Origin of the sequence: Variovorax sp. VRV01 (genome assembly GCF_014852545.1) — a bacterium.
Lineage (GTDB): Bacteria > Pseudomonadota > Gammaproteobacteria > Burkholderiales > Burkholderiaceae_C > Variovorax > Variovorax beijingensis_A.
Map to the genome: position 1 here is coordinate 1 of NZ_JACVBS010000022.1, position 56,874 is coordinate 56,874.

The following is a 56,874-nucleotide window of genomic DNA, read 5'->3' on the forward strand; positions in this document are numbered from 1 at the left end:
CGAGCACGGCCTGTGCGGTTTCGAGGCCGGCGTCCTCGAAGCCCGGCAGCCTGGCGATCTCGCCGATGTTGGCCAGGTGCTCGATGTCGAACAGCATGTCCTTGAGGGGGGCGGTGTAGCTCATCTCTTGTCTCCAGATACAGCGGATACGAAAAGGGCATCGCGAACGATGCCCTCCGGCTCAATGCGGCAATCGCGTCAGAGCGCCTTCACCAGTTCGGGCACGGCCGTGAACAGGTCGGCCACGAGGCCGTAGTCGGCCACCGAGAAGATCGGCGCTTCCTCGTCCTTGTTGATCGCCACGATCACCTTGGAGTCCTTCATGCCGGCCAGGTGCTGGATCGCGCCCGAGATGCCGCAGGCGATGTACAGCTGCGGCGCGACGATCTTGCCGGTCTGGCCCACTTGCCAGTCGTTCGGGGCGTAGCCCGCATCCACCGCGGCGCGGCTCGCGCCCAGGCCGGCGTTGAGCTTGTCGGCCAGCGGCGTCATCACCTCGGTGAACTTCTCGGCGCTGCCCAGGGCCCGGCCACCGGAGACGATGATCTTGGCGGCGGTGAGTTCGGGGCGGTCGCTCTTGGTGACTTCACGGCCCACAAAAGTGCTCTTGCCGCTGTCGGCCACGCCTTCGGCCGTTTCAACGCTTGCGCTGCCACCCGTGGCGGCGGCGGCATCGAAGCCGGTGGTACGCACCGTGATCACCTTGGTGGCGTCGCTGCTCTGCACGGTGGCGATGGCGTTGCCCGCATAGATCGGGCGCTCGAAGGTGTCGGGGCTGATCACCAGCGTGATGTCGCTGATCTGCGCCACGTCGAGCTTGGCGGCCACGCGCGGCGCGACATTCTTGCCGTTGGCGGTCGAGGGGAACAGGATGTGGCTGTAGTTGCCAGCGATCGCCAGCACCTGGGCGGCGACGTTCTCGGCCAGGTTCTCGGCCAGGCTCGGGCTGTCGGCCACGATGACCTTTGCCACGCCGGTGATCTGGGCGGCGGCCTTGCCGGCTTCGGCGGCGTTGGCGCCGGCCACGAGCACGTGGACGTCGCCGCCGCAGGCCAGCGCCGCGGTCACGGTGTTGAGGGTCGCGGGCTTGACGGTCGCGTGGTCGTGTTCGGCAATAACAAGTGCGGTCATGTTCAGATCACCTTCGCTTCGTTCTTCAGTTTGTCCACCAGCGTTGCAACATCGGGCACCTTGATGCCGGCGCCGCGCTTGGGCGGCTCGCTGACCTTGAGGGTCTTCAGGCGCGGCTTGACGTCCACGCCCAGGTCCTCGGGCTTGAAGGTGTCGAGCTGCTTCTTCTTGGCCTTCATGATGTTGGGCAGGGTCACGTAGCGCGGCTCGTTCAGGCGCAGGTCGGTGGTGATGACGGCCGGCAGGCTGAGCGTGATGGTCTCCAGGCCGCCGTCGACTTCGCGCGTGACGGTGGCCTTGCCGTCGGCCACTTCGACCTTGGAGGCGAAGGTGGCTTGCGGCAGGTCGGCCAGCGCGGCGAGCATCTGGCCCGTTTGATTGGCGTCGTCGTCGATGGCCTGCTTGCCGAGGATGATCAGTTGGGGCTGTTCCTTGTCGACCAGGGCCTTGAGCAGCTTGGCCACGGCCAGGGGCTGCAGCTCCTCGGAGGTTTCCACCAGGATGCCGCGGTCGGCGCCGATGGCCATGGCGGTGCGCAGCGTCTCCTGGCACTTGGCATCGCCGCAGGAGACGGCGATGACTTCGGTGACCACGCCCTTTTCCTTCAGGCGAACCGCTTCTTCAACGGCGATCTCGTCGAAGGGGTTCATGCTCATCTTGACGTTGGCAATGTCCACTCCGGTGCCGTCGCTCTTGACGCGCACCTTGACGTTGTAATCGACGACCCGTTTGACAGGCACTAGAACCTTCATTGACTTGACTCCATTGGGATTGCAAAAAGGGGGCTTCGAGGGCAGCCGGTCATTTTAGGGTCCGGCCTTTGCCGCACCTGCGCCCATGGCGACTGGTATCGTGGTGCAACAAAAAAGAACGACCGTGCTTTTTCGTGATTATACGGCAGGGCCGCGCGCTGCGGAAACGCCCGGCGGCAGCGACTCCACCCGCAGCACGCGCTGCGGATACGGAATGTCCACGCCCGCGCTGCGCAGGCCTTCGAGAATGGCGATGTTGATGGCCGAGCGCAGGTTGTCCTTGCCCTTGTCGGGGTCGGCGACCCAGAAGTTCAGCGTGAACTCCAGTCCGTCGGGCGCGAAGTTCATCAGGAAGGCCACGGGCGCCGGATCGGTGATCACGCGCGCCTGGGCCTTGGCCGCCTCGCACAGGATGCCCTGCACCTGCGCCACGTCGCTGTCGTAGCCCACCACGATGCTGGTCGTGATGTTGAACTTGCGGTCCGCCATCGAGAGGTTCTCGACCCGGCTGGTGATCAGCGACTCGTTCGGCACGATGGCCTCGCGCCCGTTGCCCGCGCGGATGAGCGTGTAGCGGGTCTTGATGTCGGTGATGCGGCCCTCGAAGGTGTCGACCTTGACGTTGTCGCCGATGCGGATGGAACGCTCCAGCAGAATCACGAAGCCGCTCACGTAGTTGGCGGCCAGCTTCTGCAACCCGAAACCCAGGCCCACGCCCAGCGCGCCGCCCAGCACCGAGAGCGCCGTGAGGTCGACCCCCACCGCCGACAGCGCGAACAGCAGGCCGACCAGCAGCAGGAAGGCGCGCACCGCGTTCGAGGCCACCTTGCGCATCGAGAGGTCGGTCACGGCTTCGCGCAGGATGCGCTTTTCGATGGTGGCGGCGATCCACAGCGCGATCACCAGCACCAGCCCGGCGGACAGCACGCCCTGGAAGATGGTCTGCAGGCTGACGCGCGTCTTGCCGAAGGCCAGCGTGATGTCGTCGAGCTCGGCCAGCACCGGCGGCAGCAGCCCGACGATCCAGAGGATGGCACCGATCCACGCCAGCCACGAGATCGTGCGCTCCAGCAGCCGGACCAGGTTGGAGGCGGGAAAGACCGCCCGCATCACGCGTGCGAACAGCCGGATGACCGCCAGCGACAGGAACACCGACACCCCGATGCGCAACACGAGCACGGGCTGGTAGCCGCTTACCAGGCGCCGGGCCAGTTCGGCGAAGACCAGTGCCAGCAGCGGGAACAAAAGCCCATCGAAGGTGCGCTCGCCGAACCAGATGGAATCCTTCGGCTGGTCGCGCCCGAACCAGCGGGTGACGACCCAGGCGATGACCACGCAGGCGACCAGTGCCGCCAGCTCGATGCCCAGGCCGCGCGCGTCGACCTGGCCCAGGCGTTGTGTGAAATCGTTGAAATTCATCTCTTGGAAAAACAGGGCGCGGCGTTCGCGCCGGCGGCTCTACAGGTCGGCAAGGACACGGATATGGGCTTCGACGCTGCGCGCCAGGGCGTCCAGGTTGTAGCCCCCTTCGAGCATCGAGACGATGCGCCCCTGCGCATGGCGCCGGGCGACATCGCGGATGCGGCCCGTGATCCAGGCGAAGTCGCTCTCGGTGAGGCCGAGCTGGCCCAGGTCGTCCTCGCGGTGGGCGTCGAAGCCCGCGCTCACGAAGACCATCTGCGGCGCGAATTCTTCGAGCCGGGGCATCCAGGCGGCCTCGATCAGCTCGCGCACGTCCATACCCCTGGTGTAGGCCGGGATCGGCAGGTTCAGCATGTTCGAGGCCGGGTGCTCGGTGCCGCTGTACGGATAGAACGGATGCTGGAAGAAGCCCACCATCAGCACGCGCGGATCGTTCGACAAAATGTTCTCGGTGCCGTTGCCGTGGTGCACGTCGAAGTCGACGATGGCCACGCGCTCCAGCCCGTGCACCTCGAGCGCATGCCGCGCCGCAATGGCCACGTTGTTGAGGAAGCAAAAGCCCATGGCCTGCTCGCGGCAGGCATGGTGTCCGGGCGGGCGCACCGAGCAGAACGCGTTCTCGATCTCGCCCGCCATCACCGCATCGGTGGCGGCAATGGCGGCGCCCGCGGCGCGGCGCGCGGCCAGCAGCGTGAAGCGGTTCAGAATGGTGTCGGGGTCGAGCTGCGCATGCCGGGGTCCGCCGGCCGGCTCGTCGGCCACCAGGCGCTGGTGCAGCGATTCGAGATGTTCGAGGTGCGCCTCGCTGTGCGCGCGCGTGATCTGGGCCAGGGTGGCCAGCGGCACGTCGCGGTGTTCGAGCGCGTCGCCCACGCCGGTGAGCAGCAGCCTGTCCTCGATGGCGTCGAGCCGCTCGGGACATTCGGGATGGCCCCGGCCCATGTCGTGCTTCCAGCAATCGCGATGTGTGAAGTAGCCGGTCTTGCCCATGTGTTTGCCGTGTCTCTGTCGTATCTAGACCTCACACGGCATGGGGCCGCGCAGTCTTACGGTATCGTTTGCATATGGATACAAATATGGACGTTGCTGCGAAGCTTGCCACTTTGCTGAGTCAGCTTAACACGGTGATCGTGGGCAAGGAGCCCCAGGTGCGCGACTGCGTGGCCTGCCTGCTCGCGGGCGGTCACCTGCTGATCGAGGATGTGCCGGGGGTCGGCAAGACCACCCTCGCCCATGCGCTGTCGCACACCTTCGGGCTGCAGTTTTCCCGGGTGCAGTTCACCGCCGACCTGATGCCGGGCGACCTGTCGGGCGTGGCCATCTACGACCGGGGCCAGCAGGCCTTCGTGTTCCACCCCGGGCCGATCTTCGCGCAGGTGCTGCTGGCCGACGAGATCAACCGCGCGAGCCCCAAGACGCAAAGCGCGCTGCTCGAAGCCATGGAAGAAAAGCAGGTCACCATCGAGGGCGAGACGCGGCCGCTGCCCACGCCCTTCTTCGTGATTGCCACGCAGAACCCGCAGGACCAGCTCGGCACTTTCGCGCTGCCCGAATCGCAGCTCGACCGCTTCCTCATGCGCATCTCGCTGGGCTACCCCGACCGCGCCGCGGAGCGCGAGCTGCTCTCGGGCGCCGATCGACGCGAAATGCTGGCCACCCTGCCCGCCATGCTGACCGCCGGCGAGCTGACCGCGCTGCAGCAGCGCGTGCAGCAGGTGCATGCGGCCGAGCCGCTGCTGAACTACGTGCAGGACCTGATCGCCGCCACGCGTTCCGGCCGCTGGTTCCTGCAGGGCCTCTCGCCGCGCGCCGGCATCGCCGTGCTGCGCGCCGCCAAGGCGCAGGCGCTGCTGGCCAACCGAAACTACGTGGCACCGGACGACGTGCAGTCGATCCTGCCGCAGACCATTGCGCACCGCCTCACCCCGGTGGGCGACGCGGGCCGCGGTGCCGTGGAGCAGGTGCGCGCAATGATCGCGGACGTGCCGCTGCCGTGAAAACGAGCACGCCCTCCGGCCACCGATGATCGCGTCGCTACGCTCGCGCATCGACGGCTGGTTCCTGTCGCGCCGGCCGCCTTCGGACACGATGGAGCTCACCCAGCGCAACGTCTACATCGTGCCCACGCGCGCCGGCTGGACGCTGGGCGCCACGCTGCTGGTGCTCTTGATCGCGTCGATCAACTACCAGCTCAACCTCGGCTACCTGCTGACCTTCCTGCTCGCGGGCAGCGTGGCCGTGGGCATGCACGTGAGCCACGCCACGCTGCGCGGCCTGGCCATGCACATGATGCCGCCCGAGGCGCACTACGCAGGCGCCGCCGCGGTCTTTCGCGTGGTGCTGCACAACACGCGGCGCAGCGTGCGCTACGGCATCGGCATGGCCGTGCGCGGCAGCGGCCAGTGGGCCTGGACCGACGTTCCGGCCGAAGGCAGCGCCACGGTCGAGATCGCATTCAAGCCCGAGCGGCGCGGGCTCCACCCGGTGCCTGCGCTCACCGCCGAAACGCGCTTTCCGCTCGGCACCTTCCGCGTCTGGACGGTGTGGCGGCCGGCCGCGAAGATGCTGGTCTATCCGGCGCCCGAGGCCCATCCGCCGCCGCTGCCGCCGGGCGAGCCGCTGTCGGGCCCGGCCGCCACATCGGCCGCGCTGCGCGCGCAGGCCGCCGGCGAGTACGACGGCCTCAGGGCCTACCGGCGCGGCGACCCGCTCAAGCTCGTGGTCTGGAAGAAGGCGGCCCGCGCGCAAGCCACCGGCTCGGAAGACCTGGTGAGCCGCGACACGCAGCAGACGCAGCGCGAGGAGCTGTGGCTCGACGCGCAGGCCACCCAACTCGCCGACACCGAGGCCCGGCTCTCGCGGCTCTGTGCCTGGGTGCTGATGGCGGACCGGCTGGGCGTGGACTACGGCATCCGCGTGGCCGCGCGCGTGGTGCAGCCCTCGCAGGGAGAAGCCCACCGAAGGGCCTGCCTGGAGGCGCTGGCGCTATGTTGAATTTGGAGCCGCGCCCATGAACAAGTTCATGCGGGAAATCTCCGCGCTGCCAAGGGACGCCCGGGACACGCTGTTCCTGCTCGCGGTGATCGCGCTCATCGTGCTGCCGCAGGCCGCGAACCTGCCCTGGTGGTGCACCGCCATCACGGCGATGGTGCTGGTGTGGCGCAGCACGCTCGCCGTGGAGGCCCGTCCGCTGCCGGGCAAGTGGGCGCGCGTGGGCCTGTTGGTGCTGGCGCTGGCCGCCACGTTCGCCACCCACCGCACGCTGCTGGGACGCGATGCCGGGGTCACGCTGGTCGTGATCCTGCTCGCGCTCAAGACGCTGGAGCTGCGCGCGCGCCGCGACGCCTTCGTCATCTTCTTCCTGGGCTTCTTCGCGATGCTCACGAACTTCTTCTACTCGCAGTCGCTGATGACCGCGGTCACCATGCTGCTGGCGCTGCTGGGCCTGCTCACCGCGCTGGTCAATGCGCACATGCCGGTGGGCAAGCCGCCGCTGATGCAGGCGGCGCGCACTGCCAGCTGGATGGCCCTGGCGGGCGCGCCGATCATGCTCGCGCTGTTCCTGCTGTTTCCGCGCTTCGCGCCGCTGTGGGGCACGCCCGCCGATGCGATGGCCGGGCGCACGGGCCTGTCGAACACCATGCGCGTGGGCGCCATCGCCGAACTGGCGCTCGACGACAGCATCGCGGCGCGCATCAAGTTCGAGGACAACCGCGCGCCGCCCCAGAATCAGCTGTACTTCCGCGGCCCGGTGCTCGCGCAGTTCGACGGGCGCGAATGGACGGCGCTGCCGTCCTGGGCGCGCGGCGCGCCGCCATCGGGCAACCTGCGCACCAGCGGCCAACCGGTGCGCTACGAGGTCACGCTCGAACCCAACCACCGCCCCTGGCTGCTCACGCTCGATGCGGCGCCCGCCGCGCCGCAGGCGCCCGGCTTCGAAGTCACGGGCACACCCGACCTGCAATGGGTGGCGAACCGCCCCATCGCCGACCTCGTGCGCTACCGCGCCGAGAGCTACACGCAGTTCCACAGCGGCCCCATGCGGCAGACGGCCGCGCTGCGGCCCTATCTCGCGCTGCCGCCCGGATCGAACCCGCGCACCGCTGCGCTTGCCGCGGAAATGCGCGCCCAGCCCGCGCTGGCCAGCGGCGGCACGCAGGCCTTCATCCGCGCCGCATTGCAGCGGCTGCGCACCGGTGGCTACAGCTACACGCTGGAGCCCGGCGTCTATGGCAACGACACGGCCGACGAGTTCTGGTTCGACCGCAAGGAAGGCTTCTGCGAGCACATCGCCTCGGCCTTCGTGGTGCTGATGCGCGGAGCAGGCATTCCGGCGCGCATCGTGACCGGCTACCAGGGCGGCGAACTCAACGGCGTCGACAACTACTGGGTGCTGCGCCAGAGCGACGCGCACGCCTGGGCCGAGGTCTGGGAGGACGGCGTGGGCTGGGTGCGCGTCGATCCCACGGGCGCGGTGTCGCCGGGCCGGGTCGGCCAGCAGCAGCGGCTCGTGCCGCAGCCGGGCCTGTTCGCAGGCGCCATCGGCGCGATGAGCCCCACGCTGGCGCAGAACCTGCGCGCCGCCTGGGAAGCGGTGAACAACGGCTGGAACCAGTGGGTGCTCAACTACACGCAGAGCCGGCAGCTCAACCTGCTCAAGAGCATCGGCTTCAACGCGCCCAGCCTCGAGGACCTGGCCTACGTGCTGCTCTACCTGCTGGTGGGCGCGAGCCTTGCCGGCGCGGCATGGGCCCTGTGGGAGCGCAGCCAGCACGACCCGTGGCTGCGCCTGCTCGGCCAGGCGCGCGCGCGCCTCGCCAAGGCCGGCCTCGAGGTGTCCGGCACGGCACCGCCGCGCCAGATGGCCGCCCAGGCAGAGGCCCGCTTCGGCCCCGCGGCGCAGGCGGTGGGCGAATGGCTGTTGAAGCTCGAGGCCCAGCGCTACGCCCAGGCCTCGCCGGCCTCGCTCGCGGCCCTGCGGGCCGAGTTCCGGCGCCTGGACTGGCCCGCCGCGCCCTCCGCTGCCCGCTGATGCCGCGTGCGTCCCGCCGAGGCAGGCTCGCGCGGACGGCACAATCGGCGCCATGCGATTTTTTCTTCCCACGCCGCGCCGCGCCGCCGCCGTTGCCCTCCTCGCCGCCTGCTGCGCAGGGTCCATGGGGGCGCAGGCCCAGAAAGCCCCCAGCGCCCGCAGCGTGAAAACCGTGGCCGGCAGCACGCCCTACGCCACGCGCGAGGACGCCATGCGCTTTGCCGACGAGGTGGCCGAGCGCCGCGGCCTCGACCGCGAATGGGTGCGCGCCACCATCGGCAGCGCGCGCTTCTTGCCGAACGTGCCGCGCCTGATGCTGCCGGGCCCGGCCGGCACGGTGAAGAACTGGCAGGCCTACCGCAGCCGCTTCATCGACGCGACGCGCATTGCCGCCGGCGTGCGCTTCTGGCGCAACAATGCCGACACGCTCGCGCGCGCGGAGGCGATGTACGGCGTGCCGGCCGAGATCATCGTGGGCATCATCGGCGTGGAAACCATCTACGGCCGCAACATGGGCAACTTCCGCGTGATCGATGCACTGGCCACGCTGTCGTTCGATTTCCCGCAGGCCCATCCGCGCGCGGCCGAGCGAGAGGCCTTCTTCCGCGGCGAACTCGAGAGCTTCCTGAGCACCGAAAGCCGCACTTCGGACAACCCGCTGCGGCCCGTGGGCAGCTATGCGGGCGCCATGGGCATGCCGCAGTTCATGCCCAGCAGCATCGCCAAGTACGCGGTCGACTTCGACGGCGACGGCCGCATCGACCTGGTCGACAACCCCGCCGACGTGATCGGCTCGGTGGCCAACTACTTCAAGGCCTTTGGCTGGACGCCCGGGATGCCCGCCACCTACCCCGTGCATTTCGAGGAGGCCCGCCTCCAGAAGGCGTTGCTGCTGGCGCCCGACATCCTGCCGAGCTTCAGCACCGACAGCTTCGTGGCGGCCGGTGCGGTCCCTGAAGGCGAGGGCCTGCGCCACAAGGGCCTGCTCGCGCTGATCGAACTGCAGAACGGCGCCGATGCGCCGCCAAGCTATGTGGCCGGCACGCGCAACTTCTACGTGATCACGCGCTACAACTGGAGCAGCTACTACGCGATGTCGGTGCTCGACCTCGGCCAGGAGGTCAAGGCCGCCATGGAGCAATAGCCCGATGGCACCCGAGGCACTGCGGGACAACTGGAATGCCGCCTGGCGCGCGCTGGGCGTGGCCGCTGCCGACGAGGCGCTGTGCATCGAACTGCAGTGCCGCTACGGCGAGCCGCAGCGCCACTATCACACGCTGCAGCATCTCGGCGAATGCCTGGCCTGGTTCGAGCGCGAGAAGGAACTGGCCGAACGCCCCGGCGAAGTGGCGCTCGCGTTGTGGTTCCATGACGCGGTCTACGACGTGCATGCGCACGACAACGAGGCCCGCAGCGCCGAATGGGCGCGCGGCGCCATCCTCTCGGCCGGCGCGCCGGCCGACGCGGCCGACCGCGTGCATGCGCTCGTGATGGCCACGCGGCACGATGCCGTGCCCGAGGGCCGCGATGCCGAACTGCTGATCGACATCGACCTGTCGATCCTCGGCGCGGACCCCGCGCGCTTCGACGAGTACGAACGGCAGGTGCATGCCGAATATGCGTTCGTGCCCGCCGAGGTGCGCCGGCCGCGCCGCCGCGCGATCCTGCAACGCTTCCTCGCGCGGGAGGCGATCTACGCCACGCCGCGAATGCATGCACTGCTGGAGGCAAGGGCCCGCGCCAACCTGGCCCGGTCGATCGCAGCGCTGGCCTGATTCCGCGCCTGCGGGATTGCCTTGCGGTGCTTCAGGCCGGCACCAGCCGCCACCATTCGGAGCGCGGCTTCTCGCCATTGCGCTCCTCTTCCACCACTCCGACCAGCAGGCCGGCGCTGCCGGCGCCCAGCTTCGAGAACTGCAGCAGCTGCTGCGGATCGCGGCTGAGCGCAAAGCTCGCGTCGCCCTGCCATTCGAGGCAGCGGCCGACCTCCGCCAGCATCAGCGCGGGCTGGCCCTGCATGAAGGTGAACGGCATCAGCATGCCGGCGTCGAGCTGCGCCAGGCCCGCATGCGTCGCTCCCCAGGCGCCGCGCAGGCTCGAGACGCGCAGGCGCGCCCCCGCGGGCAAGGCCGCCTCGCCCGCGGCATCGAGGCACTGCCGGGCCCCGAACATCGCAAGCTCGGTCCAGAGCCCGACGCGCCGCGGCCGCCGGCCGAGCCGGTGCGCGAGCCGGTCGCGCCAGTCCGCAGGCAGCGGATCGGCCGTGAAGTGGGCGGCGGTGCGCCATGCCTGGGCGGAGCCGGCGTTCATCGGCCATCCTCCAGCACCAGCGAGGCGTGCCCGCCGCCGAACCCGACCACATTGAGCAGGATGTGGCGCAGCCCGGCCGGCGCCTGCGTGCTCAGGGCAATGCCGAGTTCATCGTCGAGCGCATAGCCGGCCGACGGCCACACGCCACTCTCGATACAGGCAACGAGCAAGGCCAGCTCGGCGGCACCCGAGGCACCCAGCGTGTGGCCGATCGCCGACTTGAGCGACACCAGCGGCGGCAGCGGATCGAAGACCTGCTTCAATGCCATCGCCTCGATCGCATCGTTGGCCGGGCTGCCCGCAGCCTGCACCTTGATCAGGTCGATGTCCTGCGGCCGCAGCCCGCTCTGCGCCAGTGCCTGATGGCACATCGCAAGCACCGCGCTGGCTTCGGTGCCCGATGGATTGCGCCCGTCGACCACGTTGGCCCCGCCCACGATGCGCCAGCGCGCCGCGCGCGAGCCGAGGCGCAATGCGGCCACCGCCTCGCCAAGCACCAGCCCGTTGCGTCCGGCGCCGAAGGGCCGCGCGCTGTCGGGCGAGAGCAGCTGCATCGCGCCGAAGCCGGCCACCGTGAAGCGGTTGCCCAGCTCGGCGCCGATCACCAGTGCCTCGCCGGCCTGGTCGCTGCGAATCAGGTCGCAGGCCGCGAGCACGGCGTTGAGCGCCGAGGTGCAGGCCGTCGAGATGGTGAAGACCGGCCCTTGCCAGTCGAGCGCAGCGGCCACGAGGCCGGCAAAGTCCTGCAGGTCGCCGCCCAGCCGCAAGTCTTGCACCGTGTGTTCCATGCCGCCGATGTCGAGCGAGGACGATGCGACGAAGAGCGGCCCGGACCGCGCCGCCGCCGCCGCCGCCCCTTGGTACGCCTGCGCGGCCACGCCGCGTACGACGCGCTCCAGCCGCTGCTTCCAATCGCCCTCCTGCGGCGGGAGCTTGTGCACCGGCCACTGCACGCCTTCCGAGACGGCGACCGGCACCGGCTGCACGCCGCCGCGCGCCAGGGCGGCCACGGCGGACAGAAGATCGTTGCCGAGCGCGCAGGCCAGGCCCATGCCGGCAAGGTACACGCTCTTGCCGCTCATGCCTTGCCCGCTTGCACCAGGTGGTCGGCCAGGTGGGCGATGGAGCTGAGCGCGCGGCGCGTTTCCTTGCTGTCGGGCATGCGCACGCCAAAGCGCTGCTGGATCGTCATCGATACCTGGAGGGCATCGAGCGAATCGAGGTCGAGCCGGGCCTCGGGCCCGAACAGCGGCTCGTCGTCGCCAAGGCCGCCCGGCGGTGCGTCCTTTTCGACGGCCTCGAGCACCATGGCCTTCAGGCTGGCGATGAATTCAGCGGAATGGGAGTGGGTCACGATGCGCGCCTGCGAAACAGAAAGACGGCGAGAAGGAACATGGCTGCCGCAAACACCACGAGCCGACCGACCTGCGGCAGCGTGTCGGCCACGCCGCCGCCGCGCAGCAGCACGGTGAGCAGCGCCTCCAGCCCCCAGTTCATCGGCGAGATCTCGACCAGCCGCTGCATGAAGGCCGGCATGACGAACTTGGGCACCATGATGCCGCCGGCTGCCGCCATCAGCACGTTGACCATCGGCCCGATGGTGGCGGCCTGCGCATGGCTGCGCACTGCGCATGCGAGCGCCAGCGACAGGCTCACCGCGGCCAGGCTCACGGCCGCGAGCGCCAGCACCAGCGCGCCCCAATGGATACCCGCGAGCGAAAGCGCGTCGCCGCCGATCAGCGGCATCAGCCAGATGCCGGCGGCCAGCATCAGCACGGCCTGCAGCGCGTTGACGCCCAGGTAGGGCAGCGCCTTTGACATCAGCAGCATGACGCGCGAGACGCCCAGGCTGCGCAGCCGGCCCAGCGCGCCGGAGCTGCGTTCCTGCACGAACAGGCTGGAGAGCGAGGCGACCACGAAGAACATGCCGAACACCAGCCATGCGGGCACGTTCTGCTGCACCGAAGTGGGCCGCGGCCCGGCGGTGGCATAGCGCTCGGCCTTCACCAGCGCCTGGATCGAGGCGCCCGGCGGCGGGCCCGAGGTGCCGGGCACCGCCAGCGCCAGGCGTGCCTTCAGTTCGCCGGACGCGCCGATGAGTTCGGCGCGCAGCGCGTTGAACAGGTTGGCGTCGATGCCGGGCTCCGTCAGCAGCCGGATGTGGGCCTGGGTCGACAGCGCGGCCGATTCGAGTTCCTCCGACAGGCCGGGCTCCAGCACGATCACGTACTTGAGCGCGCCGCTTCGCAGCTGCGCCTGCCAGTCGGCATCGAGCGCCTTGGGCGCGCCATGGCTGCGCTGCCAGATCTGCTGCAGCCATTGCGCGGGCGTTTCGGTGTCGCGCCGGTCGACCGCATAGCTCAGTTCGGCCAGCGGCGGCCGGTAGATGTCCTTCAGCGTGAGCGACATCAGCACGATGAAGACCATCGGCATCAGGAACAGCGCCGCGAGCCCGTGCATGTCGCGCACCAGTGCGAGCAGTTCCTTCTTGATGAGCGCGAAGAGCATGGGGTTCTTCAATCGCGCAGCGAGCGATGGGTGAGCGCCATGAAGAGCTGCTCGAGATCGTGGCGGCCGAACTCGGCGTGGCGCACCTCGATGCCTTCGGCTTCCAGGGCCGCCAGCACGGGACCGGGTCCGGTGCCTTCGCGCAGGTGGATGCGCCAGTGCACGCCGCCCTGCTCCACCGCACCGAAGCGCGAGAGCCTCTGCGCGTCGAGCCCGTCGGCCGCCAGCGTGAGCAGCATGGCGCTCTTCGACAGCAGCTGTTCGAGCGAGCCTTCGCGCAGCACGCGGCCATGGTCGAGGATGGCCACGCGGTCGGCAATGGCCTCGATCTCTTCCATGTAATGCGAGGCATAGATCACCGCCGCGCCCTGCTGCGCGAGGCTCTTGATGGCGTCGAGGATGAAGGCGCGCGACTGCGGATCGACGCCCACCGTGGGCTCGTCGAACAGCATCAGCTCGGGCTCGGGCAACAAGGCGATGGCAAGGTTAAGGCGGCGCTTGAGGCCGCCCGAGAGCCGCTCGGCGCGCACGCCGGCAAACTGCTCGAGTTGGGCGAAATGCGTACAGGCCTCGATGCGCGCCTTCCTGCGCGCACCGGCCAGGCCGCCCGCCGCGGCGAAACATGCGAGGTTCTCGGCCACCGTGAGCATCGGATAGAAGGCCTGGTCCTGCGGCGCCACCGCGATGCGCGTGGGTGCCTTGGCGCGCACCTGCTGCAGCGGCTGGCCGTCGATGCGGATCTCGCCCGACTGCACCGCGAGCGCGCCCGAGAGGTGCGAGATCAGCGTGGTCTTGCCCGCGCCGTTGGGGCCGAGCAGGCCCATCACGCAGCCTCGGGGCACCGCGAGCGAGACGTCGGCCAGCGCGGCGGCGGCGGCGGCGGCGGCGGCGGCGTGCGGATAGCGGTAGCCGAGGTTCTTCAGTTCGAGCATCGGGCTGTGCGCTGTTGTTCTTGGCGCTCTTGTTCAGGGCCCGTGCACAGGCCACCGGGTACTCCCCTCCGCGAATGTCCCCCGGCTTGCGGCCTCCTCCTTGATTTCGCTGCGGGGAGCACCCGATGCCCTGTGCACCTGGGCACGCTCTGTGTGCACGGCTGATCAACGACCGCACTGTCCAACGCTCCCGTCGATGGGGTGCCTTGCGCAGCGAAATAAAGGAGGAGCCGAAGGCGGGGGACATTCGCTTCGCCGCGTACCCCGTCGGCGGGAGCGCGCCCTGAATGCCCTCCAACGCGACGAACGGAAAAACAAGCCCTCATTCAGGCAACAGCGGCCTTGAGGTCGCGAAAGAAGGTTTCTTCCTGCTGAGCCTGCTCGCGCAGCTTGCCGGCCAGTGCCATGGGATCGACCGGCTCGCGGCCCTTCACCATGCGCGCCGCCTTGAGCGCGAAGGCGCGCCAGCCATCGCCGATGGCGATCAGCCGCTCGGACATCTGCTGCAGCTGCGGCTTGTCGAGCAGCTGCGCCGCCTCCTGCAGGAAGCCCGCGTAGATGAAGCGGAAGCCCGCCCCGCCCGTGCCGATTTCTTCCTGCATGCGCACCACGTGGCCGATGAAGTCGACGCTGCGCGGATCGCCCGGCGGCAGCTTCTGCATGCGCTTGGCCAGCGTGCGCATGCCGCGCACGCCGACGATCGGAATCGGCGCGAGCATGGTGCGCACCGTCTTGCGGATCGCCTTGGTCACCGAGGCCGCATCGACCGTCTTGCGCTCGATGGCCTGCGGGTAGTACATGAGGCCCTTGGGTGCCAGCACGCCCTTGGCGAAGCGCGCACGCGAAAGATCGGCGCTGGCGCAGCGCACCGGCTCTTCGAACACCGGATCGCTGATCAGGTAGTCGTCGCCCTCCTTGCCGTACACCAGCAGGTTGTGCGCGTTGAAGTGGAAGCGCATGTTGGGCGGAAAGTACGGCAGCCAGTAGACCGAGGTCTGCAGCCCCACGATCTGCCCGCCCGCAAGCAGTGCATCGAGGCGCTGCGCGCCGGCCTCGGGACTGCGGAAGGTCTCGAAGCGAAAGCGCGCGGCCATCGGCGCCAGGAGGCCCTTGATGATGGCCTTGGGCGGCATGCGGTACGAGATGAGCGGCAGGCCCGAGAGCTTGATGAACGGCAGGTAGGCGAAGGACAGCGCCGACGACAGGCCGAGCGCCATGCTCTCTGTCATGGGCGCGCCGTGGTGGCGCATGAGGCTGGAGATGACGCCGCTTTCGCAATGCGCCGCTTGCTGGTGTTCGAATGTCACGGCAGGCCCTGCAAGGTGGAAACGGGAAGTCCCAGCGCCTCCGAATAGCGCGCCAGCTGCTTCGCGGACAGCGCTGCAAAGTGCTTCGGCTTCAGGTGGCGCCGCACGCGCCATTGCCAGAAGCCGCTGGTCTGCGAGAGCAGCGCCACGTCCATGCGGCGCTCGTACATCCAGTATTCGAGCGGCGACGCGAGCCCGCGGGCCACGCGTTCCCTGGCGTCGCGGGCCTGCTCGATGAGCACGTCGACTGCATGGCTGGTGACGATTTCCTCCGCCTCCCAGCCGCGCGAGCGCGTGGTGACCACGCGGCCCTGCGCGTCGCGCGCGTACATGAGCTTGGCATGGCCGTCGAGCGTGGCGTTGCCTTCCTGCGGAACAGCATCGAGGTCCATGTCAGGCCTTTCGGCGAGTTGTGGCGTGGTTCATGTCACACGGCTTCCATGTAGATGAAGCCGCTCGAGAAGCGGCCGCTTTCGGGCACGAACATCAGCAGCTTGTGGCCGGGCTTGATGCGGCCCGAACGGAACAGCTCGTCGAGCATGATGTAGGGCGAGGCCGACCCGGTGTTGCCCTTGGTCGCGAGGTTGCTGAACCAGCGCTCGCGCGGAATGGCAAAGCCCATCGACTCGAGGCAGCGGCTCACGGGCTCGACGAAATAGCCGGACGACAGGTGCGGCAGGAACCAGTCGACGTCCGCCGCCCTCAGCCCGCGCTTCTCGACGATGGCCGCCAGCGGCTCGCCCAGCGTGGCGCGCACGATGTTCTCGTTGAGCAGGCGCACGTCCTGCTTGACGGCGAAGGTCGATTCGCGCCGCCAATCTTCGGGGTCGGTGCGCGCCCAGCCGTCGAGCCCGCCCTCGGCATTCTTGTCGGCGCCCGCGTACATGCACACCGGCAGCTCGTGCGCGGCGGAAGACAGGTCGATCCATTCCACGCGCAGCGACAGCGGGCCGCGCGGCTCGCGCTCGAGCAGCACCGCGCCGGCGCCGTCGGAAAGCATCCAGCGCAGGAAGTCTTTCTCGAAGGCGAGTTCGGGCCGCTCCTCGAGCGCCTGCAGCTTGTGTTCAAGCTCGGCCTCGAACCTGGAGCCGCGCATCACGGCCGAGGCCAGTTCCGAGCCGGTGGCCACCGCGCGCCGCGCGTCGCCCGAACGCACCGAGAGCCAGGCATGCTTGAGCGCCGTGGTGCCCGCCAGGCAGATGCCCGCGCAAGCCACCACCTCGAGCCGCGGCCAGCCGAGCTCGCCGTGCACCATCACCGCGTGGTTGGGCATCAGCTGGTCGGGCAGCGAGGTGCCGGTGACGAGGCAATCCACCGGGCCGGTGTCGCCAAGCGCCCGGATCGCTTCGGCGGTGAGCTGCGCATTGCTCATGGCGAGCTGGCCGGTGGCCCGGTCGATCGCGTAGTGGCGCGACTGGATGCCGTTGCTGCGGAGAATCAGCCGCCGCGCGCGCGACGCCTTGCCGCCGATGCGGCCGAGGACGTCTTCGATGTCTTCATTGCTGACCGGGGAAAAGGGCAGGAAGGCGGCAGTGCGGGTCAGGAAGACTTCAGTCGTCATAAAGGGGGAAGCGGTCCGTGGCCGAGCCCGAAGGGCGTTCGAAGCTGGCTGTCATTTTAGTCAGCCACCCCTTGAACAGCGGCCGCAGCAGCGCCTGGAGGCTCAGGCTCACCGGCACGACCGTGACAATCAGCACGAGCAGGAACATGACGTAGAGCAGCAGCAGCGGCTTGCGCTGCCAGGCGCCGGGCCGGCCCGCCGCCATGATCAGCTTGCCCCAGAGGAAAAAACTGCGCGTGCCGGCCTTTTCGCTGATAAGAAGCCGCGCGTCGGCCCGCACCGCGCCCAGGCCCGCGAGCAGCGGCTGCGATCCGCGCTCCCGGTCGCCATGCAGCGCCTCGCGCAGCGCCCGGCCGAAACGGCCCGCGCCCCGGATCTGCGCGTCGCTCAGGCCGGCGTCGGGCATGCCCCAGAAACCGCGCTTGCGGCCCCAGATCAGCCAGGCCGGCGTGGTGAAGAAGGTGGCCAGCGTCGGGCCGGGATCGGTGAACACCACGTTGTCGATCAGGCGCGCGCCCGCCGCGTCGAGCAGGCCCTTGAGCTTCTCGTGGGCCAGCAGCCACATGTTGCGGCAGGCGATGACCGTGACCACCGGCTTGCCCTCGAGCAGGCGCCGCGCCAGCGGATGCTTCAGGAAGGCGACGACCGGCTGCGACGGCGCCAGGAACCACACCTGGTACGGCAGGATGACAAGGTCGAAATCCTCGTCGCCCGCGAGCGAGAGCGGCGCCAGCGGCGGCGGCTTCATGTGGGCCGACTCCGGGAACGCGTCGAAGAAGGTCAGGAACGGCCACGGGAACGGAAAATCCGCCTCGGGGCGCAGGGTTTCGACGTGCACGGAGATCCCCGGGTCGGCCCTGAGCGGCGCGACGATCTGCTCGGCGACGCTGCCGAGCTGGCCGGTCTGCGAATAGTGGATCACCAGGACACGCTTGGTGCGCGCGGCGGGGCTGGAAATGCTTGAGTTCACTTGCTGGGGCGAGGCGGGGGCCGTCGAATGTAAGCCAACCGTCGCACTGGCGCATCTGCCATTGGTCATGCCGTCGCGTCGATCCCACGGATGGACGAAAAAAACCGCCGGACCATGGAGGCGGGCGTTGCCGCCGCGTTCCCCTCGCCCCCTGGCTACCAGGGATTCGGATTGGCCCGCCTGTAGTTCTCCGACTCCATCCGCCACTGGGCCGTCTGCGTACGCAGCGCCTGGGCCGCGGCGATCTTCTTTTCGTTTGCCCTGACGACCATCCCGCGCAGGAAATCGTCGCCCCTGTTCCCCGCGTAGATGCGCCGGAACTTCGCCAGGCCGAAGCCGTTGGCCTCGAATTCGGGCATGCCGAAGCCGATGAAGCCCGCCATCGAGTCGTGCACGAAACTCGAGAAAAACGTCGACACATCCGCGGGCAGCGGCGTCGACTTCAGGCTTTCGAGCAGCAGCACCGGCTCGCGCTCGATGTCGGTGTCGTGCACCTCGGCCTGCTGGTTGTCGGCCAGCCACTTGCGCCACTTGGCCAGGTACGCCGGCGCCTGGCGGGCCAGCGCGGCGGCCCTGGCGTGCAGTTCGCCTTCCTTGAGCCGATCCATGCGCGCATCGGCCTTGCCGCCCAGTTCAGCGAGCGTCGCCACCGGGCTCAGCAGCTGAACGCCCAGGTCGAAGGCCAGAGGCTGCTTCAGCCGGTCGTCCTTGCTCCAGCTCCAGCGGCTGTTGCCGCTTTCGATGCGCCGGTCGATTTCGGCCAGCACCGCCGCAATCACATGGATCAGCGCGCGCTGCGTGGCCTGCAGCCACTGCAGCTCGCCGTCGTAGTTCTTGCCCTTGTTGGGATGCCGGCTCGCGCGCGCCCACTCCGGCGAGGCCTGCAGCCCGCGGTCCAGCAACTGCCAGCGGCAGGTGAAATAGTGGCCCATGTGCTGGCGGTGCATCTCCTCCACGGGGCCGGGCGTGATGCCCGCGGCCTTGTAGTAGGCGTGGAAGGCTTCGAGGGTGTCGGGGTGGGGCACCAACGCCTTTGCCACCGGCTCCCGCAACTTTTCCAGCGGCGTGAAAGGCACCCCCGCAATCATGGCCGCACAGTACATCTCGAAGCCCGGGATGCGCGCCAGCTGCCGGTCGTCCTCGGCCCAGTCGTTCTTGCCCAGGCTCATCGGCATGTAGCCGCCGCCCACGTCGGAGTGCGAGCCGGGATACACGTACTCCCGCACGTTGGGCGGGTACCTGCCGTCGATGCGCACCGAGTCGAGCGGAAAACACGCGCGCACCTCGTGGCCCGCCACCAGGTGCAGGCACTGCTCCACGGCCGGGTGCACCTGCATGTTGTTCCAGGCCCAGCTCTGGCGGCCTTCGAACACGCTGTACAGCCCGGCCGCACCCACCGAGGCCACGGTGTCGAAGATGCCGAGGAACTGCAGGCGCAGCGGGATGCCGGCAAAGAGGTAGCCGCCATCCTTGTGTTCGCAGATTTCGCAGAGCCAGTTGACGAAGGCCCGTGCCTCGGCCGCGCCGCGAGAAAACCCGAAGACGCTGAGATTGATCTGGGTGATCTCGGGCTTGCGGTTGACCAGCTGGGCCTTGAGCTTGGCCTGCCAAGTGTCCTTGAGCGCCTTGCGCCGTTCGGAGCCGAAAGAGGTGACACCGCTCAGGTTGCGGGCCAACGTGGCCGCCTGCTTGTCGCTGATGATGACGCCTTCATAGGCGTACCGACTGACGGCATTGAATATCCGCGTCAGGCCCCAGATGATCCGTGGTTCGCCGTACCACGCACTGGTGGAGCCCAGCGTCTGCGAGATCTGGCCACCGATACCTTTTCCGTCATCGCCGATTTCTTCGAAGGGCGTGCCCACGCCAGGTATGTAGTAGCGGTAGTAGCCGGTCGTACCAGACTTGTATCCGTCTTCATCCTGGCCCGGGAACGCGTGATACAGCCTTACCACATTGCTGTGCTTCTGTTCGCGCGGAGGACGCTCTGGCTTCTTGAAATCCGCATCCTCGTTGTTGCCGGTGCCGTCGAAGAACATGCCCACGAAGATGACGCCGGTGCAGCTGGGCTTCGAACTCACGGGGTTGGCCGCGCACACCGCCTTGTCACGTTGCATCAGTTCGCGCGGCGTCAACGGGCGCTCGCGGCTTCGGGTCAGGCCGAGGCCGGGGTTCAAAGCCGCATCGATGCTGTCGGTCATTCGGGAAGTCTCCCTTGCCGTTCATCTTCAAGTAGATCTTCTCTAGTCTTCCAGGGGAGCTTGTCCTCGTCGCTCATGGGATAGCGAGGGTGCCGGATCCCATAGTTGGAGACCACGACCTTGACCTTGTGATCTGGATAGAAGTGCGCCTGAATGCTACCGGCCTTGGACGAGTACTCAGGGACCTCAACTTCCGCTTCTTGTGGCGGCGGTGGCCTGGGCCCACCTTGCGTGGTGTCGTAGCTCCACTGCACCTTGACCTTCATGCCAGGGCGCCAGCGCGCTGGGACTCTTCCGCAGCATGACGATCCCCCGCCTCCAGATCGCGGCGTCAGGTTCGGCCCCCCCGCACCATCAACCGTGAAGCTCTCGATGCCCCAATCACTCATGTGGTTGTATCCCTCTACCGACGCCGGGACCATTTCGTCGCTGCAACCTATCAGCAGCGCGCATGCTCCTGCGGCCAGCAAACTCCATTTCTTCCTCCCGGCCAGGCGAACGGTCGATTTACCGATCTCTATCAAATTTCTGAGCACGGTGTTCTCCGGGAGATGATTGGATTGAGTGCGGGATTCAAAGCCGCATCGATGCTGTCCGTCATTCAGGCAATCTCCCTTCCTTTTCGTATTCCAGCAGCTGTTTGCTGGTTTTCCAGGGGAGCTTGTCTTCTTCGCTCATGGGATAGCGAGGGTGTTCGATCCCATAGTTGGAGACCACGACCTTGACCTTGTGGTTCGGATAGAAATGCGCCTGGATATCTCCAGTGCGCTTGGAGTACTCAGGGATTTCAACCACGGCTTCTTGAGGAGGCGGCGGCCTGGGACCACCTTGCGTGGTGTCGTAGCTCCATTGCACTTTGACTTTCATGCCAGCACGCCAGTGCGCCGGAATTTTCCCGCAGCATGACGATTTCCCTCCTCCCGCTTCGGGCGTTATGTTCGGTCCCCCAGCACCGTCCACCGTAAAGCTCGCGATGCCCCAATCGCTCATGTGGTTGTAGCCCATGACCGACGCCGGGACCATTTCATCGCTGCAACCGACCAGCAGCGCGCATGCGCCTGCGGCCAGCCAACGCAACGTCGACCGGTTGCGGAAGCCGGTGTTCGGCTTACTTCCTATCACGTCGCTCATCCCAGCACGCCCGTCGCAAGCAGCGCGTCATCCATGGCGCCCGGCTGCCACCGCTTGTTGCGCAGCATCTCGAGCACGCGCGCGTCCGTTGTGCTTGCGCCGCGCGTCAGGCGCGCGACCCGCAGCATGGCCACCTTGTCCTCGATGCGATCGACGCCATGCTGGCGGGCAATTTCCAGCACGTCGTCGACGATCTGGTACCAATGGCTGGAGCGCATTTTTTCGGCTTCGGACCTCATGTCCGGCATCGATTCGTTGAGGTAGGCAATCATCGAATCCGGCTCGGCATACAGGGCCAGCTGGTCGACCTGGGCGTCGTCCAGCATGAGTGGGGCGCGGGCGGGCGCAATGCCGGCGGCGGGCATCGGCAGTTCGCGCAGGTCTCCCAGCCTGTCGATGTAGAGCCAGCGCGCCAGGAGCTGCGTCCATGCCGCCCATTGCGCCGGCTTGAGGAAGTACGCCAGAAGCGGCAGCGTTCGGGTGTCGGCCATGCGCAGCAGATAGCGCTCGCCGCTCTCGGTGCGCACCAGGTGCAGGCTGGACCAGTGCTGCGCGATGTCGTGCGCCGATGCCGGACTGGAAATGACGCTCAGCATCGGCCGGCCGGAGCAGTGCGACAGCCACGGTGCGAGCCGCTCGGCAGCAACGGACACTGTGTCTCCGGGCTGGTGCAGCAGGATGAGCCTCGGCCCGCCCCGCGCAAGATCCAGCACCGGCTCCTGGCCGTAGCAATTGGCGCTTTCGTCGCGGTAGGTGACATCGACGCTGTGGTTGTTGAAGGCGCTGTCGCAAAGCAGGTACCAGTGATGGCCGGCGTCCTGTGCGACCTGCGCCAGCAGCGTATTGGCCATGTGCGGCGACATGGGGTCTTGTGCGAAGTCCATGGCGTTCAGACCTTCGCCAGCGGCGAGCCACCTGCCAGCGCCTTTTTCAGGCAGTCCAGGCAAAGCGCGGTGGGCATGGGAGACGGAACCACGGGCAGGCTGTCCGGCCCCACGAAGCTGTGGCTGGCCGCATGCACGCGCGACTGGCCAGTGGTGCCATGCTCGATGCCATTCGCGTTCCACCGCGTGTAGCTGCCGCCGCCGCTGATCACGACCTCGTCCTTGCCCGTGATGGTGATCTGGTTGGACTCCATCTTAATGTTGAGCTTGGCCAATGCATTGATGCTGGCCTTCAATGCCGTGATGTCGATGTTGTCCTGCGCGGCGACGATGCGGATGCCGGCCTTCATGGCGAATGCACGGATCGCATCCTGTGCGGTGACAAGAAAGCTCTTGCCGGCGGCAATGCTGGTGTGCGCGCCGCTGGTGATGGCGGTGTGCCCGGCGCTCTCGATGTGGGTGCTGCCGGCCGTGGTGGTCTGGATGCCCGCGGAGCTGGCCAGCGTGAGGTGCGGTTCCTGGAATTCGGGGAAGGCGCCCTGTGCGTTGTTCGCGCCGCTGCCCTTGATGGCATCGTTCTGCGCCTTCAGCGCCTTGGTCACTTCGTCCTGGTCGCCGGGCTCGTGCGCATTGGCCGCTTGCGCGGCTTGACTCAGGCTTTCGTGCAGGTCGCGCCCCTCGGTGAGCCGGCCCACCGTCTCGCGCATGTCGGTGATGTGGCCCTGGGCGTTGGGACGCGCCTCGGTGCTCAACAGCAGACCCTGGCCGGCGCGCAGGACGCCGTGGCCGTCGGAGCGCAGCTCGGCGCCTTGGCCCCGGTCGTCCCGGCGGCCGGAGACATCGTCGATGCGGCCGATGTGTCCCAGGCTCAGGCTGGTGCTCTGGTGGTCGCTCTTGAGCTGGGCCTGCGCCTTGCCGTTCGTATCGTCAAGAGCCAGGTGGTTGCTCTTGCTGCCGCCGAGCTCGCGGCTGCGGATGCCCGTGAGCTGCTTCTGCTGGGGCAGCTGCCAGGCCGGCATCTGGTCGGCGTTGTGCGCCCGGCCGATGACGATCGGGTGGTCGGGGTCGCCGCTCAGAAAGTCGACGATGACCTCCTGCCCGATGCGCGGCAGCGCCGCCGCGCCGAAGGTGGCGCCGGCCCAGGATGTGGACACGCGCACCCAGCAGCTCGAATTCTCGTTGCGCTGGCCAATGCGATCCCAGTGGAACTGGATCTTGACGCGGCCATATGCGTCAACCCAGATTTCTTCGCCGGCCGGGCCCACCACCATGGCGGTCTGCGGGCCGCGGGTGCGCGGCTTGGGCGTGCTGCGGCGCGGGCGCCAGGCGTAGCTGGTGGGCTGGGCCTCGAAGGCGAAACGCTGGACCGAGCCCTCGGCCCCGGCCGCCCCTTCGCTGGCCTGCAGGTTTTCCTGCAACTCGTACGCCACGCTGATCAGCAGGTGCTCCCTGTTCTGGTCCGCGCGCGGATGGTGCGTGAGCGTGAAGGTGTGGCCCGGGGCGAGATCGCGCCGGTTGGCGCGGCCGCTGGCCCGGGCGTGTGCGCTCAGCTGTTCTTCGATGCGGATGCGCGCGCAAGCCTCGCCGTCGTGGTGCTGCGTGAAGCCGCCGGGCCATTGATAGCGCTCGAAGGCGTCGTGATCGTGCCCCGATGGCATCTGCCGCAGGCTCGTGAGTTCGGCCCTTGGCTTCTCGAAGTCGTAGTCGTTGGTGTAGTGGTGGCCGGAGCGCACTTCTTCCGAGAATGCCCATTCGTAGATGCGCTCGCTGGGCGTCAGTCCGCCGGTCATGCCGGCCTTCTCGTGCGGGTGGTAGCGCACGGCCTCGCCGCCGGGCAGCGGGCCGTGCGAAGTGGCGATGTCGTCGGCGAAGACCAGCACATGCTGCTCGGCCTCGTGGCGGAAGTAGTAGTAGACGCCTTCGTGCTCGCACAGGCGCGAGATGAAGTCGAAGTCGCTCTCGTGGTACTGCACGCAGTAGGTCCATGTGCGATAGCTGCGGCTCAGCCTGTGCTCGAGGGGATAACCGTAGTGCCCGAGCACGGCCATGACGATCTCGGGCACGGTCTGGTCCTGGAAGTTGCGGAAGTCGGAGCGGCGCGTGGCCAGCCAAAGCCAGGGCCGCAGGCGCATCCTGTAGAAAGCCTGGCGGTTGTCTTCGTGCGAAAGACCGAAGCGGGTGACAAGGCCGCCGAGGTAGCGCGGAGCGCCGCTCTCGGTTTCCATCACGACGGTGGCGGGCTGGCCAAGAAGAGCGGCGGGGTCGATCGCATTGCTGCCGCCCAGCAAGTCGACGTCGAAGACATATGGCTGGCTGAGCGTCTCTCGTCCGACAAGGCGGTGGAATTGCAGTGCCGCACCCAGCGGCGTCTGGAGGGTGACGCGGCGCTTCATGGCTGCCGCAGGCGTGCAGGCACGCCGTGAAGATTGTTGAACATGGGACTCCCTGAATGTGTCCTGCCGCTCCGGATACGGGCTGGCTTTTGTGCAGGGATTATGTAAGTCGATGTTCTTGCGGTGGAAGCACCCGAAAGTAGCAATTGCGAGCCGGACACCCGCCGTTTCAGTGCACAAATTCACGCGGCGGGTGATTGGCTGCGCAAAGGGCAGCGAAGAAAAAAAAGGGCCGCACCCTACGGCGCGGCCCTTCGTCGGACGCTGTTCGGAAAGAAGCAGCCGCTCAGCGCGCCTTGCCTTCCTTCCAAGCCGTCAGCATCTTGCTGTATTCAATGGTCTCGCCCTTGGGCTTCTCGTTGGCCAGCTTCTTCCATGGAGCGTGCTGATCGCTCAGCCACTTGTTCGGATCGCCCTTGGCGTTGAGCTTGGGCGCGCAATGGGCCATGCCGGCGCGCTGCAGGCGGGCCATCACGTTGTCCATCTCGTCGGCCAGGTTGTCCATCGCCTTCTGCGGGGTCTTCTCGCCCGTGACGGCCTCGGCCACGTTCTTCCACCAGAGCTGCGCGAGCTTCGGATAGTCGGGCACGTTGGTGCCGGTGGGCGTCCATGCGACGCGGGCCGGGCTGCGGTAGAACTCGACCAGGCCGCCGAGCTTGGGCGCCAGGTCGGTCATGGCCTTGCTCTGGATGTCCGATTCGCGGATCGGGGTCAGGCCCACGATGGTCTTCTTGAGCGAGACGCTCTTGGACGTGACGAACTGGGCGTAGAGCCAGGCGGCCGCCGTCTTGTTGGCGTCATGGCCGTTGAAGAACGACCACGAACCCACGTCCTGGTAGCCGTTCTGCATGCCCTGCTTCCAGTACGGACCGTTGGGGCCGGGCGCCATGCGCCACTTGGGCGTGCCGTCCTCGTTCACCACGGGCAGGCCCTTCTTGGTCATGTCGGCCGTGAAGGCCGTGTACCAGAAGATCTGCTGCGCGATCTGGCCCTGCGCCGGCACCGGGCCGGCTTCGCCGAAGGTCATGCCCATGGCTTCCTTGGGCGCGTACTTCTTCATCCAGTCGATGTACTTGGTGAGCGCGTACACGGCGGCCGGCGAATTGGTGGCGCCGCCGCGCGACACGGATGCACCCACGGGCGTGCACTTGTCGTCGGCCACGCGGATGCCCCACTCGTCGATCGGCATGCCGTTGGGGTTGCCGATGTCGGCGGTGCCGGCCATCGAGAGCCAGGCGTCGGTGAAGCGCCAGCCGAGCGACGGATCCTTCTTGCCGTAGTCCATGTGGCCGTAGATCGGCTTGCCGTCGATGGTCTTGACGTCGACGCTGAAGAACTCGGCGATGTCCTCGTAGGCGCTCCAGTTCAGCGGCACGCCCAGGTCGTAGCCGTACTTGGCCTTGAACTTGTCCTTCAGGTCCTTGCGGTCGAACAGGTCGGCGCGGAACCAGTAGAGGTTGGCAAACTGCTGGTCGGGCAGCTGGTAGAGCTTGCCGTCGGGCGCGGTGGTGAACTTGGTGCCGATGAAGTCCTTGATGTCCAGGCCCGGGTTGGTGAACTCCTTGCCCGCGCCGGCCATGTAGTCGGTCAGGTTCATCATCTTGCCGTAGCGGTAGTGCGTGCCGATCAGGTCGGAGTCGGAAATCCAGCCGTCATAGATCGACTTGCCCGACTGCATCGAGGTCTGCAGCTTCTCGACCACGTCGCCTTCCTGGATCAGGTCGTGCTTCACCTTGATGCCGGTGATCTCCTCGAAGGCCTTGGCCAGCGTCTTCGATTCGTATTCATGCGTGGTGATGGTTTCCGACACCACCGAGATCTCTTTCACGCCCTTCGCCTGCAGCTTCTTGGCCGCATCGATGAACCATTTCATCTCGGCAGCCTGCTGGTCCTTGCTGAGCGTGGATGGCTGGAACTCGCTGTCGATCCATTTCTTGGCCTCGGGCTCTGCGGCCCATGCACCCTGCGCGGCGAACATCGCCGCTGCCATTGCCAATGCCGTGTAGCGCATCTTCATGAATGTGTCTCCTCGGTTGAAAGCTTCCCCGGTTTTTTCGATCGCGGCTCCGGGGAGGCGGAGAGCCGGTCGCGTCTGAAAAGAAATCGTCGGGCTCAGCCCTTGCGCATCACCAGCGCCAGAAGAAACATCGACAGCACGAAGCTGATCCAGATCGAGGGCTCGGCCTCCAGGCTCAGCCATTCCTGGAACTTGCCGGCCAGGCCGATGAAGACCAGGTTCACGTAGGCCGCGGCCAGCAGCCCGATGAAGAGCCGGTCGCCGCGCGTGGTGGCAATCGGCAGCCAGCCGCGCCGCATGGTGGTGGGCGACTTGAACTCCCACACCGTCATGCCGACCAGCATGAGCGCGATGCAGATGAAGAAAACGGCCACCGGGGTGGTCCAGACCATCCAGTCGAACATGTTTTTTTTCCTCCTCTTAAACGCGGCCCATCGCGAAACCCTTGGCGATGTAGTGGCGCACGAACCAGATCACGATCGCACCGGGCACGATGGTGAGCACGCCCGCGGCGGCCAGCGTGGCCCAGTCCATGCCGGAGGCGCTCACGGTGCGGGTCATGGTCGCGACGATGGGCTTGGCGTTCACGCTGGTCAACGTGCGCGCGAGCAGCAGCTCGACCCAGCTGAACATGAAGCAGAAGAACGCCGCCACGCCCACGCCGGCCTTGATGAGCGGCAGGAAGATCTTCACGAAGAAGCGCGGGAACGAGTAGCCGTCGATGTAGGCCGTCTCGTCGATCTCGCGCGGAATGCCGCTCATGAAGCCTTCGAGGATCCACACCGCCAGCGGCACGTTGAACAGCAGGTGCGCGAGCGCCACGCCCAGGTGAGTGTCCATGAGGCCGACGGTGCTGTAGAGCTGGAAGAACGGCAGCAGGAACACCGCGGGCGGGGTCATGCGGTTGGTCAGCAGCCAGAAGAAGACGTGCTTGTCGCCCAGGAACGAATAACGCGAGAACGCATACGCCGCCGGCAGCGCCACGGTGAGCGAGATCACGGTGTTGATGGCCACGTAGATCAGGCTGTTGATGTAGCCCGAGTACCACGACTCGTCGGTGAAGATGCGCGCGTAGTTGGCCCAGGTGAGCTCGTGCGGAAAGAACGAGAAGCTGGAGACGATTTCCTCGTTCGTCTTGAAGCTCATGTTGACCATCCAGTAGATGGGCAGCAGCGCGAACAGGATGTACAGCACCAGGAAGATGCTGCGTTTGCGGAATCTCTTTTCGTTCATTGCTCGACCTCCACCGTTTGCGTGCCGACCCGCTGCATCCAGTTGTAGAGCACGAAGCAGAACAACAGGATGATCAGGAAATAGATCAGCGAGAACGCAGCCGCCGGCCCCAGGTCGAACTGCCCCACGGCCTTCTGCGTGAGGTACTGGCTCAGGAAGGTGGTGGCATTGCCCGGCCCGCCGCCTGTCAGGACGAAAGGCTCGGTGTAGATCATGAAGCTGTCCATGAAGCGCAGCAGCACCGCAATCATCAGCACGCCGCGCATCTTCGGCAGCTGGATGTAGCGGAACACCGCGAACTTGCTTGCGCCATCGATGCGCGCAGCCTGGTAGTAGGCGTCGGGAATCGAGCGCAGGCCGGCAAAGCACAGCAGCGCCACCAGCGGCGTCCAGTGCCACACGTCCATCACCAGCACCGTGAGCCAGGCATCCGCCGCACTGCCCGTGTAGTTGTAGTCGATGCCCAGCGTCTGCAGCGCATGGCCCAGCAGGCCGATGTCGGCGCGGCCGTAGATCTGCCAGATGGTGCCGACCACGTTCCAGGGAATCAGCAGCGACAGCGCCACCACCACCAGCACCGCCGAAGACTTCCAGCCCTTGGCCGGCATCGACAGCGCCAGGCAGATGCCCAGCGGAATCTCCACCAGCAGCACCGACAGCGAGAAGCCCAGCTGGCGCCACAGCGCCTGGTGCAGTTCGTCGTCGCGCATCACCGAGGCGAACCATTCGGTGCCGACGAACACGCGCCGGTCGGGCGAGATGATGTCCTGCACCGAATAGTTGACCACCGTCATCAGCGGCACGATGGCCGAGAAGGCCACGCAGATCAGCACCGGCAGCACGAGCCACCAGGCTTTTTGGTTGATGGGCTTGTTGGTTGCGTTCATGGCTTGGCTCCTTCCCCTTCCGGGGGAAGGTTGGGATGGGGGCAGGCAGAGCGCCCGATGGGGGCGCCGCTTGCCCCCACCCCGGCCCTCCCCCGGGAGGGGAGGGAGAAAGACAAAGGCACCACGCTGCCTGTGATCGGGGGGTTCATGCCACCAGCTCCTCGTCCTTGTAGTAGCAGGTGTGGGTGTCGAGCACCCGCAGCCACACGGTGTCTCCCACTGCCGGCGGCTGGTCGTCCGAGTGCAGCCGCACCTTGACCACGCCACCATCGACCTCGGCGCTCAGCATGGCGTGCGTGCCGACGTCCTGCACCTGCTTCACCACTGCGGGCACGGCGCCGGCCGCGCCCGCATTCGACAGGCGCAGGTACTCGGGCCGGATGCCGATCTTGAGCGCGCCCTGCGGCAGTTCGCGTGTCGGCACGAGCGGCGTACCCGCCACCTCGAGCGCGCCGTTCGCACTCTTCGCCGAAAGAAAATTCATGCCCGGCGAGCCGATGAAGTGGCCGACGAAGGTATGCGCCGGCCGCTCGAACAGGGCCTCGGCACTGCCCACCTGCACGGCCTTGCCGCGCGTCATGACCACCACCTCTTCGGCGAAGGTGAGCGCCTCGACCTGGTCGTGCGTGACGTAGATCAGCGTGAGCTTGAGCTCACGGTGGATCTGCTTGAGCTTGCGGCGCAGCTGCCACTTCAGGTGCGGATCGATCACCGTCAGCGGCTCGTCGAACAGCACGGCCGAGACGTCGCTGCGCACCAGGCCGCGGCCGAGCGAGATCTTCTGCTTGGCGTCGGCCGCTAGGCCCGAGGCGCGCTGGTTCAGCTGGCCGCTCATATCGAGCATCTCGGCAATCTCGCCCACGCGCTTCCTGATCTGGTCTTCGGGCACCTTGCGGTTGCGCAGCGGAAACGCGAGGTTCTCGGCCACCGTCATGGTGTCGTAGATCACCGGAAACTGGAACACCTGCGCGATGTTGCGCTCCTGCGGCGTGGCGCGCGTCATGTCGCGGCCATCGAAGGTCACCGTGCCCTGCGACGGCACCAGCAGGCCCGAGATGATGTTGAGCATGGTCGTCTTGCCGCAGCCCGAGGGCCCGAGCAAGGCATAGGCGCCGCCATCGCGGAAGCTCATCTTGAGCGGCAACAGCGCATAGTCGCTGTCCTGCTTCGGGTTGGGACGGTAGGCGTGGGCCAGGTCGAGATCGATGCGTGCCATGTCAGCTTCCTTTGCGCCATGCCGGCGCGAGCGCCAGCTTTTCGCCGGCATCGAACACATAGGCTTGCGAGGCGCTGAAGTACAGCGTGATCGGCGTGCCCAGCTCGAAGCGGTGCACGCCGGTGAGCTGCGCCACCAGTTCGCCGACCGCCGTCTCGACGTGCACGAAGGTGTCGGAGCCCGAGATCTCGGCCAGTTCCACCTTGCCGGGCAAGGCGATGTCGCCCTCCCCCGCGTCCACGTTCAATGCACTCGCGCGCAGGCCGACAGTGACCGCGCCCGAAACGCTTTCAGGCACCGCCAGCGCGAGCGACGGGCCGCCCGCGAGCTGCACGCGGCCGGCCGTTGCGGTGCCGGCCAGCAGGTTCATCGGCGGATCGCTGAAGGCGCGCGCCACGCGCAGCGATTGCGGCGCATGGAACACTTCGGCGGTCGGGCCGTACTGCAGCAGCTCGCCCTCGTCCATCACGGCCGTGTAGCCGCCCAGCAGCAGCGCCTCGCCGGGTTCGGTGGTGGCGTAGATCACCGTCGAATCGCCGGTGGCAAAGAGCTGCGTGAGCTCTTCGCGCAGCCCTTCGCGCAGCTTGTAGTCGAGATTCACCAGCGGCTCGTCGAGCAGCATCAGCGGTGCGTTCTTGGCCAGCGCGCGCGCCAGCGCCACGCGCTGCTGCTGCCCGCCCGACAGCTCGGCCGGCAGGCGGTCGAGGAACATGCCGATGTGCAGCTTGTCGGCCAGCGCCTTCACGCGGGCATCGATGTTCGCTTCGCCGCGCAGCCTGAGCGGCGAAGCGATGTTGTCGGCCACCGTGAGCGACGGATAGTTGATGAACTGCTGGTACACCATGGCGACGTTGCGCTCGCGCACCGGCATGCCGGTCACGTCCTTGCCATCGACCAGCACCTTGCCCGTGCCGGGCGTGTCGAGCCCTGCCATCAGGCGCATCAGGCTGGTCTTGCCGGCCTGGGTGGCGCCCAGCAGCACGGTGACCGCGCCGCTCTTGGGCGCGATGCTCTGCTCGTAAAGCCAGGTTTGCGCGCCGACCTTCTTGGTGACGCGCTCCAGAGTCAATTGCATCAGCGCTCCCCGTTGATCATGTAGCTGTTGTTGGTGGTGTGCGCCTGCAGCCAGGCGGCCACCTGCCGGCGCTCTTCGGCCGTGTAGCGCAGGCCGAGCTTCGACCGGCGCCAGAGCACGTCGTCGGCGCTCACGGCCCATTCGTTCTCTTGCAGGAAGCGCAGCTCGCGCTCGTGGAGCCCCGGCGCCACGGCCGCGCCCATGTCGGCCATGGACTGCGCATCGCCGAGCAGCTCGGCCACGCGTGCGCCGTAGGCACGTGCCAGCCGGCGCGCGAGCCGCGCGTCCAGCCATGCATGGCGCGCCTGCACCGCGGCCACGAAGCGCTCGAAATCGTCGTCGGGCCGCGTGGCGGCGCCGATCCATGCGGAAAGATCGCCGCCGGCCAGGAAGGCGCCATCGGTCCAGGGCGGGCGCTGCGCGCTCGACTGGCCGAGCATCTTGCCGACCTCGTCGGCCGCGTCCTCGGCCAGCTTGCGGAAGGTGGTGATCTTGCCGCCCCACACCGACAGCAGCGGCGCCGCCGTGGTGTTCGACTCGAGCATGTAGTCGCGCGTGACGGCCGAGGGGTCGCCCGACGCGTCGTCGAGCAGCGGGCGCACACCCGAGTAGGTCCAGACCACGTCGGCCGGCTTGACCGGCTTCTCGAAATAGCGGCTCGCCTGCATGCAGAGGTAGGCGATTTCTTCCTCGGCGATGCGCGCCGCGCCGGGATCGTCGCCGTTCAGCTCGATGTCGGTGGTGCCGATCAGCGTGAACTCATCCTGGTAGGGAATCGCGAAGATGATCCGCTTGTCGGGGTTCTGGAAGATGTAGGCATGGTCGTGCTCGAACAGGCGCGGCACCACGATGTGGCTGCCCTTGACCAGCCGCAGGTGCCGCGTGGCCAGCGGCTCGCCCTTGGCCGACTGCGCCACGCCGCGCAGGAACGATTCCGCCCACGGCCCCGCGGCATTGACCACGGCGCGCGCGCGCACCACGCGGATGCCGCCGTCGGCGGCTTCGAGCGTGGCGGTCCAGCCATCGGCATCGCGCTGCGCATGCACGCAGCGGGTGCGCGTGAGCACCTCGGCGCCGCGCGCCCTGGCGTCGATGGCGTTGAGCACCACGAGCCGCGCGTCGTCGACCCAGCCGTCGGAATAGACGAAGCCGCGCTTGAACTGCGGCTTGAGCGGCGCGCCGGCGGCATGGCTGCGCAGGTCGATGCTGCGCGAGCCCGGCAGCACTTCGCGCCTGGCAAGGTGGTCGTACATGAACAGGCCGATGCGGATCATCCAGGCCGGCCGCATCGAAGGGTCGTGCGGCATCACGAAGCGCAGCGGCCACATGATGTGCGGCGCGCTCTTGAGCAGCACTTCGCGCTCCTGCAGCGCCTTGCGCACGAGCGAAAACTCGTAGTACTCCAGGTAGCGCAGGCCGCCGTGGATCAGCTTGGTGGATGACGACGAGGTGTGCGAGGCGAGATCGTCCTTCTCGCACAGCACCACGCGCCAGCCCCGGCCGGCCAGGTCGCGCGCAATGCCGCAGCCGTTGATGCCGCCGCCGACGATCAGCACGTCGCAATCGGTTGCCGGCGAAGGCGGATTGGAGGAGAAATCGCTCACAGAAGATGGGCCCGTTGGTTCATGACTTCGGTCACGGAAGGGCGCCATTGTATTTTCGCGTCTTTTCATTTGGATTCCTTTTGGCGCGATTTTCCTCCGAGTTTTCCCTTAGCAAGATTCGTTTTCGTTCGTTTTAAAGTGGCACGGCCTGTACTCTCTGGAGAGTCTTCCTGCTTTCCACGACGTCTCTGTGAACTCCAATCCGCGCCAGATCAATCTTCTCGATACCGTGCGCACGCGCGGCTCGGTCACCGTCGAGCAACTGGCCGACATGCTGGGCGTCACGCTGCAGACGGTGCGGCGCGACGTGCAGCGGCTGGCCGACCAGGGATTGCTCACGCGCTTTCACGGCGGCGTGCGCGTGCCGAGCTCCACCACCGAGAACATCGGCTACCAGCAGCGCGAAACGCTGCATGCAGAGGGCAAGGCGCGCATCGCGCGGCGCGTGGCCGAGCTGGTGCCCAACGACTGTTCGCTGATCCTCAACATCGGCACCACCACCGAAGCCATCGCCAAGGCGCTGCTGCGCCACACGGGCCTGCGCGTGATCACCAACAACCTGAACGTGGCGACCATCCTGAGCGGCAACACGTCGTGCGAGGTGATCGTGGCGGGCGGCTCGGTGCGCCCGCGCGACCGCGCGATCGTGGGCGAGGCGACCATCGATTTCATCCGCCAGTTCAAGGTGGACATCGCGCTGATCGGCGTGTCGAGCATCGAGCCCGACGGATCGCTGCGCGACTTCGACCTGCGCGAGGTGAAGGTGGCGCAGACCATCATCGCGCAGGGGCGCGAGGTGTGGCTCGCGGCGGACGCGAGCAAGTTCAACCGGCCCGCGATGATCCAGCTGGGTACGCTGTCGCAGATCGACCGGCTGTTCACGGATGCGGAGCCGCCTGCGCCTTTTGCGGATCTGCTGCATGCGGCGCAGGTTCGGCTCGAGATTGCGCGCGATTGAAGATGAAAACTTGCTTCTCTGTTGTGTTTGAGTTGCTTCGTTCAGGGCACGCTCCCGCCGACGGGGTACCTTGCTCCGCGAATGTCCTCCGGCCTGCGGCCTCCCCCTTTATTTCGCTGCGCAAGGCACCCCATCGACGGGAGCGTTGGACAGAGCGGTCGTTGGTCGGCGGTACACCGGCAGCGTGCCCTGGTGCACAGAGCATCGGGTGCTCCCCGCAGCGAAATAAAGGAGGAGGCCGCAGGCCGGGGGACATTCGCGGAGGGGAGTACCCGGTGATCCGTGCACGCGCCCCGAACAACAGCGCCAGGAACAAATGACATGACCCGACCCCGAGGACCCTTCAAGCCATGACCTACCTGCTCGCCCTCGACCAGGGCACCTCCAGTTCCCGCAGCATCGTGTTCGACCGCGAAGGCCGCATCGTCGCCATCGCGCAGAAGGAACTCACGCAAATCTATCCGCGCCCCGGCTGGGTCGAGCACGACCCGATGGAGATCTGGCAGAGCCAGCTTGCCACCGCGCGCGACGTGCTCGCCAAGGCCAAGCTCCAGCCCACGGACATCCATGCCATCGGCATCACCAACCAGCGCGAGACCACCGTGCTGTGGAACCGCAAGACCGGCCAGCCCGTGCATCACGCCATCGTCTGGCAGGACCGGCGCGCCGAACCGCTGTGCGCGCAGCTGCGCGACGAAGGCATGGCCGGCACCATCCAGGAGAAGACCGGGCTGGTCATCGATGCGTATTTCTCCGGCACCAAGCTGCGCTGGCTGCTCGACAACGTGCCCGGCGCGCGCGCGCAGGCCGAGCGCGGAGAGCTCGCTTTCGGCACCGTCGACAGCTGGCTCATGTGGCAGCTCACCGGCGGCAAGGTGCACGTCACCGACGTGAGCAACGCCTCGCGCACCATGCTCTTCAACGTGCACCGCAACGAATGGGATGCCGACCTGCTCAAGGCCCTCGACATTCCCGCCGCGCTCATGCCCCGGGTGCAGCCGTCGAGCTCGCACTTTGCCGACACCGATGCCGCCCTGCTCGGCCGCGCGCTGCCCATCGGCGGCGTGGCCGGCGACCAGCAGAGCGCCCTCTTCGGCCAGGCCTGCTTTGCAGCGGGCATGGCCAAGAACACCTACGGCACCGGCTGCTTCCTGCTGATGCACACGGGCAGCGAATTCCAGCCCTCGCACAACGGCCTGCTCGTGACCAGCGCCGCGCAGACCGACGCCACGCCGCAGTACGCAATGGAAGGCAGCGTCTTCGTCGGCGGCGCCGTGGTGCAGTGGCTGCGCGACGGCCTGAAGGCCATCAAGGGCAGCGCCGAAGTGCAGTCGCTCGCCGAAAGCGTGCCCGACGCGGGCGGCGTGATGATGGTGCCGGCCTTCACCGGCCTCGGCGCGCCCTACTGGGACGCCGATGCGCGCGGCACCATCACCGGCCTCACGCGCGGGACCACGGTGGCGCACATCGCGCGCGCGGCGCTGGAAAGCATCGCCTACCAGAGCGCCGCGCTGCTGCAGGCCATGAGCCGCGATGCGGTCGCGGCCGGCGGCACGCCCGTCGCCGAACTGCGCGTGGACGGCGGCGCCAGCGTGAACGACCTGTTGATGCAGTTCCAGGCCGACCTGCTGGGCATTCCCGTGGTGCGGCCCGAAGTCATCGAGACTACCGCGCTCGGCGCCGCCTACCTTGCGGGCCTGTCGACCGGCGTCTACAGCGACGCGCGACAGCTGTCGAAGCTGTGGAAGGTGGAGCGGCGCTTCATGCCGACCATGGGCCGCGCGCAGGCCGAGGAATCGATGGCGCGCTGGGAGCGCGCGGTGCGGCAGGCCACGGCGACCTGAGGCCCGCTGGCCAGCCTACCAGCCCCACACCAGGCGCCGCGCCACCCAGCCGGTGCCGCCGCCTTCGTGCCGGACCTTGACCCAGTCGCCCCGGCGCTCGAGCGTGCGCAGCACGTCGCCATAGACCGCCCGCTTCACCGCCGGGCTGCGCGTGCTCGGTGACCTGCGCAGCACGGCCACCTTCGCCTTCACCACGTGGTGCGGCGTCCTGCTGGTCATCGGGCGGTAGACCCATGCCTTGTCGTTTTCGAAGTCGCTGACCCGCAGCCAGTCGCCCTTCCTGCCGATGACGCGGAACGGGTAGCCCTTGCCCACGGTCCAGTGCGCTTCGTAGCGCTGGCCGGGCCCGGTGCGCATGTTCAGGGTCTTGGCCGCGGAACTGACCATCTGCCGCTCGGCGGCGAATGCGAACGGCAATGCCATCCACGAGAGAACGAATGCGAGGAGCAGCGCGGGCAGTCGGCTGGATCTGGACATGGAGCGTGGGTTCCTTTTCTATCGAGCTTCAAGAAGAATGTCCGGCGATGCCGGGCGAGCCCGTCTGGGCCTGCGAGGCGCAATAAGTTCCTTGGGGGATATCCCGCAGTGCCGCGCCAAAGACCCCGAGACAGCCCGGACACTGGCACTCACGGCACAAGTCGCGGGGCAAAATGCGCCCGCCCTTCCGACCTCCCGCTTTGCACGATTGACCACCCTCCACTCCGAAGCGTCCGCTGTCCGGAACGCTTCGCACCCACGCCCCCTGCTCGCCTGCGGCGCGGCCGGCGCCACGCTGCTGGCCCTCATCGCGCTGGGCCATGACGGCCGACGCATCGCCCAGCTCGCGGTGCTCGCCGCGCCGATGGTGCTCTGGCTCGCGTGGCCGCTGCGCAGCGCGCGGCTGCGGCGCGTGCGCGCAGGATGCGTCTGGCTCTGGGTCATGGGCTTTGCACTCGACGGCGTGATGCGTGCCTACCTGCTCGACACCTACCAAGCGGCCCCCGATGGGGCCATGGTGCTGGGCGCCGTGGCCAACACCAATGCGCGCGAAGGCACCGAATACCTCAGGATGCATTGGCGATCCGCCGTTGTCTGGTCGATGGCAGTACTGGCCGCCGGCATGCTGGCGGCTGTGTTCGTGCGCCGCGGTGCGGTGGCTTCGGTTTCAGCGCCCCCCGGCTTGCGCATGCATCTGCCTTTCTGGCTGAAATCGCTGGTGTTTGCCGTGCTGCTGCTCGCGTGCCTGGCCTACGCGAGCAAGCCATGGCGCCGGCTTCACCCTGCGGTCTTCTGGACCCAGTGGTCGCATTCGGTACACACGCTGCGCGCCGCATGGGCCGACCAGCAGCAGGTGCGCGACCGCATGATGGTGCACGCCAAGGCGATCGCGCCCGTGCCGCTGGAAGTCGGCTCGTCGACGGTGGTGCTGGTCATCACCGACAGCATCAACCGCGACAACATGGCGCTCTACGGCTACGGCCGCCCCACCACGCCGCGCCTGCTGGCGCACAAGGCGCAGGCCGGCAGCCAGATGGCTGTGCTGCGCCACGCGTGGTCGGCGGACGCGAGCACCCTGCCCGCGCTGCGCAACATGTTCCACTTCGGCCTGCCCGAGAGCGAGAACCCACCGCACCTGCTGGCGCTGGCACGCGCCGCGGGCTACAAGGTCTGGTGGATCAGCAACCACGACGACCTGGCCATCGAACAGCAGCATGCACGCTTCGCAGACGTGGTGGACATGGTGAACCGCACGCCCGGCCGCGCCAGCGCCTCGCTGGACGGCGAGATCCTCGACTGCGTGCAGGAGGCGCTGCAGGATGCAGGCACCGACCGCAAGCTGATCGTGGTGCATCTCATGGGCGCGCATCCGCACTACAGCCTGCGCTTTCCCGAGAACGCCAATCCGTTCGACGACGACGTTGATGCTGTCGAAACCGGCCTGGTGAAGAACGGCCGGTCGGCCTGGGTGCGCCGCTTCCGCCAGGAATATGACGCCGCGTTGCTGTATCACGATTTCGTGGTGTCCGAGCTCCTGCAGCAGACGCGCAGCACGGGCCAGCCGAATGACTACCGTGCGTGGATGTACCTGTCGGACCACGGCCAGGAAGTGGGGCATGGCAGCGACCGTGCGGGCCACAGTCCTTCGACCGCGTCGGGCTACCGCATTCCGGCGGTGATCTGGCGCAACCGGCAGGCGCTGCCGGACGGCACCGCGCAGCAGCAGCCCTTTCGCGCCGACTGGACGGCCTGGACGCTGATGGACCTGCTCAAGCTCCGCTGGAGCGGCCAAATGCCGGAGCGCAACGTGCTGGACGCCGCATACCGCTGGCAGCCGCCGAAGATCCCGGTGGCCGTCGAGTCGTTCTCGCGCTGACGACGGCCCGCCGGGGTGGCCTGGTCAGTGCGCCGGAACCAGGAAATCCTGGCTGATCCGCCCGCCGAGTTCGTTCACCCGGTCGAGGAACTGCGTGAGGTAGGCATGCAGCCCGGTCGCGAGAATTTCGTCGACGCGTGCGTACTGCAGGTCGGCCAGCAGCTTGCCGGCGCGGCGCTGGGTTTCTGCGCTCTGCTCGTTCTGCACCTTGGCGAGGTTGTTCACCACCTCCACCAGGCTCGCATGCAGCGAGCGCGGCATGTCGGCGCGAAGAATGAGCAGCTCGGCCACGCGCTCGGGCTTGATCACGTCGCGGTACACCTTGCGGTACACCTCGAAGGCCGAGACGCTGCGCAAAATGGCGCTCCAGTGATAGAAGTCGTACTCTTGGTCTTCTTCCGTGGCGGTGCCGAAGAACTCGCTGTTGAGCGCGTGAAACTTCACGTCCACCAGCCGCGCCGTGTTGTCGGCGCGCTCCAGAAAGGTGCCCAGGCGCGAGAAGTAGAACGCCTCGTCCTGCAGCATGGTGCCGAGCGTGACGCCGCGCGACAGGTGCGAGCGGAACTTGACCCATTCGAAGAACTGGGCCGGGTCGCGCTCGAAGTCGCCGGCGCGCAGCATGCGGTTGACTTCGAGCCAGGTGGTGTTCTGGGTTTCCCAGGCCTCGGTGGTGAGCGCGCCGCGAACCGCCCGCGCGTTTTCGCGTGCGGCCTTGAGGCAGGAAAGGATCGAAGACGGATTGCTCTCGTCCTTGACCATGAACTCCATCACGTCGTGCGGCGTGATCTGCTCGTACTTCTTGTTGTACGAAGGCAGCAGCTCGCTGATGGACAGCACGCCCTGCCAGCCGTACTTGGCCACTTCGGCCGATTGGGGCAAGAGCGAGGTCTGGTAGTTGACGTCGAGCATGCGGGCGGTGTTTTCCGCGCGCTCGGTGTAGCGGGACATCCAGTAGAGATGGTCGGCGGTGCGTGACAGCATCGTTTGTGCTCCTACGATTGGCTTTGCGACTGCGTGGCCGCCTTGGGCCTGGGCGTGCGGTCGGCTTCGAGGATCCAGGTGTCCTTGGTGCCGCCGCCCTGCGACGAATTGACCACCAGCGAACCTTCCTTGAGCGCCACGCGCGTGAGGCCGCCGGGCACCATCTGCACCTCGCTGCCCGAAAGCACGAAGGGGCGCAGGTCGATGTGGCGCGGCGCGATGCCGGCATCGACAAAGGTCGGCGAGGTCGACAGGCTCAGCGTGGGCTGGGCGATGTAGCCGTCGGGCTTGGCGATCACGGCCTTCTTGAAGTCCTCGATCTCGGCCTGCGTGGCGGCCGGGCCGATCAGCATGCCGTAGCCGCCGGCGCCGTGCACCTCCTTGACGACCAGGTCCTTCATGTTGTCGAGCGTGTACTGCAGCTCGTCCTTGTTGCGGCACATGTAGGTGGGCACGTTCTTGAGGATCGGCTTTTCGCCGAGGTAGAACTCGACCATCTTGGGCACATAGGGGTAGATCGACTTGTCGTCGGCCACGCCGGTGCCCACGGCATTGCAGATGACGACGTTGCCTTCGCGGTAGGCGCGCATCAGGCCCGCGCAGCCGAGCGTGGAGGTGGGACGGAACACCTCGGGGTCGAGGAAGTCGTCGTCGACGCGGCGGTAGATCACGTCGACGCGCCGCGGCCCGCGCGTGGTGCGCATGTAGACGAAGTTGTCCTTGACGAACAAATCCTGCCCTTCGACCAGTTCCACGCCCATCTGCTGGGCAAGGAAGGCGTGCTCGAAGTAGGCGCTGTTGTACATGCCGGGCGTGAGCACCACCACCGTGGGCTCGGCCGTGGCGGGCGGCGCGCTGGCACGCAGGGTTTCGAGCAGCAGGTCGGGGTAGTGCGCCACCGGCGCGATGCGGTTCTGGTTGAACAGCTCGGGGAAGAGCCGCATCATCATCTTGCGGTTCTCGAGCATGTAGCTCACACCGCTGGGCACGCGCAGGTTGTCTTCGAGCACGTAGTACTCGCCGTTGCCCTGGGCATCGGGGGCGCGCACGATGTCGATGCCCGAGATGTTGGAGTACACGTTGTGCGGCACGTTGACGCCCATCATCTCGGGGCGGAACTGCGCGTTGTTCAGGATCTGCTCGGCCGGGATGATGCCGGCCTTGATGATTTCCTGGTCGTGGTAGACGTCATGCAGGAAGCGGTTGAGCGCCGTCACGCGCTGCACCAGCCCCTTTTCCATGCTCTCCCACTCGTGGGCTGGAATGATCCGCGGAAGCAGGTCGAACGGGATGAGCCGCTCGGTGCCGGAACCGTCCTCGTCCTTGGCGCCGTAGACCGCAAAGGTGATGCCGACCCGGCGGAAGATCATTTCCGCCTCTTCGCGTCGCGATCGCATCACCTCGCCGGGTTGCTTCGCGAGCCATTGGTCGTAGCGCTTGTAGTGCTGCCGGATTGCAGCCCCCGCATAGGGCAACTGCTCATACATCTCGTCGAATTTGTGCATGGAACGACCAATCTCCTTGAGCCATAGCTTAGCAAGTTCGAGGCCAGTGAAAGCCCTATGTTGAGGCGAAACACCGCGCCGCCGCCCGCTTTCACGGCAGGCGGTGGTGCCAATAGCGGGCATTGCGCTCCCGTTCGCAGCCGACTTCGCCCGGTTCCCGGCTGCGCCAGAGCATTGCGCCGCAGGGCACGCTCTCGACCAGCTTCACGCCCTGCGCGGCATAGCGCTCGACCACTTCCGGGGCCGGATGGCCGAAGCGGTTGCGGTAGCCCGCCTGGACCAGCGCGATGCGCGGGCGTACCGCTTCGAGGAACGGCGCGCTCGACGAAGTCTTGCTGCCATGGTGCGGCGCGAGCAGCACGTCGGCCCGCAGATCGGCCGTGCGCGACACCAGCGCGGCCTCCTGCAGGCGCTCGATGTCGCCGGCCAGCAGCACCGTGGCGCGGCCGTTGGCGATGCGCAGCACGCAGGAAATGGCATTGGGCTTGGTGAACGACAGGTAGTCGTCCGCCGCCGGATGGAGGATCTCGAAATCCACGCCGTCCCAGGTCCAGCGCTGCCCCGCCGCGCAGCGCCGCGCCGGACGCACCGCCTGCAGCGGGTGCGTGGCCTCTATCGAGCTCAACAGCGCCGCCTGCGGCTGCATCGCGAGCACCGCGGCCGCGCCGCCGGTGTGGTCGCTGTCGCGGTGGCTCAGCACCAGCATGTCCAGCCGCTCGTCGAAGGCGCGCAGCAGCGGCACGAGCACGCGATGGCCGGCGTCGCTCTCGAGGCTGTAGCGCGGGCCGGCGTCGTACAGCAGACTGTGCGCTGCCGTGCGCACCAGCACCGCATTGCCCTGCCCGATGTCCGCGGCCAGCAGTTCGAACTGCCCCTCGGCCGGACGGGGGGCGTGCCAGAGCAGCACCGGCAGCAGCAGCGGCAGGCCCAGCGTGCGCAGCGACCATGGCAGGCGCATGGCCAGCAGAACGCCGCCCGCCACCCCGCAGGCCGCCATCCACACGGGTGGCGCCGCCATCGAGAGCGTGGCATATGGCCATGCGGCGAACCACCTCAGCATCACGGCCAGCGCCTGCACGGCCCATGCGGCCAGCGTCCACAGCGGCGCCGCCACGGTGCCCAGCATGGCCAGCGGCGTGACCACCAGCGTGACCCAGGGGATTGCCACCGCATTGGCCAGCAGGCCCACCACCGACACCTGCTGGAAAAGCAGCAAGCTGAGCGGGGTGAGCGCCAGCGTGATCACCCATTGCTCGCGGAAGAACCCCAGCAGCCGGGACCATTTTCCAGCCGTCTCCCCGGCCGGCCGCATGAAGCCGGTCGCGAACAGGATACCCACCGCCACGAAGCTGAGCCAGAAGCCGGCCTGCATCAGCGCCCACGGGTCGAGCGCCACCACCACCGCGGCGATCAGCAGCCAGACATGGGGCCATGGCCAGCGCCGCCCCGTGAACCGCAGCAGCGCCGCGGTCGCGAGCATCCACACCGTGCGCTGCGAAGGCACGCCCCAGCCGCTGAAAAGCGCATAAAGCCCGGCCAGCAGAACGCCGCCGGCCAGCGCGGCCTGCGGCGCGGGAACGCGCAGCATCAGCCAGCCGCTGCGGCGCCACAGCGCGCCCACCACATGCGCGGCAAGCCAGGCGAACATGGTGATGTGCAGCCCCGAGATCGACATCAGGTGGGCCACGCCGGTGGCGCGAAAGACATCCCAGTCGCTGCGGTCGATGGCGCCCTGGTCGCCGGTGACGAGCGCGGCGATGACGCCGGCCTGCCTCGCATCGGCCACGCGCTCGAACACCGCATCGCGCACCGCCTCCCGCGCACGTTCGACGGGATGCAGCCACGTGGATTGCAGGCGCGCCGGTGCGGCGTCGCGGGCACCCGTTCGCACATAGCCGCTGGCATGCACGCCCTGCTCCCACAGCCACAGCTCGTTGTCGAAGCCATGCGGATTGAGATTGCCGTGCGGCGCCTTGAGCCGCACCGTGAGGCGCCAGCGCTCGCCCGCATGCAGCGCAGCCGCATCGCCGCCCGTCGCCGCGGCACGGCTTTCCGGAGCGCGCCCCCAGAGACTCGTGTCGTCGCGGTACCAGCCGAGTGCGATGCGCGCCGGAACACGCGACGCGGACCCAAGCCGTTCATCGGCCCAGCGGGCCGATTCGACATCGAGCCGAAAGCGCGTGCCGCCCTCGCTGCGCTGGGGCATCTGCGCGACTACGCCGACCACTTGCAGGTCGAGGCCTTCGAGGGCCGGGTCCAGTGCGCCCCGCGCATAGGCCACCGCCCGCCAGCCTGCGAGCCCGCCGGCGGCGAGCGCTCCGCAGGCCAGGGCAACGACCATCGCAAGCCCCGCCGGCAAGCGCCATGCGCGAGGCAGCGGCCGCCATCGCCGCGACAGCCCCGCCAGGCCGGCCAGGCCCGCGAAGAACAGCGCCGCATAGGCACCCGCGCTCCACAGCTTCGGCTGATGCAATTGCAATGCCGCGCCGAGCAGCGATCCGCCCAGCGCAGCAAAGGCCCACGACGATGCCGCGGCGCCGCCGGACGCGCGCGCCGGCCTCACCGGCAATCTCCAGAACACATGATGCAAACCCTCCCTGCACTCACGCTCAGTGGCGCGTTAATTGCTTTGCTTCCAGGGCCTGCCACCAATTCTCGAAGGCACTTAATTGGTGACAGGCCCTAGGCTAGTATGCGTCTCACAAGAGACATCTTTTCGATGCAATCTCGCAGTACTGCACACAAAACGCATGTCCATTCACGCCGCACTCCACCACGTCACCCACTACAAATACGACCGCCTGGTGCAGTTGGGCCCGCAGGTCGTGCGCCTGCGGCCCGCGCCGCATTGCCGCAGCAACGTCATCTCGTATTCGCTGCAGGTCGAGCCGGCCGAGCACTTCGTCAACTGGATGCAGGACCCGTTCGCCAACTACCAGGCGCGGCTCGTGTTTCCCGAGAAGACGCGCGAGTTCAAGGTCACGGTCGACCTGGTCGTCGAGATGGCGGTCTACAACCCCTTCGACTTCTTCCTCGAGCCGCAGGCCGAGAACTTCCCGTTCAAGTACACCGCCTCGCAGGCCGAGGAACTCGCGCCCTACCTCGTCACCGATGAACCCACGCCGCTTCTGCAGGCCTACCTCGACAAGATCGAGCGCAAGGAGCAGCGCACCATCGATTTTCTGGTTGGCCTCAACCAGCAGGTCCAGAAGGACGTCAACTACCTGATCCGCATGGAGCCCGGCGTGCAGACGCCGGAAGAAACGCTCGCCAGCGGCAGCGGCTCCTGCCGCGACTCGGGCTGGCTGCTGGTGCAGCTGCTGCGCCATTGCGGGCTGGCCGCGCGCTTCGTCTCGGGCTACCTGATCCAGCTCACGCCCGACGTCAAGGCGCTCGACGGCCCGAGCGGCACCACGGTCGACTTCACCGACCTGCACGCCTGGTGCGAGGTCTTCCTGCCCGGTGCGGGCTGGATCGGCCTTGACGCCACCTCGGGCCTTCTTGCCGGCGAAGGCCACATCCCGCTCGCCTGCACGCCCACGCCTTCGAGCGCCGCGCCCATCGAAGGCGCGGTGGACGAAGCCGAGGTCGACTTCGGCCATGAGATGAAGGTCACGCGCATCTACGAATCGCCGCGCGTGACCAAGCCCTACACCGAGGAGCAGTGGGCCGAGGTGCTCGCGCTCGGCGACGCGGTCGATGCGCGCCTGAAAGCCGGCGACGTGCGGCTCACGATGGGCGGCGAGCCCACCTACGTGGCCACCAGCGACCGCGACGCGCCCGAGTGGAACACCGATGCGCTCGGCCCCACCAAGCGCGGCTATGCCACCGAGCTCGTGCACAAGCTGCGCGCCGAGTACGGCCAGGGCGGCTTCCTGCACTTCGGCCAGGGCAAGTGGTACCCGGGCGAGCAATTGCCGCGCTGGGCGCTGTCGATCTTCTGGCGCGCCGACGGCCAGACGCTCTGGCACGACCCCGAACTCTTTGCCGACGAGCGCGTGCCCACGCACTACACGAGCGAGGACGCGCGCCGCTTCACCACCGTGCTGGCGCACAAGCTCGGCATCACCGAGCGCTACATCCAGCCCGGCTACGAAGACGTCTATTACTACCTCTGGCGCGAACGCCGGCTGCCGGTCAACGTCGATCCCTTCGAATCGAAGCTCGACGACGAACTCGAGCGCGTTCGCCTGCGCCGCGTGTTCACGCAGAAGCTCGACGCGGTCATCGGCTACATGCTGCCGCTCGAACCCGGCAACGCCAATGCCGACGCGCCGGCGCTCGAAGGCCCGGGCTGGAAGACCGGCCCCTGGTTCCTGCGCGACGACCGCCTCTACCTGATCCCGGGCGATTCGCCGATGGGCTACCGCCTGCCGCTCGATTCGCAGCCCTGGGCCAGCAAGGGCGACTACCCCTACCTCGTCGAGCGCGACCCGACCGCGCCGCGCGCCGCGCTGCCGAGCTCGGCCGACTACCGCGCGCGCTATGCCGTGCCGGCCGGCGGCGCAGCGGGTGCCGACCTGGGCGCGGTGCCCTATGCCTTCGGCGCGCCGCCGGTGGTGCCCGCGGCCCTGCGCATGCAGGCGCCGGGCGAGGTGGCTGCAGCAGGCACAGCGGCAAGCGGCGATGCCGCCGCAGCCGACGCAGCAGCCATCCGCTCCTCCGCCACGCCAGCCACGCGCCAGCCGGTGCGCGGCGAATCGGCCCATTGGGTCACGCGCACCGCGCTGTGCGTCGAAGTGCGCGACCCGCGCCGCGCCAACGGCCCGTCGGCCGAGAAAAAAGGCAGCGCCTCGGGCGTGCTCTACGTCTTCATGCCGCCGCTCGCGCGCCTGGAGGACTACCTCGACCTGGTCGCGGCCGTCGAAGCCACGGCGCAACAGCTCGGCATGCGCATCGTGATGGAAGGCTATCCGCCACCGCGCGATCCGCGCCTGAAGATGCTGGCCGTCACCCCCGACCCGGGCGTGATCGAAGTCAACATCCATCCGGCCCACAACTGGAAGGAACTGGTCGCCCACACCGAGTTCCTCTACAACGCCGCGTTCGAAACCCGCCTCTCGGCCGAGAAGTTCATGACCGACGGGCGCCACACCGGCACCGGCGGCGGCAACCACTTCGTGATGGGCGGCGCCACGCCGGCCGACAGCCCCTTCCTGCGCCGGCCCGAGCTGCTCGCGAGCCTGCTGCTCTACTGGCACAACCACCCTTCGCTGAGCTACCTGTTCTCGGGCATGTTCATCGGCCCGACCAGCCAGGCGCCGCGCGTGGACGAAGCGCGCAACGACCAGGTCTACGAGCTCGAGATCGCGCTGAAGGAAATCGCCAGGAACCGCGAGATCCACGGCCAGAACATGCCGGCCTGGCTGGTGGACCGGACGCTGCGCAACATCCTGATCGACGTGTCGGGCAACACGCACCGCAGCGAGTTCTGCATCGACAAGCTCTATTCGCCCGACTCGAGCACCGGCCGCCTCGGCCTGCTGGAGCTGCGCGCCTTCGAGATGCCGCCGCATGCGCGCATGAGCATTGCGCAGCAGCTGCTGATCCGCGCGCTGGTGGCGCGCTTCTGGGACGAACCGTACAAGGCGCCCGTCACCCGCTGGGGCACCGAACTGCACGACCGCTTCCTGCTGCCCACCTTCGTCAAGATGGATTTCGACGACGTGATCAGCGAGATGCGCCAGGCCGGCTTCGCCTTCGATGCCGACTGGTTCGCGCCGCACCTGGAGTTCCGCTTTCCGCTGGTGGGCCAGGTGCAGGCCATGGGCGTGGAGCTGTCGCTGCGCAATGCACTCGAGCCCTGGCACGTGATGGGCGAGGAAGGCTCGGCCGGCGGCACGGTGCGCTATGTCGATTCGTCGCTCGAGCGCATCGAGGTGCGCGTGACCGGCCTGAACGAAAGCCGCCACGTGATCACCGTCAACGGCAAGGTGCTGCCGCTGCAACCCACGGGCACCGTCGGCGAATTCGTGGCGGGCGTGCGCTACAAGGCCTGGAACCCGCCGTCGGCACTGCATCCGAGCATCGGCGCCCATGCGCCGCTGACCTTCGACATCGTCGACACCTGGATGAAGCGCTCGCTGGGCGGCTGCCAGTACTTCGTCGCCCATCCCGGCGGGCGCAACTACGACACCTTCCCGGTCAATGCCTACGAGGCGGAAAGCCGTCGCATGTCGCGCTTCACGCGCATGGGCCACACGCCGGGGCTGATGCGCACGCCGCCCGCAACCATCGAACTCGCGGGCAGCCGCGAATTCCCGTTCACGCTCGATCTGCGGCGCTGAGAGGGCCTCAAAAAAACCCGCAAGAGGACATCCAGCACATTGCCGCCATCCGGCCGGTGACGGCAATGTGACAATCCACCTCCTGTGGAACCTTTGAACGAATCCCTGTTCGACGCCCAGGCGCTGGAATTTCCAGCCGCCCTGGCGTCGACGCTCGCGCCGGCCGCCCTGCCCGGCCACTTCGACGAACTGCGCGGCCAGGCCACGCCGGCGCGGCCGGTTGCGGGCACGGCGCCCATGGCTCCGTTGCCGCCCATGCTCTACGACGCTGCGGCGGAGCGGCCCGCGATGCCGCCGGACCTGCCCCCAGCCCAATCCCAGACGCAGACCCAGGTCCTCCAGCCCTCCTCCAACGACAACCCGCCCCTCACACCCGCCTGGAACGCCTTCTTCGAGCAGCTCGGCCCGGGCGGCTTCAGCGACCTGCCACGGCGCGCCGTCAGCCTCGAGCGGCAGATCCGGGACAACGGCGTCACCTACAACGTCTATGCCGACGCCGACGGGCCGCAGCGTCCCTGGTCGCTCGACCTGTTCCCGCTGATCGTCTCGCCCGAGAGCTGGAGCCAGATCGAGACCGGCGTGCTGCAGCGCGTGCGCGTGCTCGACCGTGTCATGGCCGACGTCTACGGCCCGCAGCAGCTGCTGGCCGAGGGCCTGCTGCCTGCGGCGCTGGTGCACGGCCACCCCGGCTACCTGCGCGCGCTGCACGGCGTGAAACCGCCGGGCGACACCTGGCTGCACATCGCGGCCTTCGACCTTGCGCGCGGGCCCGACGGCAACTGGTGGGTGGTGTCGCAGCGCACGCAGGCGCCCTCGGGGCTGGGCTACCTGCTGGAAAACCGGCTGGCCATCACGCGGCAGTTTCCGCAGGCCTTCGAGGCCCTGCAGGTGCAGCGCCTGGCCGCCACCTACAGCGCCATGATGGACGGGCTGCAGCGCATGTGCCCGGCCGGCGTGCCGCCGCACATCGCGCTGCTGACGCCCGGCCCCTACAACGAGACCTACTTCGAGCATGCGTACCTGGCGCGCTATCTCGGCCTGACGCTGGTCGAGGGCAGCGACCTCACGGTGCGCGATCAGCGGCTCTACCTCAAGACCCTGCAGGGGCTGCGGCCGGTGCACGGCCTCATCAAGCGGCTGGACGACCAGTTCCTCGACCCGCTCGAGCTGCGCCCCGATTCCACGCTGGGCGTGCCGGGGCTGCTGCAGGCGATTCGCGCCGGCAATGTGCTGGTGGCCAACATGCCGGGCTCGGCGTTCCTCGAATCGCCCGCGCTGCTGGGCTTCCTGCCCGGGCTCGCGCGCCGCCTCATCGGCGAAAAGCTCAAGCTGCCGGCGCTGCCGACCTGGTGGTGCGGCGAGCGCGCCGCGCTCGAGGCGGTGCTGCCGCAGCTTGGCGACTGCGCCATCAAGCCCACCTACCCTGGGTCCGACGGCCAGACCAGCTTCGATGCGGTGCTCGGCAGCCAGCTGAGCCGGCGCCAGCTCGACGAATGGGCCGGCCGCATCGTGCGCGAGGGCGAGGCCCACACGGTCCAGAGCTACCTGCCGCTGTCGCAGATGCCCACCTGGGCCAACGACATGGGCCCCGGCCACATCGCGCCGCGCGCGGTGCTGCTGCGCGTCTTCGCGGTGAGCGACGGGCCGCAGTCCTGGCGCGTGCTGCCGGGCGGGCTGGCCCGGCTGGCGGGCCGCGATGCGCAGATCGCGTCCATGCAGCGCGGCGGCAGCAGCGCCGACGTGTGGGTGCAGACGCACGGCGAGGTCGACCGCACCACCCTGCTGCAGCCGCATGCCACCCCGGCCTCGCTCGCGCGGCACCGCGCGCCCGTGACCAGCCGCGCGGCCGAAAACATGTTCTGGCTCGGCCGCTACACCGAGCGCGCCGAGAACGCGGTGCGCCTCGCGCGCCTCACGCTCAACCTGCTGGGCAGCGAAGACCAGTCCTCGCGGCCGCTGCTCGACTGGCTGCACCGCATGGCGCTGCGCAATGCGCTGGTGCCGGCCGAAGTGCCGAGCGCGCCGCAGTCACGCCGCGTGTTCGAACGCGCGCTGATCGCCGAGCTCGGCGACGTGGAACGCGGCGGCAGCGTGGGCTTCAGCCTGCGCTGCATCCGGCAGGCGGCCGCCGCCGTGCGCGAACGGCTCTCGCAGGACACCTGGAACCAGATCGTGCGCGCCGAAGCCGACTTCCTGCGGCGCGCGGCCGAACAGGCTGGGGAAGGCAGCTTTGCCACCGGCGCTGCGCTGCGCGCGCTCGAATCCGCAAGCACCGCGCTCGCCGCCATGACCGGCGCGCAGACCGACCGCATGACGCGCGACGACGCCTGGCGCCTGCTGTCGATCGGCCGCCACATCGAGCGCCTGGGCTTTCTTTCGAGCGCGCTTGAGGCCGGCTTCGAGAACGGCGCCGTGCACGAGGTGAGCGGCTTCGAAGCCATGGTGGCGCTGTTCGACAGCACCATCACCTTCCACGCGCGCTACCAGCAGCGGCGCGACGTCGCCACGCTGGTCGACCTGCTGGTGCTCGATGCCGAGAACCCGCGCTCGCTGGCCTGGGTCACGCAAACGCTGCGCGGGCGCATAGCGCGCCTGGCCGGCAGCGCGCCCGGCAAGCTCACAGCGTTGTCGTACGAACTTTCCGATCCCGCCAGCTGGACGCTCGAGCATCTCTGCGCGGCCGGCGCCGAGGCCAGCTACCCGGCACTGGTCGAGCTGCTGGCCCATTGCGAGACCGCGGCCTACCATGTGTCCGACGCCATCGGCACGCGCTATTTCACGCTCACTTCCGAATCGCTGCGCTCGGTCGGCGCCTGAATATGCTCACCCCCAGTCTTCGCGCACTTCGTGTCGCTTCGCCAACCCCCTTCGAGGGGGCAACGCCAGCGGCCCGGCAAAGCCGGTTCCGCGGCGTTCCACGATGAATCCAGGGAGACCGACTTCGCCATGCTGCTCCACGTCACGCACGAAACCCGCTACGAGTATTCGCCCGCGGTCGAAACGGCACAGCACCTGGCCCACCTGAAGCCGCTGGCCACCGGTTCGCAGCGGCTCGTGAGCCACAGGCTCGCGATCGAGCCGCAACCCGCGCAGCGCAGCGAAGTGCCCGATGTCTACGGCAACACGCGCGCCTTCTTCGCGCTCGAGGCCACGCACGACAGCCTCGTCGTCACGGCCGAAAGCGTGGTCGAGACTTCAACGCCGCAGCTTGCGCCCGGCATTGCGCGCGAGCTGCCCTGGGAGGCCGTGCGCGAGCGCTTCCGCTACCGCAAGGACGCCACCTTCGACCCGGCCTCGGAGTTCGTGTTTCCGTCGCCCTACGTGCCGCGCCACGACGACTTCGCGGCCTATGCGCGCGCGAGCTTCGCGCCGGAGCGGCCGACCTTCGACGTGGCCATGGACCTCACCGAGCGCATGTACCGCGACTTCGCCTACGACGCCGACAGCACCGAGATCAACACGCCCGCCGTTGAAGCGCTCGCGCAGCGCAAGGGCGTGTGCCAGGACTTCGCCCACATCATGATCGCCTGCTTCCGCGCCATGGGCCTGCCGGCGCGCTACGTGAGCGGCTACCTGCTCACGCAGCCGCCGCCGGGCCAGCCGCGGCTGGTGGGCGCCGATGCCTCGCACGCCTGGGTGTCGGTCTACCTGCCGGACGAAGGTGACGACGACGGCCATGAAAGCGCCGGCGGCTGGGCCGACTTCGACCCCACCAACGGCCGCCAGCCTGGCGAGGACTACGTCGCACTCGCGATCGGGCGCGACTATTCCGACGTCTCGCCGATGCGCGGCGTGCTGCATGGCGGCGCGCGCCACACGCTCAAGGTGGGCGTGACGGTGCGGCCGATCGAAGAGCTGCGCGCGCAGGCCGCGCAGGCGGCGCAGTCACAATCACAGGTTCAACCGCAACCCCCTGACAAGGATCTTCAATGAGCGTTTACGACAAGCTTTCCAGCCTCGGCATCACCCTGCCCCCGGTCGCCGCCCCCGCCGCGGCCTACGTGCCCTTCGTGCGCACCGGCAACCTCGTTTTTCTCTCGGGCCACATCGCCAAGAAGGACGGCAAGGTCTGGGCCGGCCAGCTCGGCGCGGACATCGGCACCGAAGAAGGCAAGCAGGCCGCGCGCGCCATTGCCATCGACCTGCTCGGCACGCTGCATGCGGCCGTGGGCGACCTGAACAAAGTCACGCGCATCGTCAAGGTGATGAGCCTGGTCAACTCCGTGGGCACGTTCACCGAACAGCACCTGGTGACCAATGGCGCGAGCGAGTTCTTCGCCGAAGTGTTCGGCCCCGAGAAGGGCGCGCATGCGCGCAGCGCGTTCGGCGTGGCGCAAGTGCCGATGGGCGCCTGCGTGGAGATCGAGCTGATCGCCGAAGTCGCCTGAGCGGCCGGTGCCTACGCCGGCTGCGACGAGCCTCGCACCACCAGCTGCCCCGGCAGCAGCAGCTGGCGCGGCGCGGCGTCCAGTCCCTGCAGCCGCTCGATCAGGCAGGTGGCGGCCGTGCGGCCGATGGCGTCGGTGGGCTGGGCCACGGTGCTCAGGCCGGGGCCGATCAGCGAAGCCCATTCGGGATCGTCGAAGCCGACGAAGCCCAGGTCCTCTCCGAACCGCCAGCCCAGCCGCGCCATCGACTGCGCCACGCGCAGCGTGACCACCGCATTGCCCGCGACCACGGCCGCGCGGCGCCCCCGCCCGGCGCGCCGGCGCAGCGCGCGCAAGGCCTCGTCGAGCGCATCGCTGTCGCCCTCCACGCTTTCGAACACCTCGCCCGCCACGCGCGGCTCGTGCGCGGCCACGCAGGCACCGAAGGCGGCCGTGCGCTCGCGCCGCGAGCTCACGCCCTTCTGCGGCTCGGTCACGTAGAGCAGCTCGCGGTAGCCGCCCTCGACGAGGTGGCCGCAGGTGTCGCGCATGGCCGAGTGGTTGTCGAGCGCGACGAAGTCGGTGTGCATGCCGGTATGCCTGCGGTCCACCAGCACCGCGGGCTTGCCGTGCAGCGTGACCGCATCGACCACGTTGCTGCCGCGCCCCAGCGTGTTGAGGATGAAGCCGTCGACCTGGTAGCCCGCGAGCGCATCGATGGCCTCGCGCTCGCGTTCGCTCTCGTTGCCCAGGTTGAACAGCATCACCAGGTAGCCGGCGTCCTGGCAGGCCTTCTCGGCGCCGCGCAGCACCGCCACCGAATAGGGGTTGGTGATGTCGGCCACGATCAGGCCGATGAGCCGCGAGCGTCCATGGCTCAGGGCCTGCGCCATCGGGTTGGGGGTGTAGGCCAGCTTGGCGATGGCCGCCTCCACGCGCGCCGCGATGTCGCGGCTCAGCAGCCGCTCGCGGTGGTTGAGAAAGCGCGAGACCGTGGCCTTGGAAACGCCCGCCGCCTCGGCGACGTCGGCGATGGTGGCGCGGCCGCTGGGGTTCATGGATTGGGGAGGGAGAAAATCCTCAAGGGACTCATGCGGCCGCCGTGTCGTACGGCGCCGTCGGTTTCTCGCCCGCCAGCACCTGCAGCAGGTTGGTCGTCGCGAGTTCCGCCATGGCGTGCCGTGTTTCGTGCGTGGCCGAACCGATGTGCGGCAGCGGCGTCACGCGGGGATGCGTGCGCAAGGGCGAATCGGCGGGCAGCGGCTCCTTCGCGAACACGTCGAGGCCGGCCGCGCGCAGCGTGCCGTGGTCCAGCGCGTGCAGCAGCGCTTCTTCATTCACGGTGGCGCCGCGGCCGCCGTTGATGAAGGCCGCGCCGGGCTTCATGCGCGCGAAGAAGGCGGCGTCGATCATGCCGCGCGTGGCGTCGGTCAGCGGCAGCATCGCCAGCACGATGTCCGAACGCGCGAGCAGCTCATCGAGCGGCGTGTGCGTGGCACGGCCCTGCAGCTCGGGCGCCTGCTTGGCCAGATCGACCGGGCGGCGCGCGTGGTAGAGCACCGGCATGCCGAAGCCCAGCGCGGCGCGCCGTGCCACGGCTTGGCCGATGCGGCCGAAGCCGAGGATGCCGAGCGTCTTGCCATGCACGTCGGTGCCGAAGAGTTCTTCGCCGATGTTCTTCGTCCAGCGGCCTTCGCGCACGAGGTTCGAGAGCTCGACCACGCGGCGCTGCGTGGCCATGAGAATCGCGAACACCGTGTCGGCCACGGTCTCGGTCAGCACGTCGGGCGTGTGGCACAGCACGATGCCGCGCTTGTGCAGTTCCACGAGCGGATAGTTGTCGACGCCGACCGACACGCTCGAAATCACCTCGAGCTGCGGCGCCGCGTCGAGCAGCGCCGCATCGACCGTGTGACTCGCACCGATCAGGCCGTTCGTGGTGGCGAGCGCGGCGGCAAAGGCCTCAGGCTCCTTGCGCGGATCGGCCACGGTCACGTGGTGGGCGGCCTGCAGGCGCGCGAGCTGGTCTTCGGGCAATGGCCGGAAGACCAGCACGTTCTTTCTTGTCGTCATGGTCAGAGTCCCGCTTCTTCGAGTTGCGCGCGCGTCGGCAAGCCTTCGGTGTCGCCCAGCACCTGCACCGCGCGCGCGCCGATCCAGGCGCCGCGGCGCACGGCCTCGGGCACGCTCCTGCCTTCGAGCAATGCGCTCACCACGCCGGCTGCGAAGCCGTCGCCCGCGCCCACGGTGTCGATCACTTCCTTCACCGGGAAGCCGTCGACATGCCCGGTGCCGGCCACGTCGCTGTCGTAGTAGGCGCCTGCGGCGCCGAGCTTGACGACCACGAGCTTCGCGCCGCGGTCGCGGTAGAACCTCGCCACGTCTTCGGGCTTGTCATGGCCGGTCAGCAGCAGGCCTTCCTCAATGCCCGGCAGCACCCAGTCGGCGCGCGAGGCCAGTTCGTTGATCCAGTGGCGCATCGTCTCGGTCGACGGCCACAGCGTAGGCCGCAGGTTGGTGTCGAACGAGATCGTGCGGCCGGCCGCGCGCATCACCTCCATGGACTTGAGCGCAGCCTGCAGGCTGGTGTCGGAGATGGCCGCGAACACGCCCGTGGCATGCAGGTGGCGCGCCGAGCGCAGCCAGGCTTCGTCGATATCGGCCGGACCCATCTGGCTCGCGGCCGAGCCCTTGCGGTGGTATTCGACCGGCGGATCGCTGCCGTCGGTGACGCGGCCCTTGAACTGGAAGCCGGTGCGCTGCGCCGGATCGCAGATGACGTGCGAGCAGTCGATGCCCTCGCCCTTCATCGCCGCGATCAGGTAGCGCCCCATCGAGTCAGTGCCCAGGCGGCTGGCCCAGCCCACTTTGAGCCCCAGGCGCGAAAGCCCGATGGCCACGTTGGTCTCGGCGCCGGCCGTGCGCTTGTGGAACGCCTGCGCGTCCTCCAGCGGACCGGGCCGGTCGGCCACGAGCAGCAGCATGGCTTCGCCGAACAGAGCGACGTCGAAAGCAGTGGGTTCTGTCATGTGTTTCTCCCTAGGCCCGCGCGGCGCGGATGAAGTCGACCTGCGCGCGCACGACGGCCGGCAGGTCGTCTCCCGCCAGAGGATATTCGATGGCGTGCGGCACGTCGGCCGGCAGCGCACGCAGCACCGCGCGCCACGGCACGGCCGAGTCGGCCAGCGGCACCGCCACCCATTTGTGCGGCAGCCGCTGCACGCCCTTGCAATGCACGTAGCGCACGCGGCGGCCCAGCGCCTGTGCGGCCTGCAGCGGGCACTCGCCGAGCCAGTGCCAGTTGCCCATGTCGAAGGTCATGCCCAGTTCGACACCGGCGCGGTCTGCCGCATCGAAGAAGGCCTGCAGCGCGGGCAGCGTGCCGGCGCGCACGGTCTGGTCGTTTTCGATCAGCAGTTCGACGCGGGTTTCGGCAAGCTGCACCTTCAGGCCCCAGAGCGAGCCATGCGAAGACGCGCGAAAGTCGCCGATCGACATCTTGAGCCGCCGGGCACCCAGCCGGGTTGCGGCGGCAATGCCGCGTGCCAGCGCTGCGCTGTCGAGCCAGCCGCCTTCGGCCCAGAGCCCCTCGGGGCTCGAATACACCGAGGCCAGGCCCGCCAGCAAAGGCAGCTCCGCCTCGGCGTTGCGCAGCATCTCTCCGCGCACCTCGACCGAATCGGCGCCGGCCTCCAGCGCCATCTGCGCGCACCAGAGCTGGCCATGCCGCCCCACCTCGGCCGCACCGAAGGACGACAGAGAAACCAATACCTGAAGGGTCATCAGTGCGCCTGGTGCGAGCTCAGGATCTGGCCGAGGAACTGGCGCGTGCGCTCGTCCTTCGGGTGGCCGAAGAACTCCTGCGGCGGCGCCTGCTCGACGATCCTGCCGTCGGCCATGAAGATCACCCGGTCGGCCACGCTGCGGGCAAAGCCCATCTCGTGCGTCACGCACAGCATGGTCATGCCGTCTTCGGCCAGGCCGATCATGGTGTCGAGCACTTCCTTGACCATCTCGGGATCGAGCGCCGAGGTGGGCTCGTCGAACAGCATGATCTTGGGCGACATGCACAGCGCGCGCGCAATCGCCACGCGCTGCTGCTGTCCGCCCGAGAGCTGGCTCGGGTACTTGTTCGCCTGCTCGGGAATGCGCACGCGCGTGAGGTATTTCATGGCCACTTCTTCGGCCTGCGCCTTGGTCATGCCGCGCGAACGCATCGGCGCGAGCGTGCAGTTCTCCAGGATGGTGAGGTGCGGGAACAGGTTGAACTGCTGGAACACCATGCCCACTTCGGCACGCACCGCGTCGACGTTCTTGCCACCGGCCGTGAGGTCGATGCCGTCGACCACGATGCGGCCCTTCTGCACCGTTTCGAGCCGGTTGATGCAGCGGATGAGCGTGGACTTGCCCGAGCCCGAAGGCCCGCAGATCACGATGCGCTCGCCCTGGCGCACCGACAGGTTGATGCCGGTCAACACCTGGAATTCACCGTACCACTTGTTGACCGCTTCCATGCGGATGATCGATTCCGTCGTCATGCCAGGATTCCTTCTTCTTCAGCCTCGGCGGCTCACTGCATCTTGGGCAGGTCGGCCTGCAGCCACTTCTGGTAGAGCTTGTTGAGCTCGCCATTGGCGGTGTTCTTCGCGACGAATTCGTTCACGGCCTTGGTCAGCTCTTCCTGGCCCGGGCGCATCGCGATGCCCATTGACTGTTGCACCAGCGTGAACTTGTTTTCGTAGGTGCCGGCCGGCACGCGCTTGGCGATCTGCGCCGCCACGGTGACCGAGCAGCCGATCGCGTCGACCTGGCCCGAGATCAGCGCCTGCATGGCCGAGGCGTCGTCGTCGAAGCGGCGGATCTCGGTGCCTTCGGGCGCGGCCTTGGTCACGGCCACGTCCTGCGTGGAAGCACGGGCCACGCCCACGCGCAGGCCCTTCAGGTCGCCGGCCGCCTTGATGGGCGTCTTGGTGGCGCCATACAGCACGATGGTCGCGGCCGCGTAGGGCTGCGAGAACTGCACCTGCTTGGCGCGCTCGGGCGTGATGGCCAGCGAGGCGACCAGCACGTCGACCTTGTTGGTCAGCAGGAAGGGAATGCGGTTCGGGCCGGTCACCGGCACGATGTTGGCCTTGACGCCCCAGTCCTTGGCCAGAAGCCTGGCCACGTCGGCGTCGTAGCCGTCGGGCTGGTTCTGCGCATTGGTGGTGCCGTAGGGCGGAAAGTCGACCAGCATGCCGATGGTGATCTCGCCCTTCTTCTTGATGTCCGCCACGGTCTGTGCCGAGGCGAAGGGTGCGAACACGGTGAGCGCGGCGCCCAGTCCCAGGGATGCGAGGGCTGCCAGCGCTGCGCGGCGGGTGGTGATACGGGTCATGGAAAGTGTCTCCTGGATAAAGAAGGAAGCAATGAGAAAGGGAAAGGAATCAGCGGGCCAACGCACGGGCACGCTTGCGCTCCATGCGCGCAGCAAGCAGCGACAGCGGCCAGCAGATCGCAAAGTAGATGGCAGCCACCACCGAGAACACAACCAGCGGCTGGAAGGTGGCGTTGTTGACGATCTGCCCGGCGCGCGTGACCTCGACGAAGCCGATGATTGCGGCGAGCGACGTGCCCTTGATGATCTGCACCACGTAGCCCACCGTGGGCGCGAGCGCGATCTTCAGCGCCTGCGGCAGCACCACGTCGCGCATGCGCGCCGCATACTTGAGGTTGAGCGCCTGAGCGGCCTCCCACTGGCCGCGCGGAATGGCCTCGATGCAGCCGCGCCAGATCTCGCCGAGGAAGGCGGCGCTGTTCAGGATGAGCGCGACGCCGGCCGCCACCCAGGGGTTGATGTCCAGCCCCAGCACCGGCGCGCCGAAGAACACCAGGAACAGCTGCAGCAGCAGCGGCGTGCCCTGGAAGATCTGGATGAAGGTGGTCGACACGCCGCGCGCCCACGCCGACTCCGACGTGCGCATGAGCGCGATGATCAACCCCAGGATCGCGCCGCCCACGAAGGCGATGGCCG

Annotated in this window: 49 protein-coding genes (1 of these 49 only partly in view); 12 read left to right on the plus strand and 37 right to left on the minus strand. The window is 68.0% G+C overall.

The genetic code is table 11. The features are described from left to right. The 5 genes from IB278_RS28465 to IB278_RS28485 form a co-directional block, all read right to left on the minus strand. Window positions 1-124: acyl-CoA dehydrogenase N-terminal domain-containing protein (locus tag IB278_RS28465; RefSeq protein ID WP_192327153.1), on the minus strand; the 124-nt coding region annotated here is incomplete at its 3' end. A gap of 74 nt (window positions 125-198) precedes the next feature. Continuing rightward, entirely contained in the window at window positions 199-1,131 is a 933-nt protein-coding gene (locus IB278_RS28470) for an electron transfer flavoprotein subunit alpha/FixB family protein (protein ID WP_192327156.1), read from the minus strand. A 2-nt stretch (window positions 1,132-1,133) separates the two neighbouring features. Continuing rightward, window positions 1,134-1,883 carry an electron transfer flavoprotein subunit beta/FixA family protein gene (locus tag IB278_RS28475; RefSeq protein ID WP_145747318.1) on the minus strand — a complete coding sequence of 250 codons (750 nt, stop codon included), beginning with the start codon at window positions 1,881-1,883 and terminating at the stop codon, window positions 1,134-1,136. Window positions 1,884-2,021: 138 nt separating this feature from the next. Continuing rightward, complete coding sequence (locus tag IB278_RS28480; protein WP_145747317.1) at window positions 2,022-3,302, minus strand: mechanosensitive ion channel family protein; 1,281 nt, start codon at window positions 3,300-3,302, stop codon at window positions 2,022-2,024. A 39-nt stretch (window positions 3,303-3,341) separates the two neighbouring features. Further along, window positions 3,342-4,295, minus strand: coding sequence for a histone deacetylase family protein (locus IB278_RS28485; protein WP_145747316.1), 954 nt, complete (start codon window positions 4,293-4,295; stop codon window positions 3,342-3,344). 86 nt (window positions 4,296-4,381) lie between these two features. On the opposite strand from IB278_RS28485, the gene IB278_RS28490 reads away from it, so the two are divergent. The 5 genes from IB278_RS28490 to IB278_RS28510 are packed head-to-tail and all read left to right on the plus strand — an operon-like array spanning window position 4,382 to window position 10,112. Beyond that, window positions 4,382-5,302, plus strand: a complete 921-nt coding sequence (locus IB278_RS28490; protein ID WP_145747315.1) for an AAA family ATPase — start codon at window positions 4,382-4,384, stop codon at window positions 5,300-5,302. Between the two features lie 25 nt (window positions 5,303-5,327). Beyond that, on the plus strand, window positions 5,328-6,299 hold the full coding sequence (locus tag IB278_RS28495) for a DUF58 domain-containing protein (RefSeq protein ID WP_192327159.1): 972 nt from the start codon (window positions 5,328-5,330) through the stop codon (window positions 6,297-6,299). A 16-nt stretch (window positions 6,300-6,315) separates the two neighbouring features. Then, the gene (locus IB278_RS28500) at window positions 6,316-8,337 is read left to right on the plus strand and encodes a transglutaminaseTgpA domain-containing protein (protein ID WP_192327162.1); all 2,022 of its coding nucleotides are present in this window, start codon (window positions 6,316-6,318) and stop codon (window positions 8,335-8,337) included. Between the two features lie 52 nt (window positions 8,338-8,389). Beyond that, window positions 8,390-9,481 carry a lytic murein transglycosylase B gene (gene mltB, locus IB278_RS28505; RefSeq protein ID WP_192327165.1) on the plus strand — a complete coding sequence of 364 codons (1,092 nt, stop codon included), beginning with the start codon at window positions 8,390-8,392 and terminating at the stop codon, window positions 9,479-9,481. Window positions 9,482-9,485: 4 nt separating this feature from the next. After that, window positions 9,486-10,112: an N-methyl-D-aspartate receptor NMDAR2C subunit gene (locus IB278_RS28510; protein WP_145747311.1), complete on the plus strand. Its 627-nt coding sequence runs from the start codon at window positions 9,486-9,488 to the stop codon at window positions 10,110-10,112. Between the two features lie 31 nt (window positions 10,113-10,143). Here the strand turns inward: IB278_RS28510 and IB278_RS28515 are convergent, their stop codons facing one another. The 21 genes from IB278_RS28515 to glpD all read right to left on the minus strand — a co-directional run bounded on the left by IB278_RS28515 (window position 10,144) and on the right by glpD (window position 32,635). Then, window positions 10,144-10,647: a hypothetical protein gene (locus IB278_RS28515; protein ID WP_145747310.1), complete on the minus strand. Its 504-nt coding sequence runs from the start codon at window positions 10,645-10,647 to the stop codon at window positions 10,144-10,146. After that, the gene (locus tag IB278_RS28520) at window positions 10,644-11,729 is read right to left on the minus strand and encodes a beta-ketoacyl synthase N-terminal-like domain-containing protein (protein ID WP_192327168.1); all 1,086 of its coding nucleotides are present in this window, start codon (window positions 11,727-11,729) and stop codon (window positions 10,644-10,646) included. The genes IB278_RS28515 and IB278_RS28520 overlap by 4 nt, the downstream gene beginning before the upstream one ends. Further along, window positions 11,726-12,004, minus strand: coding sequence for an acyl carrier protein (locus tag IB278_RS28525; protein ID WP_145747322.1), 279 nt, complete (start codon window positions 12,002-12,004; stop codon window positions 11,726-11,728). The genes IB278_RS28520 and IB278_RS28525 overlap by 4 nt, the downstream gene beginning before the upstream one ends. Continuing rightward, window positions 11,998-13,155, minus strand: a complete 1,158-nt coding sequence (locus IB278_RS28530; RefSeq protein ID WP_145747308.1) for an ABC transporter permease — start codon at window positions 13,153-13,155, stop codon at window positions 11,998-12,000. Before IB278_RS28530 ends, IB278_RS28525 begins: the two co-directional genes overlap by 7 nt. A gap of 8 nt (window positions 13,156-13,163) precedes the next feature. Continuing rightward, window positions 13,164-14,087, minus strand: a complete 924-nt coding sequence (locus tag IB278_RS28535; protein WP_192327171.1) for an ABC transporter ATP-binding protein — start codon at window positions 14,085-14,087, stop codon at window positions 13,164-13,166. A 326-nt stretch (window positions 14,088-14,413) separates the two neighbouring features. Continuing rightward, entirely contained in the window at window positions 14,414-15,394 is a 981-nt protein-coding gene (locus tag IB278_RS28540; protein ID WP_145747306.1) for a BtrH N-terminal domain-containing protein, read from the minus strand. After that, complete coding sequence (locus IB278_RS28545; RefSeq protein WP_145747305.1) at window positions 15,391-15,786, minus strand: hypothetical protein; 396 nt, start codon at window positions 15,784-15,786, stop codon at window positions 15,391-15,393. Before IB278_RS28545 ends, IB278_RS28540 begins: the two co-directional genes overlap by 4 nt. A 35-nt stretch (window positions 15,787-15,821) precedes the next feature. After that, window positions 15,822-16,955, minus strand: coding sequence for a beta-ketoacyl-ACP synthase III (locus IB278_RS28550; RefSeq protein WP_192327173.1), 1,134 nt, complete (start codon window positions 16,953-16,955; stop codon window positions 15,822-15,824). Further along, window positions 16,945-17,925 carry a dialkylrecorsinol condensing enzyme gene (locus tag IB278_RS28555; protein WP_192327176.1) on the minus strand — a complete coding sequence of 327 codons (981 nt, stop codon included), beginning with the start codon at window positions 17,923-17,925 and terminating at the stop codon, window positions 16,945-16,947. Before IB278_RS28555 ends, IB278_RS28550 begins: the two co-directional genes overlap by 11 nt. A gap of 155 nt (window positions 17,926-18,080) precedes the next feature. Beyond that, window positions 18,081-20,126: a T6SS phospholipase effector Tle1-like catalytic domain-containing protein gene (locus IB278_RS28560; protein ID WP_192327179.1), complete on the minus strand. Its 2,046-nt coding sequence runs from the start codon at window positions 20,124-20,126 to the stop codon at window positions 18,081-18,083. Further along, the gene (locus IB278_RS28565) at window positions 20,123-20,662 is read right to left on the minus strand and encodes a DUF3304 domain-containing protein (protein WP_192327181.1); all 540 of its coding nucleotides are present in this window, start codon (window positions 20,660-20,662) and stop codon (window positions 20,123-20,125) included. Before IB278_RS28565 ends, IB278_RS28560 begins: the two co-directional genes overlap by 4 nt. Window positions 20,663-20,723: 61 nt before the next feature. Then, the gene (locus tag IB278_RS28570; RefSeq protein ID WP_192327183.1) at window positions 20,724-21,257 is read right to left on the minus strand and encodes a DUF3304 domain-containing protein; all 534 of its coding nucleotides are present in this window, start codon (window positions 21,255-21,257) and stop codon (window positions 20,724-20,726) included. After that, window positions 21,254-22,141, minus strand: a complete 888-nt coding sequence (locus IB278_RS28575; protein ID WP_192327186.1) for a DUF4123 domain-containing protein — start codon at window positions 22,139-22,141, stop codon at window positions 21,254-21,256. The genes IB278_RS28570 and IB278_RS28575 overlap by 4 nt, the downstream gene beginning before the upstream one ends. A 5-nt stretch (window positions 22,142-22,146) precedes the next feature. Next, entirely contained in the window at window positions 22,147-24,534 is a 2,388-nt protein-coding gene (locus IB278_RS28580; RefSeq protein ID WP_192327189.1) for a type VI secretion system Vgr family protein, read from the minus strand. Between the two features lie 286 nt (window positions 24,535-24,820). Beyond that, a complete protein-coding gene (locus IB278_RS28585; protein WP_145747296.1) occupies window positions 24,821-26,551 on the minus strand; it encodes an ABC transporter substrate-binding protein in 1,731 nt (576 codons plus the stop codon). 95 nt (window positions 26,552-26,646) lie between these two features. Next, complete coding sequence (locus IB278_RS28590) at window positions 26,647-26,955, minus strand: DUF2160 domain-containing protein (RefSeq protein ID WP_145747295.1); 309 nt, start codon at window positions 26,953-26,955, stop codon at window positions 26,647-26,649. A 16-nt stretch (window positions 26,956-26,971) separates the two neighbouring features. Beyond that, window positions 26,972-27,784: a carbohydrate ABC transporter permease gene (locus tag IB278_RS28595; protein ID WP_145747294.1), complete on the minus strand. Its 813-nt coding sequence runs from the start codon at window positions 27,782-27,784 to the stop codon at window positions 26,972-26,974. Continuing rightward, window positions 27,781-28,671, minus strand: coding sequence for a carbohydrate ABC transporter permease (locus IB278_RS28600; RefSeq protein WP_145747293.1), 891 nt, complete (start codon window positions 28,669-28,671; stop codon window positions 27,781-27,783). Before IB278_RS28600 ends, IB278_RS28595 begins: the two co-directional genes overlap by 4 nt. A gap of 145 nt (window positions 28,672-28,816) precedes the next feature. Continuing rightward, complete coding sequence (locus IB278_RS28605) at window positions 28,817-29,887, minus strand: ABC transporter ATP-binding protein (RefSeq protein WP_062366553.1); 1,071 nt, start codon at window positions 29,885-29,887, stop codon at window positions 28,817-28,819. A 1-nt stretch (window position 29,888) separates the two neighbouring features. Beyond that, window positions 29,889-30,962 (minus strand): ABC transporter ATP-binding protein, encoded by a 1,074-nt coding sequence (locus IB278_RS28610; protein ID WP_145747292.1) that lies wholly within the window; start codon window positions 30,960-30,962, stop codon window positions 29,889-29,891. Then, the gene (glpD, locus tag IB278_RS28615) at window positions 30,962-32,635 is read right to left on the minus strand and encodes a glycerol-3-phosphate dehydrogenase (protein WP_145747291.1); all 1,674 of its coding nucleotides are present in this window, start codon (window positions 32,633-32,635) and stop codon (window positions 30,962-30,964) included. Before glpD ends, IB278_RS28610 begins: the two co-directional genes overlap by 1 nt. 121 nt (window positions 32,636-32,756) lie before the next feature. Here glpD and IB278_RS28620 point away from each other — a divergent pair, with 121 nt between their 5' ends. Beyond that, window positions 32,757-33,524, plus strand: coding sequence for a DeoR/GlpR family DNA-binding transcription regulator (locus IB278_RS28620; protein WP_018907393.1), 768 nt, complete (start codon window positions 32,757-32,759; stop codon window positions 33,522-33,524). Between the two features lie 350 nt (window positions 33,525-33,874). Next, the gene (gene glpK, locus IB278_RS28625; RefSeq protein ID WP_145747290.1) at window positions 33,875-35,368 is read left to right on the plus strand and encodes a glycerol kinase GlpK; all 1,494 of its coding nucleotides are present in this window, start codon (window positions 33,875-33,877) and stop codon (window positions 35,366-35,368) included. 15 nt (window positions 35,369-35,383) lie between these two features. On the opposite strand, the gene IB278_RS28630 is transcribed toward glpK, so the two are convergent. Further along, a complete protein-coding gene (locus IB278_RS28630; RefSeq protein ID WP_145747289.1) occupies window positions 35,384-35,845 on the minus strand; it encodes an SH3 domain-containing protein in 462 nt (153 codons plus the stop codon). Between the two features lie 37 nt (window positions 35,846-35,882). Here IB278_RS28630 and IB278_RS28635 point away from each other — a divergent pair, with 37 nt between their 5' ends. Continuing rightward, window positions 35,883-37,721 carry a sulfatase-like hydrolase/transferase gene (locus IB278_RS28635; protein ID WP_192327192.1) on the plus strand — a complete coding sequence of 613 codons (1,839 nt, stop codon included), beginning with the start codon at window positions 35,883-35,885 and terminating at the stop codon, window positions 37,719-37,721. 24 nt (window positions 37,722-37,745) lie between these two features. Here the strand turns inward: IB278_RS28635 and IB278_RS28640 are convergent, their stop codons facing one another. From IB278_RS28640 to IB278_RS28650, 3 genes are all read right to left on the minus strand, one after another. Then, complete coding sequence (locus IB278_RS28640) at window positions 37,746-38,702, minus strand: alpha-E domain-containing protein (protein ID WP_012748499.1); 957 nt, start codon at window positions 38,700-38,702, stop codon at window positions 37,746-37,748. An 11-nt stretch (window positions 38,703-38,713) separates the two neighbouring features. Next, window positions 38,714-40,207 (minus strand): circularly permuted type 2 ATP-grasp protein, encoded by a 1,494-nt coding sequence (locus tag IB278_RS28645; RefSeq protein ID WP_145747287.1) that lies wholly within the window; start codon window positions 40,205-40,207, stop codon window positions 38,714-38,716. A 91-nt stretch (window positions 40,208-40,298) separates the two neighbouring features. Further along, window positions 40,299-42,770, minus strand: coding sequence for a DNA internalization-related competence protein ComEC/Rec2 (locus tag IB278_RS28650; protein ID WP_192327195.1), 2,472 nt, complete (start codon window positions 42,768-42,770; stop codon window positions 40,299-40,301). A gap of 187 nt (window positions 42,771-42,957) precedes the next feature. Here IB278_RS28650 and IB278_RS28655 point away from each other — a divergent pair, with 187 nt between their 5' ends. The 4 genes from IB278_RS28655 to IB278_RS28670 all read left to right on the plus strand — a co-directional run bounded on the left by IB278_RS28655 (window position 42,958) and on the right by IB278_RS28670 (window position 50,882). Then, the gene (locus tag IB278_RS28655) at window positions 42,958-46,494 is read left to right on the plus strand and encodes a DUF2126 domain-containing protein (RefSeq protein ID WP_192327197.1); all 3,537 of its coding nucleotides are present in this window, start codon (window positions 42,958-42,960) and stop codon (window positions 46,492-46,494) included. A gap of 84 nt (window positions 46,495-46,578) precedes the next feature. After that, on the plus strand, window positions 46,579-49,311 hold the full coding sequence (locus tag IB278_RS28660; protein WP_192327200.1) for a circularly permuted type 2 ATP-grasp protein: 2,733 nt from the start codon (window positions 46,579-46,581) through the stop codon (window positions 49,309-49,311). A gap of 129 nt (window positions 49,312-49,440) precedes the next feature. After that, window positions 49,441-50,427 (plus strand): transglutaminase family protein, encoded by a 987-nt coding sequence (locus IB278_RS28665; RefSeq protein ID WP_192327203.1) that lies wholly within the window; start codon window positions 49,441-49,443, stop codon window positions 50,425-50,427. Beyond that, the gene (locus IB278_RS28670; RefSeq protein ID WP_145747282.1) at window positions 50,424-50,882 is read left to right on the plus strand and encodes a RidA family protein; all 459 of its coding nucleotides are present in this window, start codon (window positions 50,424-50,426) and stop codon (window positions 50,880-50,882) included. The genes IB278_RS28665 and IB278_RS28670 overlap by 4 nt, the downstream gene beginning before the upstream one ends. 11 nt (window positions 50,883-50,893) lie before the next feature. On the opposite strand, the gene IB278_RS28675 is transcribed toward IB278_RS28670, so the two are convergent. The 7 genes in view from IB278_RS28675 to IB278_RS28705 are tightly spaced (at most 49 nt apart) and all read right to left on the minus strand, a layout consistent with a single transcriptional unit that may run on beyond the window. Next, window positions 50,894-51,919 (minus strand): LacI family DNA-binding transcriptional regulator, encoded by a 1,026-nt coding sequence (locus IB278_RS28675; RefSeq protein WP_192327206.1) that lies wholly within the window; start codon window positions 51,917-51,919, stop codon window positions 50,894-50,896. A gap of 31 nt (window positions 51,920-51,950) precedes the next feature. Beyond that, the gene (locus IB278_RS28680; RefSeq protein ID WP_145747280.1) at window positions 51,951-52,934 is read right to left on the minus strand and encodes a 2-hydroxyacid dehydrogenase; all 984 of its coding nucleotides are present in this window, start codon (window positions 52,932-52,934) and stop codon (window positions 51,951-51,953) included. A gap of 2 nt (window positions 52,935-52,936) precedes the next feature. Beyond that, a complete protein-coding gene (locus IB278_RS28685) occupies window positions 52,937-53,890 on the minus strand; it encodes a sugar kinase (RefSeq protein ID WP_145747279.1) in 954 nt (317 codons plus the stop codon). A gap of 10 nt (window positions 53,891-53,900) precedes the next feature. Further along, entirely contained in the window at window positions 53,901-54,644 is a 744-nt protein-coding gene (locus IB278_RS28690) for a sugar phosphate isomerase/epimerase family protein (RefSeq protein WP_192327209.1), read from the minus strand. Then, on the minus strand, window positions 54,644-55,399 hold the full coding sequence (locus tag IB278_RS28695) for an amino acid ABC transporter ATP-binding protein (protein ID WP_192327212.1): 756 nt from the start codon (window positions 55,397-55,399) through the stop codon (window positions 54,644-54,646). The genes IB278_RS28690 and IB278_RS28695 overlap by 1 nt, the downstream gene beginning before the upstream one ends. Before the next feature lie 32 nt (window positions 55,400-55,431). Next, window positions 55,432-56,238, minus strand: a complete 807-nt coding sequence (locus IB278_RS28700) for a transporter substrate-binding domain-containing protein (protein ID WP_145747276.1) — start codon at window positions 56,236-56,238, stop codon at window positions 55,432-55,434. A gap of 49 nt (window positions 56,239-56,287) precedes the next feature. After that, window positions 56,288-56,874 carry the 3' portion of an amino acid ABC transporter permease gene (locus IB278_RS28705; RefSeq protein WP_192327215.1) on the minus strand. 67 nt of this gene lie beyond the right edge of the window, so 587 of the gene's 654 nt are visible here — the last part of the coding sequence; the start codon falls outside the window, past its right edge; it ends in the stop codon at window positions 56,288-56,290.

Bases quoted from the DNA above. Each gene is read 5' to 3' on its own strand.
- IB278_RS28675 (WP_192327206.1), bottom strand. From the start codon at position 51,919: ATGAACCCCAGCGGCCGCGCCACCATCGCCGACGTCGCCGAGGCGGCG.
- IB278_RS28500 (WP_192327162.1), top strand. From the start codon at position 6,316: ATGAACAAGTTCATGCGGGAAATCTCCGCGCTGCCAAGGGACGCCCGG.
- IB278_RS28480 (WP_145747317.1), bottom strand. From the start codon at position 3,302: ATGAATTTCAACGATTTCACACAACGCCTGGGCCAGGTCGACGCGCGC.
- IB278_RS28485 (WP_145747316.1), bottom strand. From the start codon at position 4,295: ATGGGCAAGACCGGCTACTTCACACATCGCGATTGCTGGAAGCACGAC.
- IB278_RS28520 (WP_192327168.1), bottom strand. From the start codon at position 11,729: ATGAGCGGCAAGAGCGTGTACCTTGCCGGCATGGGCCTGGCCTGCGCG.
- IB278_RS28570 (WP_192327183.1), bottom strand. From the start codon at position 21,257: ATGAGCGACGTGATAGGAAGTAAGCCGAACACCGGCTTCCGCAACCGG.
- IB278_RS28605 (WP_062366553.1), bottom strand. From the start codon at position 29,887: ATGGCACGCATCGATCTCGACCTGGCCCACGCCTACCGTCCCAACCCG.
- glpD (WP_145747291.1), bottom strand. From the start codon at position 32,635: ATGAAAAGACGCGAAAATACAATGGCGCCCTTCCGTGACCGAAGTCAT.
- IB278_RS28560 (WP_192327179.1), bottom strand. From the start codon at position 20,126: ATGACCGACAGCATCGATGCGGCTTTGAACCCCGGCCTCGGCCTGACC.
- IB278_RS28630 (WP_145747289.1), bottom strand. From the start codon at position 35,845: ATGTCCAGATCCAGCCGACTGCCCGCGCTGCTCCTCGCATTCGTTCTC.
- IB278_RS28690 (WP_192327209.1), bottom strand. From the start codon at position 54,644: ATGACCCTTCAGGTATTGGTTTCTCTGTCGTCCTTCGGTGCGGCCGAG.
- IB278_RS28640 (WP_012748499.1), bottom strand. From the start codon at position 38,702: ATGCTGTCACGCACCGCCGACCATCTCTACTGGATGTCCCGCTACACC.
- IB278_RS28530 (WP_145747308.1), bottom strand. From the start codon at position 13,155: ATGCTCTTCGCGCTCATCAAGAAGGAACTGCTCGCACTGGTGCGCGAC.
- IB278_RS28510 (WP_145747311.1), top strand. From the start codon at position 9,486: ATGGCACCCGAGGCACTGCGGGACAACTGGAATGCCGCCTGGCGCGCG.
- IB278_RS28665 (WP_192327203.1), top strand. From the start codon at position 49,441: ATGCTGCTCCACGTCACGCACGAAACCCGCTACGAGTATTCGCCCGCG.
- IB278_RS28695 (WP_192327212.1), bottom strand. From the start codon at position 55,399: ATGACGACGGAATCGATCATCCGCATGGAAGCGGTCAACAAGTGGTAC.
- IB278_RS28545 (WP_145747305.1), bottom strand. From the start codon at position 15,786: ATGGACCTCGATGCTGTTCCGCAGGAAGGCAACGCCACGCTCGACGGC.
- IB278_RS28680 (WP_145747280.1), bottom strand. From the start codon at position 52,934: ATGACGACAAGAAAGAACGTGCTGGTCTTCCGGCCATTGCCCGAAGAC.
- IB278_RS28655 (WP_192327197.1), top strand. From the start codon at position 42,958: ATGTCCATTCACGCCGCACTCCACCACGTCACCCACTACAAATACGAC.
- IB278_RS28670 (WP_145747282.1), top strand. From the start codon at position 50,424: ATGAGCGTTTACGACAAGCTTTCCAGCCTCGGCATCACCCTGCCCCCG.
- IB278_RS28490 (WP_145747315.1), top strand. From the start codon at position 4,382: ATGGACGTTGCTGCGAAGCTTGCCACTTTGCTGAGTCAGCTTAACACG.
- IB278_RS28635 (WP_192327192.1), top strand. From the start codon at position 35,883: ATGTCCGGCGATGCCGGGCGAGCCCGTCTGGGCCTGCGAGGCGCAATA.
- IB278_RS28595 (WP_145747294.1), bottom strand. From the start codon at position 27,784: ATGAACGAAAAGAGATTCCGCAAACGCAGCATCTTCCTGGTGCTGTAC.
- IB278_RS28575 (WP_192327186.1), bottom strand. From the start codon at position 22,141: ATGGACTTCGCACAAGACCCCATGTCGCCGCACATGGCCAATACGCTG.
- IB278_RS28580 (WP_192327189.1), bottom strand. From the start codon at position 24,534: ATGAAGCGCCGCGTCACCCTCCAGACGCCGCTGGGTGCGGCACTGCAA.
- IB278_RS28585 (WP_145747296.1), bottom strand. From the start codon at position 26,551: ATGAAGATGCGCTACACGGCATTGGCAATGGCAGCGGCGATGTTCGCC.
- IB278_RS28535 (WP_192327171.1), bottom strand. From the start codon at position 14,087: ATGCTCGAACTGAAGAACCTCGGCTACCGCTATCCGCACGCCGCCGCC.
- IB278_RS28645 (WP_145747287.1), bottom strand. From the start codon at position 40,207: ATGCACAAATTCGACGAGATGTATGAGCAGTTGCCCTATGCGGGGGCT.
- IB278_RS28470 (WP_192327156.1), bottom strand. From the start codon at position 1,131: ATGACCGCACTTGTTATTGCCGAACACGACCACGCGACCGTCAAGCCC.
- IB278_RS28600 (WP_145747293.1), bottom strand. From the start codon at position 28,671: ATGAACGCAACCAACAAGCCCATCAACCAAAAAGCCTGGTGGCTCGTG.
- IB278_RS28610 (WP_145747292.1), bottom strand. From the start codon at position 30,962: ATGCAATTGACTCTGGAGCGCGTCACCAAGAAGGTCGGCGCGCAAACC.
- IB278_RS28685 (WP_145747279.1), bottom strand. From the start codon at position 53,890: ATGACAGAACCCACTGCTTTCGACGTCGCTCTGTTCGGCGAAGCCATG.
- IB278_RS28700 (WP_145747276.1), bottom strand. From the start codon at position 56,238: ATGACCCGTATCACCACCCGCCGCGCAGCGCTGGCAGCCCTCGCATCC.
- IB278_RS28475 (WP_145747318.1), bottom strand. From the start codon at position 1,883: ATGAAGGTTCTAGTGCCTGTCAAACGGGTCGTCGATTACAACGTCAAG.
- IB278_RS28515 (WP_145747310.1), bottom strand. From the start codon at position 10,647: ATGAACGCCGGCTCCGCCCAGGCATGGCGCACCGCCGCCCACTTCACG.
- mltB (WP_192327165.1), top strand. From the start codon at position 8,390: ATGCGATTTTTTCTTCCCACGCCGCGCCGCGCCGCCGCCGTTGCCCTC.
- IB278_RS28550 (WP_192327173.1), bottom strand. From the start codon at position 16,955: ATGACGACTGAAGTCTTCCTGACCCGCACTGCCGCCTTCCTGCCCTTT.
- IB278_RS28590 (WP_145747295.1), bottom strand. From the start codon at position 26,955: ATGTTCGACTGGATGGTCTGGACCACCCCGGTGGCCGTTTTCTTCATC.
- IB278_RS28495 (WP_192327159.1), top strand. From the start codon at position 5,328: ATGATCGCGTCGCTACGCTCGCGCATCGACGGCTGGTTCCTGTCGCGC.
- glpK (WP_145747290.1), top strand. From the start codon at position 33,875: ATGACCTACCTGCTCGCCCTCGACCAGGGCACCTCCAGTTCCCGCAGC.